This is a genomic window from Pseudoalteromonas sp. S16_S37 (assembly GCF_014694405.1).
GTDB lineage: Bacteria > Pseudomonadota > Gammaproteobacteria > Enterobacterales > Alteromonadaceae > Pseudoalteromonas.
Genome location: NZ_JAAUWV010000009.1, coordinates 1 through 57,671 on the forward strand (window position 1 = coordinate 1; position 57,671 = coordinate 57,671).

52 protein-coding genes and 1 pseudogene (1 of these 53 running past the window's edge) are annotated in these 57,671 nt (G+C 41.5%); 28 read left to right on the forward strand and 25 right to left on the reverse strand.

The genetic code is table 11. The annotated features are described in order from the left end of the window. The first annotated feature begins 185 nt into the window (after window positions 1-185). Window positions 186-1,628 (forward strand): DNA recombination protein RmuC, encoded by a 1,443-nt coding sequence (gene rmuC, locus HC733_RS06355; protein ID WP_190364215.1) that lies wholly within the window; start codon window positions 186-188, stop codon window positions 1,626-1,628. Window positions 1,629-1,663: 35 nt separating this feature from the next. On the opposite strand, the gene HC733_RS06360 is transcribed toward rmuC, so the two are convergent. Both HC733_RS06360 and HC733_RS06365 read right to left on the reverse strand, forming a co-directional pair. After that, on the reverse strand, window positions 1,664-2,155 hold the full coding sequence (locus tag HC733_RS06360; protein ID WP_190364216.1) for a hypothetical protein: 492 nt from the start codon (window positions 2,153-2,155) through the stop codon (window positions 1,664-1,666). An 881-nt stretch (window positions 2,156-3,036) separates the two neighbouring features. Then, window positions 3,037-4,641 (reverse strand): isocitrate lyase, encoded by a 1,605-nt coding sequence (locus tag HC733_RS06365; RefSeq protein WP_190364217.1) that lies wholly within the window; start codon window positions 4,639-4,641, stop codon window positions 3,037-3,039. A 224-nt stretch (window positions 4,642-4,865) separates the two neighbouring features. Between HC733_RS06365 and HC733_RS06370 the strand changes: the two genes are divergently transcribed. The 8 genes from HC733_RS06370 (at window position 4,866) to HC733_RS06405 (ending at window position 16,382) form a co-directional block, all read left to right on the forward strand. Further along, window positions 4,866-7,043, forward strand: coding sequence for a malate synthase G (locus tag HC733_RS06370; protein ID WP_190364218.1), 2,178 nt, complete (start codon window positions 4,866-4,868; stop codon window positions 7,041-7,043). Window positions 7,044-7,171: 128 nt separating this feature from the next. Continuing rightward, on the forward strand, window positions 7,172-8,710 hold the full coding sequence (locus HC733_RS06375) for an amidase (protein ID WP_190364219.1): 1,539 nt from the start codon (window positions 7,172-7,174) through the stop codon (window positions 8,708-8,710). 55 nt (window positions 8,711-8,765) lie between these two features. Beyond that, window positions 8,766-9,296, forward strand: a complete 531-nt coding sequence (locus HC733_RS06380; protein ID WP_190364220.1) for a GNAT family N-acetyltransferase — start codon at window positions 8,766-8,768, stop codon at window positions 9,294-9,296. 59 nt (window positions 9,297-9,355) lie between these two features. After that, a complete protein-coding gene (locus HC733_RS06385; protein ID WP_190364221.1) occupies window positions 9,356-11,377 on the forward strand; it encodes a S9 family peptidase in 2,022 nt (673 codons plus the stop codon). A gap of 137 nt (window positions 11,378-11,514) precedes the next feature. Then, window positions 11,515-12,390: a hypothetical protein gene (locus tag HC733_RS06390; RefSeq protein ID WP_238937468.1), complete on the forward strand. Its 876-nt coding sequence runs from the start codon at window positions 11,515-11,517 to the stop codon at window positions 12,388-12,390. A 95-nt stretch (window positions 12,391-12,485) separates the two neighbouring features. Then, complete coding sequence (locus HC733_RS06395; protein WP_190364223.1) at window positions 12,486-13,403, forward strand: hypothetical protein; 918 nt, start codon at window positions 12,486-12,488, stop codon at window positions 13,401-13,403. A gap of 384 nt (window positions 13,404-13,787) precedes the next feature. After that, window positions 13,788-14,759, forward strand: coding sequence for a hypothetical protein (locus HC733_RS06400; protein WP_190364224.1), 972 nt, complete (start codon window positions 13,788-13,790; stop codon window positions 14,757-14,759). A gap of 42 nt (window positions 14,760-14,801) precedes the next feature. Next, window positions 14,802-16,382 (forward strand): HEAT repeat domain-containing protein, encoded by a 1,581-nt coding sequence (locus HC733_RS06405; protein ID WP_190364225.1) that lies wholly within the window; start codon window positions 14,802-14,804, stop codon window positions 16,380-16,382. A 59-nt stretch (window positions 16,383-16,441) separates the two neighbouring features. Here HC733_RS06405 and HC733_RS06410 read toward each other — a convergent pair whose 3' ends face one another. After that, window positions 16,442-18,445, reverse strand: a complete 2,004-nt coding sequence (locus HC733_RS06410; RefSeq protein ID WP_190364226.1) for a beta-propeller domain-containing protein — start codon at window positions 18,443-18,445, stop codon at window positions 16,442-16,444. 208 nt (window positions 18,446-18,653) lie between these two features. On the opposite strand from HC733_RS06410, the gene HC733_RS06415 reads away from it, so the two are divergent. Genes HC733_RS06415 through HC733_RS06430 form a run of 4 tightly spaced genes read left to right on the forward strand, consistent with a single transcriptional unit; the run spans window position 18,654 to window position 21,870 of the window. Further along, window positions 18,654-19,556: a MipA/OmpV family protein gene (locus tag HC733_RS06415; protein ID WP_190364227.1), complete on the forward strand. Its 903-nt coding sequence runs from the start codon at window positions 18,654-18,656 to the stop codon at window positions 19,554-19,556. After that, window positions 19,546-19,944 (forward strand): DUF3019 domain-containing protein, encoded by a 399-nt coding sequence (locus HC733_RS06420; RefSeq protein WP_190364228.1) that lies wholly within the window; start codon window positions 19,546-19,548, stop codon window positions 19,942-19,944. Before HC733_RS06415 ends, HC733_RS06420 begins: the two co-directional genes overlap by 11 nt. After that, window positions 19,944-20,633: a response regulator gene (locus tag HC733_RS06425; RefSeq protein ID WP_190364229.1), complete on the forward strand. Its 690-nt coding sequence runs from the start codon at window positions 19,944-19,946 to the stop codon at window positions 20,631-20,633. The genes HC733_RS06420 and HC733_RS06425 overlap by 1 nt, the downstream gene beginning before the upstream one ends. A gap of 7 nt (window positions 20,634-20,640) precedes the next feature. Further along, complete coding sequence (locus HC733_RS06430) at window positions 20,641-21,870, forward strand: ATP-binding protein (RefSeq protein ID WP_190364230.1); 1,230 nt, start codon at window positions 20,641-20,643, stop codon at window positions 21,868-21,870. 57 nt (window positions 21,871-21,927) lie between these two features. On the opposite strand, the gene arfB is transcribed toward HC733_RS06430, so the two are convergent. The 4 genes from arfB to HC733_RS06450 form a co-directional block, all read right to left on the reverse strand. Continuing rightward, window positions 21,928-22,341 carry an alternative ribosome rescue aminoacyl-tRNA hydrolase ArfB gene (gene arfB / locus HC733_RS06435; RefSeq protein ID WP_190364231.1) on the reverse strand — a complete coding sequence of 138 codons (414 nt, stop codon included), beginning with the start codon at window positions 22,339-22,341 and terminating at the stop codon, window positions 21,928-21,930. 139 nt (window positions 22,342-22,480) lie between these two features. Continuing rightward, window positions 22,481-23,176 carry an ABC transporter ATP-binding protein gene (locus HC733_RS06440; protein WP_190364232.1) on the reverse strand — a complete coding sequence of 232 codons (696 nt, stop codon included), beginning with the start codon at window positions 23,174-23,176 and terminating at the stop codon, window positions 22,481-22,483. Between the two features lie 17 nt (window positions 23,177-23,193). Continuing rightward, the gene (locus tag HC733_RS06445) at window positions 23,194-24,474 is read right to left on the reverse strand and encodes an efflux RND transporter periplasmic adaptor subunit (protein WP_190364233.1); all 1,281 of its coding nucleotides are present in this window, start codon (window positions 24,472-24,474) and stop codon (window positions 23,194-23,196) included. 197 nt (window positions 24,475-24,671) lie between these two features. Next, complete coding sequence (locus HC733_RS06450; protein ID WP_238937469.1) at window positions 24,672-25,346, reverse strand: chromosome partitioning protein ParA; 675 nt, start codon at window positions 25,344-25,346, stop codon at window positions 24,672-24,674. 229 nt (window positions 25,347-25,575) lie between these two features. Between HC733_RS06450 and HC733_RS06455 the strand changes: the two genes are divergently transcribed. After that, window positions 25,576-26,469 (forward strand): response regulator, encoded by an 894-nt coding sequence (locus tag HC733_RS06455; RefSeq protein ID WP_190364235.1) that lies wholly within the window; start codon window positions 25,576-25,578, stop codon window positions 26,467-26,469. A gap of 102 nt (window positions 26,470-26,571) precedes the next feature. Here the strand turns inward: HC733_RS06455 and HC733_RS06460 are convergent, their stop codons facing one another. The 5 genes and pseudogenes from HC733_RS06460 to HC733_RS06480 all read right to left on the reverse strand — a co-directional run bounded on the left by HC733_RS06460 (window position 26,572) and on the right by HC733_RS06480 (window position 29,068). Next, window positions 26,572-27,318 carry a hypothetical protein gene (locus HC733_RS06460; protein WP_190364236.1) on the reverse strand — a complete coding sequence of 249 codons (747 nt, stop codon included), beginning with the start codon at window positions 27,316-27,318 and terminating at the stop codon, window positions 26,572-26,574. A gap of 18 nt (window positions 27,319-27,336) precedes the next feature. After that, window positions 27,337-27,609, reverse strand: a pseudogene (locus HC733_RS23615) (serine hydrolase); the annotation flags it as partial. Between the two features lie 12 nt (window positions 27,610-27,621). Further along, window positions 27,622-27,921, reverse strand: a complete 300-nt coding sequence (locus HC733_RS06470; protein WP_446727620.1) for a DoxX-like family protein — start codon at window positions 27,919-27,921, stop codon at window positions 27,622-27,624. 204 nt (window positions 27,922-28,125) lie between these two features. Next, window positions 28,126-28,557 carry a hypothetical protein gene (locus HC733_RS06475; protein ID WP_190364237.1) on the reverse strand — a complete coding sequence of 144 codons (432 nt, stop codon included), beginning with the start codon at window positions 28,555-28,557 and terminating at the stop codon, window positions 28,126-28,128. A 208-nt stretch (window positions 28,558-28,765) separates the two neighbouring features. Beyond that, window positions 28,766-29,068, reverse strand: coding sequence for a hypothetical protein (locus HC733_RS06480; protein WP_190364238.1), 303 nt, complete (start codon window positions 29,066-29,068; stop codon window positions 28,766-28,768). 124 nt (window positions 29,069-29,192) lie between these two features. Here HC733_RS06480 and nhaR point away from each other — a divergent pair, with 124 nt between their 5' ends. Continuing rightward, window positions 29,193-30,086, forward strand: coding sequence for a transcriptional activator NhaR (gene nhaR, locus HC733_RS06485; protein ID WP_190364239.1), 894 nt, complete (start codon window positions 29,193-29,195; stop codon window positions 30,084-30,086). 2 nt (window positions 30,087-30,088) lie between these two features. On the opposite strand, the gene HC733_RS06490 is transcribed toward nhaR, so the two are convergent. Both HC733_RS06490 and HC733_RS06495 read right to left on the reverse strand, forming a co-directional pair. Then, a complete protein-coding gene (locus HC733_RS06490; protein WP_190364240.1) occupies window positions 30,089-31,273 on the reverse strand; it encodes a sensor histidine kinase in 1,185 nt (394 codons plus the stop codon). After that, on the reverse strand, window positions 31,266-31,943 hold the full coding sequence (locus HC733_RS06495; RefSeq protein ID WP_190364241.1) for a response regulator transcription factor: 678 nt from the start codon (window positions 31,941-31,943) through the stop codon (window positions 31,266-31,268). The genes HC733_RS06490 and HC733_RS06495 overlap by 8 nt, the downstream gene beginning before the upstream one ends. A gap of 71 nt (window positions 31,944-32,014) precedes the next feature. Between HC733_RS06495 and HC733_RS06500 the strand changes: the two genes are divergently transcribed. Both HC733_RS06500 and HC733_RS06505 read left to right on the forward strand, forming a co-directional pair. Beyond that, entirely contained in the window at window positions 32,015-33,733 is a 1,719-nt protein-coding gene (locus HC733_RS06500) for an amidohydrolase (RefSeq protein WP_190364242.1), read from the forward strand. 98 nt (window positions 33,734-33,831) lie between these two features. After that, window positions 33,832-34,767: a class I SAM-dependent methyltransferase gene (locus HC733_RS06505; protein ID WP_190364243.1), complete on the forward strand. Its 936-nt coding sequence runs from the start codon at window positions 33,832-33,834 to the stop codon at window positions 34,765-34,767. A 1-nt stretch (window position 34,768) separates the two neighbouring features. On the opposite strand, the gene HC733_RS06510 is transcribed toward HC733_RS06505, so the two are convergent. Next, a complete protein-coding gene (locus HC733_RS06510; protein ID WP_238937471.1) occupies window positions 34,769-35,746 on the reverse strand; it encodes a hypothetical protein in 978 nt (325 codons plus the stop codon). A gap of 169 nt (window positions 35,747-35,915) precedes the next feature. Here HC733_RS06510 and HC733_RS06515 point away from each other — a divergent pair, with 169 nt between their 5' ends. The 4 genes from HC733_RS06515 to HC733_RS23515 all read left to right on the forward strand — a co-directional run bounded on the left by HC733_RS06515 (window position 35,916) and on the right by HC733_RS23515 (window position 42,280). Continuing rightward, window positions 35,916-36,755: a pirin family protein gene (locus HC733_RS06515; protein ID WP_190364245.1), complete on the forward strand. Its 840-nt coding sequence runs from the start codon at window positions 35,916-35,918 to the stop codon at window positions 36,753-36,755. Window positions 36,756-36,768: 13 nt separating this feature from the next. After that, a complete protein-coding gene (locus HC733_RS06520; protein ID WP_190364246.1) occupies window positions 36,769-37,740 on the forward strand; it encodes a glutathione S-transferase family protein in 972 nt (323 codons plus the stop codon). A gap of 192 nt (window positions 37,741-37,932) precedes the next feature. After that, on the forward strand, window positions 37,933-38,829 hold the full coding sequence (locus tag HC733_RS06525) for a GGDEF domain-containing response regulator (RefSeq protein WP_190364247.1): 897 nt from the start codon (window positions 37,933-37,935) through the stop codon (window positions 38,827-38,829). Window position 38,830: 1 nt separating this feature from the next. Further along, on the forward strand, window positions 38,831-42,280 hold the full coding sequence (locus tag HC733_RS23515) for an ATP-binding protein (RefSeq protein WP_190364248.1): 3,450 nt from the start codon (window positions 38,831-38,833) through the stop codon (window positions 42,278-42,280). A 72-nt stretch (window positions 42,281-42,352) separates the two neighbouring features. Here HC733_RS23515 and HC733_RS06535 read toward each other — a convergent pair whose 3' ends face one another. Continuing rightward, window positions 42,353-42,925 carry a DJ-1/PfpI family protein gene (locus tag HC733_RS06535; protein WP_190364249.1) on the reverse strand — a complete coding sequence of 191 codons (573 nt, stop codon included), beginning with the start codon at window positions 42,923-42,925 and terminating at the stop codon, window positions 42,353-42,355. Between the two features lie 191 nt (window positions 42,926-43,116). Between HC733_RS06535 and HC733_RS06540 the strand changes: the two genes are divergently transcribed. The 3 genes from HC733_RS06540 to HC733_RS06550 all read left to right on the forward strand — a co-directional run bounded on the left by HC733_RS06540 (window position 43,117) and on the right by HC733_RS06550 (window position 46,653). Continuing rightward, window positions 43,117-45,270: a M3 family metallopeptidase gene (locus HC733_RS06540; RefSeq protein ID WP_190364250.1), complete on the forward strand. Its 2,154-nt coding sequence runs from the start codon at window positions 43,117-43,119 to the stop codon at window positions 45,268-45,270. Between the two features lie 528 nt (window positions 45,271-45,798). Continuing rightward, window positions 45,799-45,984 (forward strand): hypothetical protein, encoded by a 186-nt coding sequence (locus tag HC733_RS06545; protein WP_190364251.1) that lies wholly within the window; start codon window positions 45,799-45,801, stop codon window positions 45,982-45,984. Between the two features lie 204 nt (window positions 45,985-46,188). After that, window positions 46,189-46,653: a GNAT family N-acetyltransferase gene (locus HC733_RS06550; RefSeq protein WP_190364252.1), complete on the forward strand. Its 465-nt coding sequence runs from the start codon at window positions 46,189-46,191 to the stop codon at window positions 46,651-46,653. Window positions 46,654-46,694: 41 nt separating this feature from the next. On the opposite strand, the gene HC733_RS06555 is transcribed toward HC733_RS06550, so the two are convergent. The 3 genes from HC733_RS06555 to HC733_RS06565 form a co-directional block, all read right to left on the reverse strand. Then, window positions 46,695-47,243: a DUF3833 family protein gene (locus tag HC733_RS06555; protein ID WP_190364253.1), complete on the reverse strand. Its 549-nt coding sequence runs from the start codon at window positions 47,241-47,243 to the stop codon at window positions 46,695-46,697. Window positions 47,244-47,254: 11 nt separating this feature from the next. After that, window positions 47,255-47,767: a chalcone isomerase family protein gene (locus tag HC733_RS06560; protein WP_190364254.1), complete on the reverse strand. Its 513-nt coding sequence runs from the start codon at window positions 47,765-47,767 to the stop codon at window positions 47,255-47,257. 87 nt (window positions 47,768-47,854) lie between these two features. Beyond that, entirely contained in the window at window positions 47,855-48,757 is a 903-nt protein-coding gene (locus tag HC733_RS06565) for a LysR substrate-binding domain-containing protein (protein ID WP_190364255.1), read from the reverse strand. Between the two features lie 96 nt (window positions 48,758-48,853). On the opposite strand from HC733_RS06565, the gene HC733_RS06570 reads away from it, so the two are divergent. Continuing rightward, on the forward strand, window positions 48,854-49,339 hold the full coding sequence (locus HC733_RS06570; RefSeq protein ID WP_190364256.1) for a GNAT family N-acetyltransferase: 486 nt from the start codon (window positions 48,854-48,856) through the stop codon (window positions 49,337-49,339). 8 nt (window positions 49,340-49,347) lie between these two features. On the opposite strand, the gene HC733_RS06575 is transcribed toward HC733_RS06570, so the two are convergent. The 4 genes from HC733_RS06575 to HC733_RS06590 all read right to left on the reverse strand — a co-directional run bounded on the left by HC733_RS06575 (window position 49,348) and on the right by HC733_RS06590 (window position 55,091). Further along, window positions 49,348-49,917: a uracil-DNA glycosylase family protein gene (locus HC733_RS06575; protein ID WP_190364257.1), complete on the reverse strand. Its 570-nt coding sequence runs from the start codon at window positions 49,915-49,917 to the stop codon at window positions 49,348-49,350. An 846-nt stretch (window positions 49,918-50,763) separates the two neighbouring features. Next, the gene (locus tag HC733_RS06580; RefSeq protein ID WP_190364258.1) at window positions 50,764-52,407 is read right to left on the reverse strand and encodes a hypothetical protein; all 1,644 of its coding nucleotides are present in this window, start codon (window positions 52,405-52,407) and stop codon (window positions 50,764-50,766) included. Between the two features lie 70 nt (window positions 52,408-52,477). Then, the gene (locus tag HC733_RS06585; RefSeq protein ID WP_190364259.1) at window positions 52,478-54,382 is read right to left on the reverse strand and encodes an alkaline phosphatase PhoX; all 1,905 of its coding nucleotides are present in this window, start codon (window positions 54,380-54,382) and stop codon (window positions 52,478-52,480) included. Between the two features lie 181 nt (window positions 54,383-54,563). Next, the gene (locus HC733_RS06590) at window positions 54,564-55,091 is read right to left on the reverse strand and encodes a lipocalin family protein (protein WP_190364260.1); all 528 of its coding nucleotides are present in this window, start codon (window positions 55,089-55,091) and stop codon (window positions 54,564-54,566) included. Window positions 55,092-55,194: 103 nt separating this feature from the next. Between HC733_RS06590 and HC733_RS06595 the strand changes: the two genes are divergently transcribed. The 3 genes from HC733_RS06595 to HC733_RS06605 are packed head-to-tail and all read left to right on the forward strand — an operon-like array spanning window position 55,195 to window position 56,599. Continuing rightward, window positions 55,195-55,647 (forward strand): YaiI/YqxD family protein, encoded by a 453-nt coding sequence (locus tag HC733_RS06595; protein ID WP_190364261.1) that lies wholly within the window; start codon window positions 55,195-55,197, stop codon window positions 55,645-55,647. Then, window positions 55,644-56,171 (forward strand): DUF6942 family protein, encoded by a 528-nt coding sequence (locus tag HC733_RS06600; RefSeq protein WP_190364262.1) that lies wholly within the window; start codon window positions 55,644-55,646, stop codon window positions 56,169-56,171. The genes HC733_RS06595 and HC733_RS06600 overlap by 4 nt, the downstream gene beginning before the upstream one ends. A 44-nt stretch (window positions 56,172-56,215) precedes the next feature. Further along, window positions 56,216-56,599 (forward strand): response regulator, encoded by a 384-nt coding sequence (locus HC733_RS06605; protein ID WP_190364263.1) that lies wholly within the window; start codon window positions 56,216-56,218, stop codon window positions 56,597-56,599. Here HC733_RS06605 and HC733_RS06610 read toward each other — a convergent pair. Together HC733_RS06610 and HC733_RS06615 are read right to left on the reverse strand one after the other, a co-directional pair. After that, window positions 56,571-57,239 (reverse strand): class I SAM-dependent methyltransferase, encoded by a 669-nt coding sequence (locus HC733_RS06610; protein ID WP_190364264.1) that lies wholly within the window; start codon window positions 57,237-57,239, stop codon window positions 56,571-56,573. The genes HC733_RS06605 and HC733_RS06610 overlap by 29 nt on opposite strands. After that, window positions 57,239-57,671, reverse strand: partial view of an AAA family ATPase gene (locus HC733_RS06615; protein WP_190364265.1) — the 3' end only. The gene runs 3,230 nt beyond the window's last position; 433 of the gene's 3,663 nt are visible here — the last part of the coding sequence; its start codon lies beyond the right edge, outside the window; the stop codon is at window positions 57,239-57,241. The genes HC733_RS06610 and HC733_RS06615 overlap by 1 nt, the downstream gene beginning before the upstream one ends.

Sequence of the window (57,671 nt, forward strand, 5' to 3'; positions counted from 1 at the left end):
CGCCATTGGCACGTGAAAATCAACAACAATAACGTTAGATGGTTAACCGAATCTAAAGATAGCAATCCAAATTGAACAACCTCAGTTTTTTGAAAAACCGAGTTTTTCAGAATCGACTAATTAAGTGCTTGTATTAGCTCATTAAGGTATTATCAAATATACGAGTTTTCTCTTTGAGATAATGTATGTTTGATATTCTTGCTTCGCACATCAGCTGGTTGCATCTAGCCTTAATTGGCGGCGGTGCTTTTGTCACTTTTCCTTGGTATATCATCCAAAAACAACGGCTCAGCTCGCAACTAAACACTTTAGAACAGCGCCTCGTTGAACACGTTGAGCGCTCTGCTGATTACGCCGAGCAAGTAAAGCTATTACAGGCTGAAAAATTACAGTTACATGGCAATTGTCAGCAATATCAAGCGCGTTTAAGTGAAAAACAACAGCAAGCTAATCAATATCATCAGCTGTGGCAGCAAAGTGAAAAATCTCTGGTACAAAGCACTGAAAAATCCCACTGTTTAGAAATCGAATTAACTGATCTTAAAACTACGCTTGAGCAAAAGCAGCAAGCATTTGATGCGCAAATTGAACAACTAGAAAAATCTAAAGCTATTTTAAAACAAGAGTTTGAAAATATAGCGAATCAGATCTTTGAAGAAAAGACAGCTCGCTTTAACAACCAAAGCCAAGAGCGAATCAGTCAGTTGTTGCAGCCAGTACAATCCGATCTAAAGGGGTTTCGCGACAAGATGGAGGCGATTCACAGTGAAGAGCTTAAACAACGTGCTTCTTTAAGAACTGAGCTTATGCATCTGCAAGCGAATAATAAAACAATCACTGAGCAAGCGAATAAATTAACCACGGCATTACAAGGGCAAAAGAAAACCCAAGGTAACTGGGGAGAGTTGATGCTTGAGAATGTACTTGATAGTGCAGGTCTAAGAGCTGGATTTGATTATAAAAGAGAGGTTTCTTTTAGCACTGAGCACGGCAAGTTTCGTCCCGATGTGATTGTGTATTTACCACAACAGCGTCACTTGGTGATTGACGCTAAAACGTCTTTAAACGCTTATACCCGTTATGTTAACTCAGATAACGACGTCAGTGCCAAAGACGCACTGATTGAACATTGCCAAGCGGTGCAAGCAAGAATAAAAGAACTTGGTGATAAATCTTACGAGCGTTTGCCTGGACTTAACTCTCCAGAGGTGGTGATTATGTTTATCCCTGTAGAGTCTGCTTTTGTTGAAGCGATTAAGCATAATCCCAATCTATATCAGCAAGCCCTAGATATGAATGTTTTAGTGGCTACACCCACCACGTTGCTCACGAGCTTGAATATTGTTAAACAACTATGGAAGTTTGAAGAACAAAGCAAGCACAGCAGAGAGCTTGCGTTGCGGGCTGAAAAGTTTTACAACAAATTAAATGCATTCTTGCACAGTATGGATGGCGTTGGAAAACAACTAGATAAAGCAAAAGAGAGCTATGACAAGGCGTTTAGTCAGCTATACAGCGGAAAAGGCAACTTAATCAAGCAAGCATCTGAATTTAAAGAATTAGGGGTGTCGGTAAGTAAGTCTTTACCTGAAGAAGTTGTCGAGAAGTCTCGCTTGGAACTAGAGTAATGTTAACCCCCTTTACAGGGGGTTAAATGTTTACATTAAGCTAGATTAGGATTTTCACACTTGGCAGACAGACCTTTACGAGGAGAGTCAACAAATAAGTTGATATACAGGTTGTAATCACTGACATCTCGCCAAACTTGACTGTTTGTTGAAGGACACAAGGAATTCTTTATATATTTTGATACCTGTACGTCGCTCATTGCTAGTTCTGTCGGCATTTTTATCTGCACGTTAATATCAGAACTCGTAAATTTGGCATCGTAAAACTCCCAGCTACCCATAATGAACTGCTTCGAAAAGTGTCTGGTTATACGATCTTTTTGCGCCTTGTTTAACGTTGAAACTGCGTCTTGCTGAATATTATCTAGATAGTATACCCATAGTGTTGCTACAACAAAAAAACCAAGAATGAGTATGGCTATTATCGACTTATTATCGTCACTCTTCTTTAATTGAGCTTGCTTCTTTCTTTGACGTGTTTCGACAACTTTGGCCCAATCTCCGTGTTTCATAGTATGTTGTGTCATTTTTCTTTCCTCTAGTGCGTAAGGCTATTTAAGCGAATAAATGTGGAAGAAAAATGGAGTATCTATTAGTTGTTAATTGGTTGGACCAGAAGTAAGCGAATGAAGCTCCACTTATCTCTCTGTTCGGATAAACAAACCTGTTAATAGCACTATTTTGTCACTTAACAAGCGTGTCCCATCTCAAAGCGTTTATCTAAACCTAAAGTTAGTTAAATATTGATCTATAAGACTGTTTGGAAATGACAGGATGTCTGTAACGTACTGTTATAAACGAAAATATGTACTTTGTTTCTTTTTCTATAAATCTATTCTGCTTGAGATCAGAATTTTACTAAGCTAGTTTTATGTAATTTGTGACGCAGCTAAAATGTATGAGGTGATTGCTCTTGGCTTATAAAAACTTTGTCTTAGATAGCAATAAATAAAGGCGGTTGACATCGTATTTATAATTATAGAAGTAATATATCAACTGAAAAAGAGACAAACTGTAAAGGGGGTTTACAAAATTGTTTTTTATTCAATAATAAGCATTTATGACAAAGTAGTGTCAAAGAGTTAGTAAAATTTTGGTTTATCGGTTTTGAGTTAGTAAAATTTCGGTTTATTCAGAGACTCAGTTAGTAAAATGATGCTCTGGGGAACGTTTAGTTAGTAAAATTTTGTTCTCGTATGCGCTGTTATGCTCATAAATATTAGAAAAATAATAACAATTTACGGAATGTAACTATTTCTTTGAGTAATTTAATGGTTGATAAAGCGTTTAAGCTATCCCCGAGGCTGATTTGGTAAAAATCTGATCTCACATAGAGGCTAAGATATAAAAAGAAATAGAGGGCCTTGCGACCCTCAATATGCGTTAATTGGTTTAGAACTGGTTATTATTAGAATTGATTCATGGTGTTAGCTTCGCCTCCTGCTTTTAAGGCATTCTCACCAGAGAAATATTCTTTATGCGTATCACCAATATTTGAACCTGCTAGGTCTTGGTGTTTAACCGATGCCTGCTCACGTCTGATTTCTTGTCTTTGCACATCACGTACATAAGCGAGCATCCCTAAGTCGCCAAAATACCCTTCAGCCAAAATATCTGTGCTCAAGGCTGCGGTATGGTAAGTAGGTAATGTGATCAAGTGATGGAATATTCCAGCTTCGCGAGCACCATCACGTTGGAAGTTCTTAACTAATTCATCCGCCGCTGCAGCTAATTCAGAGTTATCTAACTGTGGATCCATCAGTGCTTTTGGATCTTGGCTTGGTTCTGGGTATTGTGTCAGATCTCGGCCCTCTTGCTGCCATTGCGTGTAAACCTGCTCTCTGAATTTTAATGTCCAGTTGAATGATGGCGAGTTGTTGTAAACTAATTTGGCGTTAGGAACTTGTTCTTTAATGCGATTCACAAGCTCAGCAATTTGACTAACATTTGGCTTTTCAGTTTCAATCCAAAGCAGATCTGCACCAGAATTTAGACTGGTAACGCAGTCTAAAACAACTCGGTCTTTTTCTGTACCTTCTTTAAACTGATATAAGCCGTTATCTAAACGCACAGGCTTACATAGTTGGCCATTTAGTTTAATTGCCATTTCCCCATCGTTTAAGTCATCGGCTGAGTTAACGGGAGTGGTATCTAAGAACGCCGTATATTGACTGGCTAAATCGCCAGGTTTTTTCGATACAGGTATTTTTTGTGTAAGGCTTGCGCCCAAAGAGTCGGTGCGTGCAACAATAATTCCGTCTTCAACGCCAAGCTCTAAAAAGGCATATCTAACCGCATTGATTTTTGCCAAGAAGTCTTCGTGTGGCACTGTTACTTTACCTGCTTGGTGACCACACTGTTTCGCATCTGAAACTTGGTTTTCTATTTGGATAGCACACGCTCCAGCCTCAATCATTTTTTTAGCGAGTAGGTACGTGGCTTCTTCATTACCAAATCCAGCATCTATATCTGCGATAATTGGCACAACATGGGTTTCAAAATTATCTATTTTGTTGATGATCGCCTGAGTATCTGCGCCTGTTGCTTTAGCTGCGTCAAGTTCACGATATAGGTGATCCAGCTCTCTTGCATCCGCTTGTTTTAAAAAGGTGTAAATCTCTTCAATCAACTTCGGTACAGAGGTTTTTTCATGCATACTTTGGTCTGGTAATGGGCCAAACTCAGAGCGTAATGCGGCCACCATCCAGCCACTTAAATAAACGTATGAGCGCTTTGTGGTTTTTTGATGACGCTTAATAGCCATCATCATTTGCTGAGCAGTAAAACCATGCCAGCAGCCAAGAGATTGCGTATATTGGCTGTTATCTTGGTCATAGGCAGCCATATCTTCTCGCATAACTTTGGCAGTGTATTTAGCGATATCTAATCCCGTTTTAAAGCGGTTTTGTAGATTCATACGGTTAGCAAATTCAGGATTAATAGATTGCCAAGTTTTACCGTTTGCTTGGCATAGTGTAGAGAATTTATCGAGCTGTGATTGATAACGAGTCATAATTAAAATCCTTCGAACGGGTTAGCTATATTTTTAGTTGTGAGAGTTGCGCACTGACGCTTGTCGGCGCTTAATTACACACTAGGCCCGAAACTTAGATTTTTTAAATTTATAGTTATTATTGTGAGTATATTTTTGGTGAATGAGTAAAGGGGTTTGTTTTATCGGTAAATGCGATAAGGTTATTTAAAACCCGTTCAAAAACTCGACTTAGGACCATTGTTATGCAAGCTAGTGTGCAAGAGGCCGGATTAACCATAGATCAGCGGCTACATGACTTTATAAATCAACAGGCTTTACCGAATACTGGCATTGATCCAGGGGTATTTTGGCAAGGTTTTGCGTGTATTATCGATACCCTTTCGCCACTTAATAAAGCGCTGTTATCGAAAAGAGATTTACTGCAGCAGCAGATTGATGCCTACCACCAAAAACACACCCTATGGAACAAAGAGCAATATCGGACATTTTTGGAAGATATTGGCTACTTGCATCCAGAGCCAAAGGACGTTTGCATTGACACTGAGCTAGTAGAACCTGAAATTGCGCTGACAGCCGCGCCACAGCTTGTAGTTCCCGTAAGTAACGCTCGATTTGCACTTAATGCCGCTAATGCCCGCTGGGGATCTTTATACGATGCCTTGTATGGTACAGATGTGCTCAGTGAGGATGAGGGCGCAGAAAAAACAACAAGTTACAATCCAGTGCGCGGTTTTAAGGTGATGGCTTATGTTAGGCAATTTTTAGATAAGGCACTGCCTTTAAGTCATGGCTCGCACATCGAAAGCACCAACTATTCTATTGTTGATGGACAATTATTAGTAACCCTCAATGACAGCACCCAGGTAACGCTAGCAGATGAAACACAATTTGTTGGCTATCAAGGCCAAGCACAAAATCCCAGTGCTATTTTGCTCAAACATAACGATTTGCACATCGAGATCCAAGTCGATCCTCATCATCTCATTGGCCAAGCTGATAAAGCCGGTGTGAAAGATGTTTTGTTGGAGTCTGCATTAACAACCATCATGGATTGTGAAGATTCAGTCGCTGCTGTCGATGCTCAAGACAAAGTCTTGGTATATCAGAATTGGTTAGGGTTGATGCAAGGCACGTTAAGCGAGTCCTTCAATAAGCAAGGTGAAAACATCACTCGAACGCTCAATACGGATCGGATCTACACAAGTAAAGATACGGAGCGAATAATGGTTAAAGGTCGCAGTATGATGTTTGTGCGTAATGTTGGCCATTTAATGCAAAATCCAGCGATATTGGATAAGCAGGGTGAACAAGTATTTGAAGGGATCATGGATGCAGTGATCACCTCTCTGTGCGCCTTACACGATCTTAAAGGTAATAGCACAGTACATAACTCTAGCGTGCAAAGTATTAATATCGTAAAGCCCAAAATGCATGGTCCTGAGGAAGTTGCGTTTACTGAGCAGCTATTTTGTGAAGTTGAAGCACTGCTTAAGCTGCCAGCCAATACGATAAAGCTTGGAATTATGGACGAGGAGCGTCGCACATCGGTTAATTTAAAAGCGTGTATTGCCCAAGCAAAATCTAGAGTTGTGTTTATTAATACTGGCTTTTTAGATAGAACCGGAGATGAGATCCACACCTCTATGTTTGCAGGTCCAGTTCTACCAAAAGCGCAGATCAAATCTCAACCTTGGATCACAGCGTATGAAAACCGTAACGTTGATATTGGTTTAGAGTGTGGGTTTAGTGGCAAAGCACAAATTGGTAAAGGTATGTGGCCTATACCAGATAAGATGGCTTTAATGATGGAACAAAAGCAATCTCACCCAGAATCCGGTGCAAATACCGCTTGGGTACCCTCTCCTACTGCCGCTACGTTGCATGCAATGCACTACCACTATGTAGACGTGTTTGCGAAGCAACAAGCGTTAATGTCACGGCAAAAGGCTGCTTTAGATGATTTACTGACACCGCCTCTTCTGCTCGATACTGAGCTCAGTAAAGAAGATATTCAAGTTGAGCTTGAAAACAATATTCAAGGAATTTTGGGATATGTAGTGCGTTGGATTGACCAAGGTGTTGGCTGTTCAAAAGTACCAGATATAAACCATGTGGGCTTGATGGAAGACAGAGCGACACTACGTATTTCTAGCCAACATATTGCCAATTGGTTGATGCATGGCATTTGTACAGAACAACAAGTACGCGATACCTTTGTGCGTATGGCACAAATAGTTGATAGTCAAAACCAACACGACCCTCACTATCAACCTATGGTTTGTGACGCTTGTACACTTTCAGATAACCTGGCTTTTCAGGCTGCGCAAGCGTTGGTTTTTGAGGGTGCAAAGCAACCTAATGGTTACACAGAGCCTTTATTGCATGCTTATCGATTAAAATATAAAGCGCAAGCACATTAATAAATTAAGCGCTTTATGAACAGCTAGACACTTGTCTGGCTGTTTGTATTTTAGGGGCGAAAATGCTTGCATAATATTTAATATTAACCAACTATGAAAAGCGCACATTAGGATACGGAACTGGACATATGCTTTTCAAAAAACGCTTACTATCTCTGTCTTTGCTCACTGTGAGTATACTGTTTAATACGACAACACAGGCCAATTCAGTGGTTATCAATTTAGAAGAACAAAGTTTTGCACAGCTACAGCAGCTGGTTGACGATAAAAAGATAACCTATCAGCAAATTACACAGTTCTACCTTTCGCGTATCGCTGAGCTGGATGATAGCGGTCCAACGCTCAATGCCATTATCAGTTTCAATGAACAAGCTTTAGAAATCGCAAAGCAAAGAGATGCATTACATGGGGTTAATGAACCACATAGTTTGCTATACGGTATGCCAATTGTTTTAAAGGATAACATTGAAAGTGCAGACAATATGCCCACTACAGCTGGAGCCATAGCGCTTGCTAATAACTATGCTCAGCAAGATGCTTTGCTGGTTGAAAGACTTAAGCAAGCCGGGGCCATTATCTTGGGTAAGGCAAATCTCAGCGAATGGGCCAATTTTAAGTCAACGCAAAGCTCTAGCGGTTGGAGCGATGTAGGGGAACAAACCAAAAACCCTTATGTGCTCAATCGCACTCCTTGTGGCTCAAGTTCTGGTTCTGCCGTTGCTGTTGCGGCAAATTTAGCGGTTGCAGCAATTGGCACTGAAACCGATGGTTCGATAACATGTCCAGCCGCACATAACGCGTTAGTTGGGCTTAAGCCAACTGTGGGGCTTGTATCTGTAAACGGTGTTGTGCCTTTATCACATTCTCAGGATGCACCAGGACCGATGGCTCGTAGTGTACAAGATGCCGCTGTATTACTTGAGGTGTTAACAGGCTCAGAGCCAAATCACTATCAAAAACATTTAATTAAGAAAGGGTTAAAAGACAAGCGCATTGGTATTGTACGCAATATCAGCGAGTTTAATACCGTTGCAAGTAATGCATTTACCCAAGCATTAGAGGTACTCAGTAATGAAGGTGCTACGTTGGTAGATAACCTGGTACTGGATTATCAAGAAGAGCTCTCACAAGCAGAGTTTGATATTTTACTGTATGACTTTAAACATGATGTTAATCAATACTTAGCGAATACACCGAAGCAAGTTAAGGTGAAATCACTCGCTGAACTGATTAAGTTTAATGAGGCTCAGCCAATCAGTTACTTTAATCAAGGTTTACTAGAAATGGCTGAACAAAAAGGTAATTTGCAAAGTGAATCATATATCGCTGCTAAAAAATTAGTTGCTGAAAAGGCCAGATTAAAAGGCATTGATGCGTTAATGGCTGAGCACAAACTGGACGCCATAGTTGCTCCAACAAATGGCCCTGCATGGGTAATTGATACCCTCAATGGTGACCACTATACCGGTGCAAGCTCAAGCCCTGCAGCTATTGCTGGTTACCCTAGTATTACCATTCCCATGTCTTTTTATCGAGAGCTACCACTGGGTATTTCGTTTTTTAGTGGTGCCAATAATGAAGCCATGCTCATTGAGATTGGATATGCGTTTGAACAAGCAACGAGGGTAAGAAAGCCTCCGCAGTTTATTCCCAGCATTGATGAATAAGCCCTGTGTTAACCCCCTTTACAGTAAATAAGAATTTATAAAATAAGGAATAAAAATGATAGAAACTCCAAAGCTATTACTGAGAAAAATCACTTTGCAAGATTGGCCGTTATTTTTAAAGCTACACAAAGATGAGAGAGTAATGCGATGGGTTTCTGATACCTTGGATGAACCTTCGATCCATGAGAAATTCATGCAAAGATATGAGGACACTAGCACTTGGCATAAGGAGTCGCCATGTTGGTTGACCTTGGTTGTTGTAGATAAACACACTGGGAATGAGGTTGGGCTGCACGGCTTTTATTCTCAGTGGTCACCCTATCAGCAGGCGGAAATAGGCTTTTTACTGTTACCCGAATATCAAGGAAAAGGATATGCCAAAGCTGCTACGCAAGCTGTGATCGATTTTATCTTGAAAGATTGCAGCTTTCATAAAGTGATTGCCACTGTATCTGAGGGGAATATTGCGTCCTTTTCATTGTTAAAATCTCTTGGCTTTACGCATGAAGGCACATTAAAAGACAACTTTAAAATTGCTGACCAATGGATAAACGATCAAAAGCTTGCTTTGATCGCAAATAATTGACCCTGCTTTGTTTATGAGATTCTATTTAGACTTAGTTCGCAAAATGAAATGGAGTCCAGATGAAACAAAGTTTAGTTGCAATAGCAGCAAGCTTAATGATGAGCAGCGCTGTTGTTAACGCAAAGCCTCTAGAATTGGAAGATGTATTTAATCTTGAGTATGCAAATCAAATTGAATTTGGCCACGATGCTGAGCTGGTTTATTTTGTGCGTAACCGCATGGACATCAAAACAGATAAAAAGGTCAGCAACATCTGGTCGGTAAATACAAAGAATAAACAATTATTACCAGTTACAAGCGGCGTGCATAATGACTATTCACCCGTGTTATCACCAGAGGGTGATCGCTTGGCGTTCATTTCGACTCGTGATGGTAGCAGTCAAATCTACGTTAAGTGGTTAGTGTCTGGAGCGGTGGCAAAAATAAGTAATTTAACCCAGTCTCCCAGAGCTTTAAGCTGGACGCCTGATGGCAAGCACATTGTGTTTAGTCAATTTGTCCCTGAGGCGGCTAAAACGCCGGTTAGCCTAAAAGGTAAACCCACTGGGGCAACTTGGGCGACACCTCCTATTTTTATTGACGATGTATTCTATCGTGCTGATGGCGCGGGATATAGCAAACCTGGCTTTACGCATATTTTTAAGATTGATGCCAATGGTGGTAACGCGCAACAGTTAACTTCAGGGCGCTACAACCATGGCGGCGATGTTAGCTTTAGTAGTGATGGTAATACATTATACTTCTCTGCAAATCGCCACCCTGAGCATGAGTTAAAGATCACCAATTCAGAAGTGTATGCGCTTGATATGGCATCATTGGAGATCAAAGCACTAACGGATAGAGTGGGACCAGATTTTGAGCCAAAAGTATCACCGAATGGACGTTTTCTTGCTTATCTTGGCTATGATGATAAGCGCACAAATTATGAAAACGCCAATATTCACTTGATTGATCTGGAAAAAGGCGACAGTCGCATTTTAACCGAAGAGCTCGATCGCAGCGTGGCAAGTATCCAATGGGATAGTCAAAGCCGCGGCTTATATTACAGCTATGACTCTCAAGGTAAAACGGTTGTTGCTCATCAACCACTTAATGGAAAAGCAAAGATCATTACCGAAAAAGTGGGGAGTGTCTCATTTGGGCGCCCTTATTCTGGAGGGGATTTCGATGTAAGTGTCAAAGGTGATGTTGCATTTACAATGGCAGATACTCAAAGGCCTGCTGATGTTGGTTTGGTACAGCGTGGTAAAACTCAGCGGTTAACCGAGCTAAACGAAGATGCTTTGGCTAGCAAAACGCTAGGTAATGTTGAAGAGATCTGGGTGAAGTCTAAGCATGATCAATTAGATGTCCAAGGTTGGATAGTCTATCCGCCAAACTTTGATGAAACCAAGAAATACCCTCTGGTGCTGGAGATCCACGGTGGACCTGTTGCGAACTATGGACCTCATTTCAGTGCCGAAGCACAATTGTTCGCTGCAAAAGGTAACGTAGTGCTGTATATGAACCCGCGAGGCAGTGATTCTTACGGAAAAGCATTTGCGCAAACTATCCACCACAATTATCCAAGCAATGACTTTGATGATTTGATGACTGGTGTTGATGCCGTTATTAAAAAAGGCTTTATCGATGAGTCGCGTTTATTCGTCACGGGAGGTTCTGGTGGCGGTGTACTAACAGCTTGGATTGTTGGGCACACAGATAGATTTGCCGCGGCTGTTGTTGCAAAGCCCGTTATTAATTGGTTTAGCTTTGTATTAACGGCGGACTTCTACCCGTTTTTTGCTGATTATTGGTTCCCTGGTAAGCCTTGGGAACATACTGAGCATTATATGAAGCGCTCACCTATCAGTTATGTGGGTAATGTTAAAACGCCTACTATGTTGCTCACGGGAGATGCCGATTATCGCACGCCAATTTCTGAGACTGAGCAATTCTATCAGGCGCTAAAACTGCAAGGTGTAGAAACGGCGATGGTGAGGATCCCTGATGCCTCGCATGGGATCACTGCAAGGCCATCTAACTTGATGAATAAAGTAGCATATATTCAATGGTGGTTTGATAAACATAGTAACAAGTAACGTTTGTACTGAGATTATCGTTACAAATGCCAGCTCAATGCTGGCATTTTTTATAAATACTGTCCTATTCTTAACACATCCATTGATAGTGCTTGGTGGTTGATTTGTTTGCGTGCGTACTCAAAGCGGTGGTGCTTTTGTTTTGGTTTTTTGCAAGCTTTTATCTTTTTGCTGTGCAGCTATATATTGATGATGAACATGACTTTTCGGTTTATCGAGGGCTAAACCCCGTAAACAATACTGGAAATAATACCAATAAACTGATCCTCGATTTGCTCCCAAATGGTAAAGTAACCTTTGTTCCTGCCAGTCATCCCCGTGCTTTAAAGGATATGCGCACCACTGAAAACGTGATCTGTATGACCAATAAGGTTAAAAATCAAGAACGTCTAGCAGAGTTTTTATTTAGCTATCCTGTCAACATCTATTTGAGTCGACGTTTGTATCAGCATTCATCTGAGCTACCCTTGTCTGAATCGGTGCTAACCGAAAACGGGGAAGTAAAGTCTTTAGAGGCACTCTTTACGTTTTACAAAGATGCTTTGATAGCATTCACGCCAACATTATCTTATGGCCCATTTTTCGATAAGCAATTTGCCAAGGTTAAAAACACAAATAAGGTTTTTTTAGCAACTAGTAATCCATTTGCCGAGATGTACCACTTGTTTAAATCAAAGCGAGCTGACTTTTTACTTGAGTATCCATCCGATATGCATCTGTTTTTAAAGGAAGACTCAGCAGATTATCGCGGCTATGATGTTGCTGATGCCCCCCGTTACATACTAGGGTATTGGATGTGTAACAATAATGCTCGAAGCAAGGCGTTTCTAGCGTTACTAAATTCGCTGATTATAAAAATATATCATTCAGACGCATTTTACGATGCACACTTAAAATGGCTGCCTGAATCTTCTAAAAAGCAGACTAAGGCATACTTAGATGAGTTGATCAGGTTACTGACGTTTCATGATCTCAACGAGTATCGAGATACTAGCACTATTACAGATGAATAATTGCGCGGTTCTATAGTGTATAAATGCTGATGTTAAATGCGTATCTAGCAATAATATAGTCAATGCAGACTGGCATTTTTAGTCATTGATAACCTATGCTAGTAGGTGTTAATGATGAAGTGTGTTGTATTTATATGTTGACCCGCGTCTTAGTTCTGCTCTTTCTTGTTTGCTCTTTTTGTGCCGATGCAATTTTATTGTATGTTGATGATGAAAATGACTTACGCGTATTAAGAGAAGAAGTTCCCCCTTCTAGTATTGGAAATAATACCAATCTATTGGTAATGAGTTTTTTGGATAAACGAAAGGTGACTTTGGTCCCTGCTAGTTATAAAAGAGCACTCAAGGCAATGGCTGAAAAAGAAGATGCCGTGTGTGTTCAAAACAGAATAAAAACGCCAGATAGAGTTGAAAGCTACTTGTTCAGCTTACCCATTAATATTTATTTGAGTCATCGGCTATATCAACATATTCAATCACCGCCACTGAATGCTGATTTGCTCAACGAAGAAGGTGAAATTAGCTCCTTAAGTAATGTGTTTTATAAATACAAAAGCTCGATGATTGTACTGGCACCATCGATGTCTTACGGGAACTATCTAGATACACAAATTCGCAACATCCCTGAAAGCAACAAAGTGTTGCGTGATGGTACTAATCACTATGATATGACTTTTCAAATGTTTCGACGTCACCGAGCTGATTTTTATTTAGGATATCCAGCGGCAATATTCAGGCACTTACAGAAAGAACCGACCGAGCTGCGCGCTTACGATATAGCTGGCGCGCCAAAGTATGTTATTGGGCATTGGATGTGTAACGATACCGCGCAAAGCCGCAAGTTTTTACAAGAATTTGATGAAGCAGTTAAAAAAGCTTATCAGTCGGCAGATTTTTATCATGCTCACTTACGTTGGCTACCAGAAACAGCACAGTTAAAAACAAAAATGTATCTTGATGATTTGCTTGAATCATTTGGGGTTGTGCCTCCTACAATCGTTAAGCATTGGTGACTCATCATAAAAAAGGGTTGTTGCCATGGAGGGGATATTTTCGACCAGTGATAATAACCCTGTAAAAACTATCGAAAGCAACATTTTTGTACATTGTATTTAGTTGGCAAAGTACACAGTCAGCCTGTGAGTGTAGAACTCGCGGTGTTAACACTTTCTATGATGTTTCTAAATTATATTTATCATATTGTTTTAAATGTGTTTTTTACAATTTTCAATGCGATTTTGAAGACATGCTCTAAACCTCACCATAAAGTCTGTTATTTACATTTTGGACCCTTACCAGGGTTACTTGTAACTTTTCTGTAAACAAGCGCATCTATATTAGCGCTCGGCTGCGCAGCCTATTCATATACTTTAAGATTTTTTATTACAGGAAAAATAATGAAAACTATTACTTCTATGTGCTTCAGTGCGCTATTAGGAGCGTTGGCTATTGCACCCGCACATGCTTCTTTGTACAAAGACCCTGGTTTTGTTGAACAGTCTGCGCGAGTGGTTACAAAGAACAACGCGGTAGGACGAACTCATCAGTACCGTGATCAGCAAGGTTGGATGTTTGTTGACAGCGTTGCCAACGGTGCCACCAGCGGGTTCTATCAAGCTGGAAATTGGCTTAAATTGCATGATCGAAACTTTAAAATGGCCATTGGTTTTGTCGAGTTTTCTTTTAACCCTTCAAAGTTAGACTGTACACAAGGTATGAGCTTCAACTTAAAAGTGGGTGAAGACTCTGTCGCCGCGTTTACACCCAATTGTGATGATTTACTAAATGCCTCTGTGACTTATCCTGTGGAGTATTACTTTGATTTAATCCCTGAGCCAATTAAGCCAAAACTAGAGCTACCTTTAGATCCATTAGGTCTGCTAAAGCTAGGTGTTAAATTTGGAGCAGGTATTGAAGCAGGAGCTGACTTTACTGTGGGTGGTGTCATAGGGGGTCATGGCAATGAAGAGCCATTTGAAGTAGACGGGGTTAGACGCCCTGATTATATCTACGCTTCAGTTGAGCCGTATGTGGGTGGTGTGGTATCAAGCTCCGCATATGGCTCATTTGGTCATGGCATTGCTGAGGCCGGCGTGAAAGGTAAACTTAACTTACTAAAAGTGAAAGGTAAGGGCTATGTTGAAGCGGGCATTCGCCGTGTGGTTATTGATGAACAAGTGCGCGAAGAAGGCTTTTTAGAGCTTAAAGTGTCGGGCAAGCTCTCTGGTGGTGACGGCAAAATTCAAGGCTATTGCAAAAAGCTCTGGGGCTTGTTGGTATTCAACGTTGACATCATGAAGTGGAAGCCGCTTTATGAGCGTGAAACAACGTTCTACGAATATGCAAGCCCAAGTTGGGAACAGCTTTAATTTTTATGTGGCGGCTTAGCGCCGCCATTTATGGAGTTTTTTATGAAAATTAAAGTTTATTCTATGGTTTTACTCGTGATTGCTACCTTATTTGTCGTTGGATATGTAGCGAGTCCCTCTTCACCAAGCAACGCTGCTAACCAAGCTGCTGGAAATATTGATATCTCGGAGGGTGAACAACAAAAAACACAAAACCAATTTACTTACATTGTACAAATAGATTCATCCATTCGTTCTGACAAGCAAGTGGTGCTAACTCACTCTCAACTTAGTTGGCATATGCAATTGCAAACACAAACAGGGAGTAACACGCTACTGGGTCAATTGAGTAACATTAACTATACGCAAGACAATAAGCCTGTTTCGTTGGTGAGTGATTTACCGTTTAAGGTGGATTATCAACAACATCGTTTTGAGCAACTTGATTTACTTGGTTTACCCAAGGAGCACACGCTTCAGGTTATTAAGCAATTATTTGACCTAATAAGCTACGATTTGACTCAACCGCTTGTAATAGATGAAGCGCAGCGTCAAGCGACCTATCGCTATCAACAGGCTGATAATCGGATTGTTCGAAGCACCGTGGAGCTCAAGTATCACAATGCCAATCATAAACCCGAAAAAGAACAACAAGATTGGCAGCTATTGCTGACGCCCTCCGGTGAGCTGGAGAAACTAAGTTATGTAAACTCACTATATTGGCAACAGCAGCAACAAAACTACATAGTTGAACAAAGCGTTAATGTGGTCAAAATAGCAAATAAGTATGCTGCACTGACTACCCCAAATAGTGATGCGAACGCTCATATTAAGGGGGAGCAATTACAAACTGTACAACGAGAAATAACAGACAAAGCCGCTTTTGAAGCTGCGCTAGTTGAGCTTAAAGAGTCATTATCTGTGGAGCAAGCAAAGGCGGTCGGTCAATATTTGGTTGATAACTACAGTGCCTATGAAATCCAAGCATTACTCAACGACATGCCCAATTTTAGCTCCGCCATTATTTATTCGCTGCAAAAGTTGCAAACACCTCAAGCGGAGGCAATGTTGGTTGACTTAATTCAGTTTGAGCAGACATCCGATCTGGACAAGCACAAACTGGCGATGGCATTGGGTCGTTTCGGCGCTTCTAGTGCGCTGTCTTTGCAAACCTTGCAAGCGATTGCTGCGCAACCAGAGCATCAAGTGGCAAATACGGCGCTACTCAGTTTGGGGACTATGGCTTACTTTACGCCTGAGCAAGCGGTCAATGTAAAAAACTATCTACAACACAATATTAGCGAACAATTTAATTTGTCGACCACCGTATTGGCAGTTGAAAACAGTAAAGATCCAAGCTTGCTTGCCAAACTCCCTCCTTTACTTGGAAGTGATGATGATTCAGCTAAGCTAAACAGTATCAAGGTGCTAAGTAAGCATGCAGATTATCAAGATCAAGTAGTGTCAGCGCTTTTATCATCGCCTCAGCCTAAGTTTGTTGCAGCTTTTACCCGCACCATGCTCGAAGCTGGGCATACGCTTAGCGCACCGAATATAGCAAGGCTGAAACAGTTACAAAACCAAACGCAAAACCCGGTGGTACGTAAAAAGATTGCTGAATTGCTCGAGGGCAAAGCGGGTTAAAATATCTTTGAGTTGAAAATAAAAGATACCAGCATAAAAGCTGGTATCTTTTTGTGCTCTTAGTGGGGGCCTGTATTTTTAGCTGGGGTTAGCCAGTCACTTTGCCAAACATAGTTACCGTGAACATAATACAAGTCATCTTGATGAATGATTGCACGGTCGTTACCTGAGTAAACGTACGGCACATTATCGCTATCAGGATAAGTAATAACGCTACTTCCCACATAGTTCATTTGTTTTTCGCTAGAGTTTAGCGCAAATGCAGCCAAAGCATTTTCTCTTGTCCATGTTCCCGACGAAGAGTCTGAGCTACTGCTATGCCATGTCTCTATTGGTAAGGTAAAACGATATTGGTTATCAGTCATTTTTAATATGCTAAATGCGTGGTAGTTTGACTCAACAGCTGAGTAGGCATTGTCAAATTTGTGTACACTGAGCTGTTGTGGATTTCTAATATCGCTGATATCAAACAAACTGACTTGAGTACCTTGTGTTATTACTGGCATAGCATCGCTCAAATCGTTCACGTGCTGGCCGATTCCAAGCAATAAGTTATCGTTTAATGGGTGCAAATATGAAGAATAGCCAGGTATCTCTAATGCGCCAGCTATCACAGGCGCTTGCACATTAGATAGGTCAATAACATAGAGTGGATCTGTTTGCTTAAAGGTGACTACATAGGCTCTATCTTCTACAAAGCGCACTGCATAAACATTTTCATCCACAATACCTTTGGTATTTACCTTGCCTATTTTTGAAGGCTGTGACTCATTAGGAAGCTGACTGAGTACTGCCAGTTTATTTCCTTGTTGCTCTAACACAAAGAGCTTGTGATTAAAGCCATCCATGCTATTACCATCACTGGTGACTACACGCAAATATGATTGCTTTTCACTAAAGCGTAAGTTAGGGCTATTCCAACCAAAATGCCCCGCCACTTCGCCTGTCGCACTGTAATTAATGGTATTGTCAGCTAGGCTAAATTTGTGAATAACTGAATTTGAGGTGCTCTCTTGGTACTGTGTACTATAAGCATATAGCGCCTGCTTTGAAGCGTATAAACCATCAATATAAGTGTTAACGCAGATAGAGCTTTGCTGACTAGGATCGGTCAGGGAAATTTTAGTTAACGTCATGATGGCATCGTATCCATCATTTTGGGTTGCACCTTCGTTGATATAGCAATCTGCTGGATTAAATAGCGGGCTTGATTGGTCGCTCAGATTGTTTTTTATCATCGGTAGTAGCTTATCGACGTTTTGGTTTTGGATGGCCTTGTAATCAGCTAATTTACTTTTTTCAGTATTATCTGTTCCAACAAAGCCATCAAAGTGAGGGCGATAGTTACTGACAATGTATAATTGATCGTCAATCACTCTTGTATCTATAAGCTGTCCTTCGATGGTGTAATGAGCCTTTACAGAAGTTTGTTCAGGGATACTCACATCCATTAAACTCAGCTCAAATTGTTGAGCAGCTGGCGCCACGATTGAAGAGCTTGCAGCCATCAGCGGTTCGATACTAAACCAACCAATATCATGATTAAGCACGGCAAGTGTATTATCGTGCAAATAAAGTTGCTGATTTTGATAATCAGTAGTGGAGCTAATGACTTCTTTTACCTGATTGACATTACCAGATTCATCGCGCTTCATAATACGAATAAACTGATGATACTGCTCAGGAGTAGTTAAACTTTGAGCAGTGTTGGCGCTGATATACATATACTGGCCGTCATACTTGATCCTATCGGCTTCATCAACGCCTAACTCCTGTACGTTGGTGTTTGACGAGGTTGTCGTTACTGCAGCTGAATCGCCATTTGATTCACTGTTAGAGGGCAAAGTTGGTGCATCATATTGATAATGACGCATAAACAAGCCATTTTTCAGGTGTGTGGCAAATAGTTGCGCGCTGGCTTTGGTAAGAGGAGTGGTAGATACTTTTATGCCGTTAAGTTTGGGCAAACTTTCGGTTTTCTTATCTGCGCTACTATCGTTATCACTAGAGCAGGCACCAAGCAATACAGTGGCACCAATCGCAATTAAACGTGGGTAAAACATTACTTATCTCCTTTAATAAATGACCTTTATAACTGTACAAAATTCCTTCTTAATAACTGTTACCTTTGAACAGTGAATTGTTATTAAGTGTTACTCTAGATAGCAAATTGCAAATACGATGGTAAATTAGCTAGTGTACACAACTTTTTGTACTGTATGAGCGCAGAAAACAAGGTTAAAAAATGCTAGCAACTTTTGGGAGAACAGCTTGAAACAGGTTTTATTGGCAGTGAGTTTTATGCTGACATTACAGGCTAATGCCCAGTCATGTGAGCCTAAAAGTGTAGACTGCGTGGAAGTTGGACAATGGCAGTTTAGCGTGGCGGTTGGTGCTGGGGTGATGACTAACCCATTAGTTGGAGGAGATAATATTCCGCTGGTGGCCATTCCTTACATAAGCTACTACCGAGACCGATTTTTTTGGGATAACACCACCTTAGGTTACACCCTGAGCAATGCACAGCATTTTGATATTAGCGTTGTTGTTGAACCTAATGCTGAGCAAGCCTATTTTGAGCGTTTTCATGTGCGTAATCTGATAGCTCCAGAAAGTTATTTTGATGCCAGTGGAACCAAAGTTGACAGTGGCATTTTGCCAGATGGTACGTCGAGCGAAGGTGATTTATCCCCTACCACACCCACAATCAGCATAGATGATATATCTAAACGCAAGTGGACTATAGATGGTGGGGTGCTAGCGCACTGGTACGTTAATGAAGACTCAAAATTTACATTCAGTTGGCTTAAAGACATCAAGGGCGTTTATGATGGTCAACATGCTACTTTATCTTATAGTCAACAACTTCCTCTCCCTAAACAATTACCCGCTAAATTGCAGCTCAAGTTTGGCGCTCACTGGCAAAGCCGGCAGCTAGTTGATTACTACTATGGTCTGCGCAGCAGCGACAGTATGGACCTGCGGCTTTATTATCAAGGAAAAAGCGCCGTTTCTCCTTTTGTTGCTTTGGCATTTAATTATCGCTTGAGCGATAAGTGGCAGTTTAAAGTGAGTGCTAAACACAAATTTTTAGGCTCAGGTATAAGCGATAGCCCATTACTTAAACACCACGCTACTAGTAGTGTATTTGTTGGGGGGCTATATGAATTTTAAAGCGTATTGTGTCGTTGCGCTGGCATGGGTAATGAGTTCAACAAAGCCGTTGGCTGCAGGGACGAGTTCAGGCCAAACCACATTAGAGATCAAACCAGTGACATGTATCGTTAGGCAGTTAGGAGAACTGTGCCAAATGACCATAAAGTTACATTGGTTGAGTGCCACCCCGATAGATGCCTGTTTGTATCAAGAGCAGCTAAAATTACGCTGTTGGCAAACGAAGCAGCAAATCAGCGAACAACTCGATATTTCCTTGCAAAAAAACATGAACTTTCGTTTGATTGATAGTAAAAATGTAGTGCTTGCCCAGCAAATCATTAATGTGAATGCCGCGGTGAGCCGTCAATATCGACGGAAACTAAAAACAGATTGGAGTATTTTTTGATGGCCCATGTGATGCTTGTTGAAGATGATATTCGTTTAGCGAACTTGACGTCACAGTTTTTGCAAAGCCATGGCTTTAAAGTGACTCAAGTTCATGATGGTGAACAAGCCTGCAAAGATATTGTGGCTGTGCAACCTGATGTGGTGATATTGGATATTATGTTGCCCAATCGAGATGGGTTCAGTGTGTGTCGTCAAGTACGCCTTGATTATCAAGGCCCTATTTTATTTTTAACAGCGAAAGACAGTGATTTTGACCAAGTTAGAGGGCTCGAAATAGGTGCTGATGATTATGTGATCAAGCCCGTTGAACCACATGTTTTATTAGCAAGACTCAATGCCTTACTGAGGCGCAATAGCTCGGTGATCAGTACCGGTGAACAGCTCACCTTGGGGCAATTGAGCATTAACAAGGCCAGTCGTAAGGTAACACTGGATCAACAAGAGGTTGAATTAACCAGTTATGAGTTTGACTTGCTATGGGCGTTAGCTAGCCGAGCTGGTGAAACACAAAGTCGTGAGTATATATACAAACACGTGGTTGGACGAGAATATGATGGTCTTGATCGTAGTGTGGATGTGAGGATCTCTCGATTGCGCAAAAAGCTGCATGATAATTTGGAACAACCTGAGCGACTTATCACTGTATGGGGCAAAGGCTATTTGTGTTCTAAGTCTGCTTGGGGATAGCGATTAAATGATCCGTTTGTTGATCAGCTTATATTTGGTGGTGTTTTTAAGTATTATCGCCATCAATCAAGGCAGTGAGTTAATTTGGCAGCATATCGCTTATCAAGAGCCTGATGATTTACGTCACGCATCACAAGTTGCCAAAAGTTTACAAGCAAGTTTGTCTGACGACAAGCAGCTGCCACCGTCACTGACCCACTATACTATGGACGAAGTCGCTTGGTTAGCCGAGCAAAAGGCTAAGTTGCTGCGCGGTGACATTGTTACCACTTATACCGAACAAAATCACGCGCTGTTATCGTTTTTATTAACAGGCACCGATACGGTAGTGCAACTGGGCCCGTTTAAGCCCGTCGAGCAAGTACTTATTCCTAAATATCTACTGAAGTTGTGCTCTTTTATACTACTGGCATTGCTCCTTATGTTTTGGCTACGCCCCCTCTGGAGGGACTTAATGCAGTTTAAATATGTCACAGAGCAGCTCGCTAAAGGGCAACTGGATATCTGCATAGCGCCATCTCGTTTCTCGGCCATAGCGACATTAACGAGCCAATTCCAAACCATGGCGACCAAGGTCGCAAACTTAATGAACAATCAAAAGCATCTCGTTAATGCTGTGTCACATGAGTTACGTACACCACTTGCCAGGCTTAAATTTGCGTTAGCAATGTTAGAGCCGCAAGCGCCTGAGTCGGTGTCTCAAATGTCGCAAGATGTGCAAGAAATGGAAGTATTAATTGATGAAATGCTCGGTTACGCGCGCTTAGAGATGGCACAAAATACCTTACAATTTGAGCCGTTTGATATTGTAGCGTTATTGGATGAGCAACTAACTAAACTCAACAGAACCTCCACCAAACAGATAGAGTTGGATTGTCCATATCAGGAATTATGTGTTACCGCAGAGCGCCACTATATGGCTCGCGTGCTACAAAATCTTTTGGGTAATGCAGATAAGTATGGTGAGAGTAAAATCTATGTGCAACTACAACAGACTCAAAACAATTTAAAGATAGTGGTAGGTGATGATGGTCAAGGGATAGCCGAGCATGAGCGCGCTAAAGTGTTTGAACCATTCTCAAGACTAGAAAAAAGCCGCAATAAAAGCTCTGGTGGATTTGGTTTAGGGTTAGCGATTGTTGCCAAGATCATATCCTGGCATGGCGGCCGATGCGAGATTGAAACTTCAAAATGGGGGGGGGCTCAGTTCGTGCTCTACTTGCCTTTTGCTAACTAACCTAAGCTTCGCATTTTCCTATTTCAAAACGCTTATCCAAACCTGAAGCTAACCAAGTTAAAACTTAATTTTGCCTCTAAGGTTTTTGGTTTGCCCACGTTTTACTTTGCTCTCTACTCGTTTTCGCTGTGAACTTTTAGTTGGTTTGGTTTCGCGTCGGGCTTTTTGGGTTTTGGTGGCATCCAATATCAGCGTTTTGAGCCTTTGCAACGCTTCTTCTTTGTTCATTTCTTGAGTGCGATGCGACTGTGCTTTGAGCACAATAACCCCGTCTTTGGTAATTCGGCTGTCGTTGAGGGCAAGTAAACGTCGCTTATAAAACTCCGGTAGCGCTGAGTTTTTGATATCAAATTTAAGATGTATGGCGCTGGATACTTTGTTGACGTTTTGACCGCCTGCACCTTGCGCTCTAATAGCGCTGAGTTCTATTTCCCAAGCTGCAATTTCGACATTGTTTGAAAGTCGTAACATAGTGGCGGTTATACAAAGTAAAGATGGAGTGATTCTACCACAGCAAGAACAATCATAAAAATAGACGATGAGTTAACGTGTATGAGTAAGCTGTACGGCAGGCTAAAGCACCTGCCACTCAGAAAATAGGCTTGGTATGTTATGCGTAAGCGATGGCTTGTGGTGTGCGTTCACACTCATTGAGATAGCCATCTTTGATTTGTATTATTCTACTGGCCTGTTCGGCTTGTTCGTTATCATGGGTCACCATAATAATACTGGTCCCCTGCGCGTTGATATCCTTTAACAGCGACATGATGCCGTCCGCCATTTTTGAATCAAGATTGCCGGTTGGCTCATCGGCAAGAATAACCGAAGGCGACCCTGCGATTGCACGAGCAATCGCAACGCGTTGCTGTTGGCCGCCAGATAACTGTGATGGGTAGTGGTTTTTACGCCCAGCAAGACCAACCTGCTCTAAGGCTTGAATAATACGTGTGTTACGCTCGCTATGAGTAAACTTTCTATAGCGAAGTGGCATGTCAATGTTGTCATATAGATTCAGCTCTGGGATTAGATTAAAACTTTGAAAGATAAAGCCTATCTTTTCATTACGATACGCCGATTTTTGCTTATCTTTCATTTTTGACACGTCTTGACCATCTAACTCATACAAGCCTTCGCTGTGCTCTTCGAGTAACCCGGCAATGTTGAGAAAGGTTGTTTTACCTGAGCCTGAGGGGCCAATAACACTGACAAATTCACCTTGCTCTATAATCAAATCAAACGGTTGCAAAGCTTGAGTCTTAATGTTTTCTGTGTAAAACGCCTTTGCGAGTCTATGCATCTTTAACATTTATGTTGCCATCCCTGCTATTGTAAAATACGCACACGCGGTGCATCTTTAAAGATATTTGTGTCTGAGATCACCACGCGATCTCCCTGTTTGAGGCCTGAAACAACTTCTACCTGCGCTAGGCTGCGTGAGCCAAGTTCAATCGGTGTTTTTATGGCTTCTTCACCGTTGAGTACATAAGCAAATTGGCCATTATAAGAATTAACAAATTGCCCTCTGGGTAAAAAGGCAATATCACTTTTTTGCTCAAGGATAATACGGGTCGTGAGTCGCTGATTTTGTCTAAGCCCAGTTAACGAAGTATCTTTGAATCGGATCTTTCCGCTTACTGAACCTTGGGATATTTCAGGAGAAATAGCAACTAGCTCACCAGCGTATTGTGTATGATTCAGCGTGATCTGTGCTTCCATCCCCAATGCTAGGTCATCGGCATAGCTTTCGGGTATTTGTACTTCAAGTTCGTATTGGGTTAAGTCAACTACTCGTAATAATGCTTGGTTTTTTGTTACCGAGCTTTTTTGTTGCACGTTTAAGTTGCCGACGAGCCCCGTTACTGGAGATGTGATCTGCAATCCATCAACCTGGCGCTTTAACTCTGTGACTTTGACTTGTTGAGATTCAAGCTCTAATTCCCGAGTTTGGATCTCAAATTTTTGACTTTCTTTAAGTAGCGCGACTTCTTTTAGCACATGCTGATATTCTCTTTTTGCATTTTGTAAGTCGTCTTTGGCTTTTTGATAATCAATGTCGCTTATCACATTATTCTTTTTCGCATCTTCGGAGCGTCGCATCTCTCGCTGTGCTGCATTGAGTGCCACTTCAGCTTTACCTATTAAGTTATCTTGCTGGAGACTAGATTTTTTTACTTGAATTTTTTCTCGTTCGAGATGAGTTTGTAGTTTGGTTAAATTTGCAATTTCTTGATTATACAAGCTCTTTAACTCTGGAGAGTCGATGATCGCCAGTGATTGCCCTTTTTCAACACTGTCACCTGCTTCAACAAGATAGGTAACTGTTCCTTGAGCTGGGCTATAAAGCACTGGGCGTCTCGCTGCTACAACTTTCCCTTGTAGCGAAAAATCTTTTACAAACAGGCCCTTTTCTACTTGTGCGACTCTAATTTTGTCCAAAGATATTGAGCTTGTGCCGCTAGTCCAATTGGCAAGCGCAGGCATAAGAATAAAATACAAAAATACCATAACCAGTAAGACAGACGTTGCTAGCCAAATACTTTTGGCCTTTGAAGGCTTGGTTTTTATTTGTGTATCTTGAGCGCTGGTATCTGATATATACGCCATATGTAATCCCTTTTTACCATTTGACGGTCAAAAACTAAGAGTGGCTCGAACTTAACTTCATGTAAAAAAAGCAATCGAAAAAGTAGCTGGAAAGTTCTTAAACAAAAATACATTGTTTTTTATAAAATGTCACCAAAGTTAATTTTTTGTATTTGTTTTTTGTGTTTACTTTAATCGGTATAGAAGGAGCTGTATGATTAAACATCGCCTCCGTTTTTCTTGGTCAACTCTAAGTACCTGCTTTCAATAAATTTCTTTTCTTTTGTTAGATGCTTTAATGCTTGTTTTGTTTGTTCAAGTTCTGCTTTTATTTCGTTAAGATCTGCGCCATCATTGGTATTATCTGCTTGTAATGACAATTGTTCTAACGCTTGATTTTGTTCCGCAATTTGCAGCTTGTAACTGTTGATAGCATCCATCATTTGGGTTCTTTCTCGTTCAAAATTCATTGTCATTTGTTGAATATTTCCCGTTGGTGCTCCCTGTGACTGAATGGCCTCATATTTCTCCTGCAGCTGCTGGTGTTCTTTTTGCAACGCTTCAATTTCATCATTTTGATTGTATAGTCGTTTTTTTGCTTGCTTGAGCATCCCTGTGCTTTTATCTAGATCACCTTTTAACTTTCTAATTAAGGTGTGAGATTGAATAAGCTTTTGATTTAGCGCTTTAATCGACGCTTCTTCTTTAGGGGTTATATGATCTTTAGTTGAACTTCTGATCTCGGCAAGTTGTTGCTCTAAGGTGTTTTGGATCTGGGAGAGCTGGGCGATTGTTTCGCTATTGTTATTAACGTAATTAAGCGCATTATCAACCGACTCCCGACAAATGTTTAATATGTCTTCGCTTTGTACGTTTGGTTGTTGCTTGATCATACTGGTTGCAAAATGACGGAATTCTCGCAATATTAGCAATAGAATATAAAACCAAGCTGCTAGAATGATTAAGCCAAAGTTTATGGCTATATATTGAAAAACATCGGCGGATAGTTGAAAGCTCTGCATTGATTTATAACTTACTTCTGTTGATACTCTTCTTCAGTTTAGTGATGCATAAAAAATATGCCTATAATAAAAAACAAGTTTTTGTATAAAGTGGTCAAATGTGAAGATATTAATTGTGGATGATAGCCAAGCGACGCTAGAAATTGTTAGGCGGGCATTACAGAACTTTGGTTATCGAAAGCTGTTCATCAGAAAAGCGAATAGCGTTAAGACTGCTTTGCGGGAAATTGGCAATTGGCAACCTGATATTGTGTTAACCGACTGGTATATGCCTGACATGTCTGGGCTTACTTTATTGCAAGCAATTAAAAAGCGACAACTCAATATGACGGTTGCGATGATCACCACGGTTGATGAAAAATCGCAGATAGATGAGGCTTTGCGCGCAGGTGCCCGATTTGTGCTTTCCAAACCGTTTTCAGATCAGCAGTTGCACGACCAACTTTTGCCTTTGGTTCAAGGCACTGAAGAAAGCCAAGTGATGCTTGAAGAAGTAGAGATAAATGGTGAACTGGCCCTGCCAAAGCTTGCTCAGCTTGAGCGTTTAATTCATAAGCATGTAGATAAAGATATGGTTATTCAGTCGATTAAACCACAGTACTTTGACGAAACTAAAGTGCCCTGTGTGATGGCGATGTATGAAGATCCTAACAATCAAAAAATACGTGCGGTTGGATTACTAGATGTTTACGCCACATGCATATTAGCAAGCAGCCACCATAAAATAGACTCACAAGAAATTTATCAAGCAATCCATCAGAATATTCTTTCCAATGATATTTTAGAGTCGTGCCAGCAAACGCTAAATGCCACTGCGTTTGCATTTTTAGATAAGCGTACGCGCATGAGCCTGCGAGTTAAAGCGGTAAAGTTTATTGGCACGCCGTTTAAAAAGTTAGAGTCGTTGTACAATACGCCATTGGACAGTCGCATCGACTTTAGCTGCCAGCGTGAAGGAATGGCGTTGGGTAAAGTATTGCTGGTAGGGTTTTAGCTAAAAGAGTGTTTTTGATTAATTAGAAAAGTTTAGCCTGCAGTTTCCACGAAGGAGCTCCGCCGAAGCTTTTAACTTTCCTTCGTGGTAGTTTACTGCAATTTAGTTACCTTTTTGAACCTCTAGCTTCCAATTAACCTTCTGATAAACAGATTTTTCATGGAAGTTCGTCTCCCCTGTAGTTGGACTTACATAGTAATATATACCGCCAGAGAAACCGGCAGTACCAACAGAGGTGAGTTGAGTGGGGAGCGCGTGCACGGCATCATCAGCATTTAAAAACACATGCTCTTCTGGGTAGGCATTTTTAAGAGAGGGTTCTGATAGTGTTTGTATCGTTTGGTTAATGATACGGCTCGCAATGGCTTTATGAGTTTCACCCTTGGCCCACCCTAAACTTTTGCCTGTTAGTAGGTCTAGTTCATCGCTATGGCCTGCGTAAAATACTTCGTCGATGATAATTTCACCATTTTTTTCTAAACACCAATCAACAATAACAAAGCTGGCGTAACTCGCGTTTGTTATGACTTGTGAATAGCGATGAATTTTAGCATGAACATTCGCATGAACTTTCTCGTTATCAGCTGAGTTAGAAGTATTCTTCTTTAGTGTCTCTAAAATGACTTGTTGAATGTTATTTCTATCCGTTTCGTCAAAACGGCCCCAATTAAATGCGCCATAAGACTCGTTGTCAGCTGAATTTTCATCGGCAATGATAGATACTGAATTTACACTTGCATTAAAATTTGGAGCATTTGTTAGTAATGGGAACTCGGCTTTGCTCGCGGTACCAGTCACTGCACAACCCGTCAAAACTAACGAAACTAATAAACTGAATAAGTATTTCACTAAGTACACCTGTTTTACTCACAACAACCCAACGTAGGGCATATAGAATGGTTGTGTAAAATAAACGATAAAAGTGCCAATGCCAACATGATATTCGTCAACATCATGTCTGAATAGCTCAAACCCAAGCTCCGTGCGAAGTCTGCCGCGATTGGCGAAAAAATACTGATTCATATCATCATATCGGTGTAATTGACTCTGTTCATATAGTTTCAATATTGCGCTACCAGTAACTAGTTTAGAGACTGACGCGACCTGAAATAAGCTATTTTGTGTTGGCTTTTGCTGAGTGTCTAAATTTGCCTAGCCATATTGTTTAGAATAAACAACATCTCCATTTTGTTTAAAAACCAGCACGGATACACTCGGGTTATTAAGTAACTGAGGCTGCAGCACAGCCACAAATAGCAATAAGCCAATAAGTCCTATTATGTTTAAAATAACAATTGATTTGGAGCGATAAAAAATGAATAAGAGTACACCAAACAGCACTTCCCCTATACCTGCTGACTTTGTTATGTAATACGACACGCTATCAGAGAAGCCAAAGCTCTCGGTCATTAACCTCTCTAGTGGTGCGATATGGACTAGCTTTGGAAATATGCCATGCTATAGCCAACTAAAGCTGACCATATATCGTGCGATTTGAACAGACGACACTGAGTAATCCCTTTTTAATTGTTAAATTTGGACACTACGACTGGCCATAATGTGATTTGCCAGTATACCTTTTTCTTGAATCTTTTAGAATTGTCCTAGAAGAGCCAGCTCTGACCATCATATAAATATACTCAAGCTTTAAACTTACTAAACTAAGATATCGGCTAACAACCCCATATCGCTAATACCCGATTCTTTTAATGCCTCTTGCAACGATTGGGTGATACCCATCAATTGTATTTGCAGTTGCATTAGGGTGTCACTTTGTTGCTTTAATAAAGCGGCTTTGATTTCTTTGTCTAAATCATCCCGCGCTTTGAGTTGCTCAAGGCGCTCTTTTTGTTCTTTGATTTGTTCTTTTATTTTTTTGCGTTGTTCAACCAAAGCTTCAATATGAGCTGGGAGTGCAGGCTTATTATCGTCTTTTTTCTCATCACTATTGAGTGTGTTGAGCTTTTTCATTGCCTCTGGAGTCATGCGCAGTGTGGGTACTGTGTAGTCTTTAGGTTCGTTATCAGCAGATTGGCTTTTAGGCTTATCCGGCATGATCGGTTGGTGCATTGTAAGTGTGGTTTTCACAAGGGCCTCGATAATATCCATATTCTAATAAGTTTTTATCGGCTCTTAATTGCAAAGCTTGATATCAGTTTTATTTAAATAGAGGGTATTGAAATAGAGCGGCATCCTTTCCGCTGCAAGTGCTTGGGATCTATGGAACTAATGTAACTGTAGTTGGCCTGCAAAATGGTTGTTTACTGCATAGTTATCGCAAAAATAAGGATGCAGGTTAGTTATTAATTGCATACTTTTGAGCCAATAAAACTTGGCTATTGTGTAAAGCACGCTTAATGGCCTGTAGCATGTTATTACCTTTTGCTTTGAGCCTAATACTGGGTAGCCCAGGTAAGTGTAGATGTATGCGACATTGTTTGAGCACTCCATGCCCACGAGACTCAATATCATCAATATGCAGCTCAACACTACGAATATTTAACGCATATTTGTGTAGTTGGGCGGTTACCAGTTTTGACAGTTTTACCTTCATCAATGCTGTGACGGTTTTGTCTTTTATCGATAACTTAAGTTTCATTGTTTGGCTCACATAAACATTTAATCAATTTGTCGCACCTCAATTGCAGGCACAGGATAAATCTACTAAGGTATAAAAAAAGAAAAAAGCTGATTATTTCTTACTTATTGGTAGGTATTAACGAATGATAACCAACATTAACTACAACCACTTGTATTACTTTTGGCAAGTTAGCCGTCACGGCAGTATTGCTGCAGCCAGCAAGGTGCTGCATCTAACGCCGCAAACTGTCAGCGCGCAAATAACGAGTCTTGAGCAGCGTTTGGGAAAGTCGTTATTTTTGCGCGAAGGCCGTGGTTTACGTTTAACGGAGTTTGGGCAGATCACTCAGCAATATGCCGACGATATGTTTACCATCGCGAATGAGTGGTTGGAGACGACACAAGGGGATATCAGTGCGTTGTCACGTACTCTAAAAGTGGGTGTATCTGATGCCTTGCCAAAGTCTTTGGTGTCTAAGTGGCTGGCTCCACTTATTGAAAACGAACGCATCGCTAATTTACAGTGTATTGATGGTCAGCAAGCAGAGCTTTTGGCACAAATGGCGACCCACAAACTGGACTTGGTATTGGCTGACAAACCTCTAGATAGCAGCTTACCATTTAAAGTGTTTTGCCATGAAATAGGTAAAAGTCAGCTTGGCTTTTTTGGCGCTAAAGACTGGCAGTATAAATTGCAATCTAACTACCCGAAAACGCTCAGCGAGGTGCCCGTTGTGTTACCTGCTAAATCAAGCCCTGTTACCAGTGCCATACACTATTGGTTAGATGAGTTAGAGATTGAAATCAGTATTGCAGGTCATGTTGATGACAGTGCGTTAATGATCGCACTAGGTCAGCAAGGGTTTGGTTTATTCCCCGCGCCGCTCTCAGTTAAAGACGAAATTGAGCGCAATCGAGATGTGAGCTTTATTGGCCCGATTGAAAACGTATATCAGCACTATTATGCGTTTACCCCTGATAGACTGATCAAAGACTCCATCTATTCAGAGTTTGTACGTTATGCACAAAGTGCATAATTTTACATAGCGGCTTTAAACTTAATGGTAAGTATGTACTCACCATCCCATAAAGTCGCATTTTGATGCCAGTTTAGCCGCTGGCATATTTGTTTTATTAGTATGCTACCCAGCCCCACACCTGATGTACTCTTATCATCTTCAGCAATAGGGTTTTTTAACAGTAGTGTGTTATCGCTCAAGGTTATCGTTAATGATGGCGCACCGTGTTGCTGTGCATTCTCGATGGCTTGGGTGAGCAGCAGCTCAAATAGCTCAGGGTGTATTGGCTTGATAACTTCAAAGGCACTGAGGTTGAGTTCAATTGGTTGTGCTGGCGTTTGTAATTTTTGTACTACACGCTTGATCACCCCTCTTAAGTCGAGTTGTTGTGTGGCTAAATTATCTTGTTGCCACAAAGCCAATACCGCATTGCTGGTTGATGTCAGGCGATGTTGTGACAACGCTAAGCTATGTAGTACCTCAGCTGCTTCAACGGGTAAATCATCAAGCTGCTGTAGGCGTGAGATACCGTGTTGGATCTGAGTCAGAGGTGTGCGTACTTCGTGACTTAAATATGCCGACACCAAGCGCTCTTTTTGTTGGGCGAAATGTTCGGCTTGGCGAGCGATATTGAGCGCTTTGAAAAATGCGCTTAGTTCTTGAAATTTGCTTTGCTCGTCAGGGGGGGTGTTAGTGTTTACAAACTCCGTTAATGAATTGATTTCACTGCGTATTTTTAACGCGCTGCGGACCACAATGTAGAGAATAGGAATGCTTAACAGCACCAGTAAGAGCAGGAGCCATGGCATGATGGGCAAAGTGTCTTGTTTGTCGAAAAAGTGCAAGATAAATATTGGTATCGCGTTAGAGGATGCCGGTTGCCACGGTAATACATAAATGTCGTCTAGCGTGTCACTGACTAAGCTCACTTGGTTCAGTGGTAGCAAGCCCGCTCGCCAAGCTTGTTGTATTGCTAAGGGTAAGTCGCTTTGCTGTTGCGTAATCAGTTTAAAATCATCACTGATTGGTAGCTTAACTTGCTGCTTCTCCACAAGCTGAGCATCGTAGTATAAATAGTATTCAGCACTATCATCTAGCGCAAACTCATAACCGTATTTTGCGACGCTTATCCAGCATGCCATCAGCAATAACATCAGCAGGATAATGCGAATACTTAAGTAACGGATAATAGACGTGTCACTCATCAGTGTTTTCCCGCCTTAGAACAAGCCCTTGTTTTTTTAGTGTGTGCAGCAAAGGCGTTTCATGTTCGTGGCTTAAGTTGCTGCGTAAACGTGTTAATAGCGATTTATACATGTTGTTATTTGAGTCTTGATCGGGCCATATGGTGTTGATAATAGTGGCCTTATCTACCGGGTTTGGATAATGCTCAATGAGCAATGCAAGCAATTGCCACTGTTGGGGGGAAAGCACAATGACTCGCTGCGCTCGAGTGATGATTTTAGCGCTTAGGTCTACACTCAGCGAGTCCAATTCAAAGCGTTTGTTGGTTTTCGGTGTTGCTTTATTGGCTAACAGTTTAATACGCACTGCAAGTTCCTCCAGCGCAAAAGGCTTGGTTAAGTAATCCAATGCGCCAAATGAAAAAGCGGTGAGTTTGTCGGCTAACGTGTCACGTGCGCTGAGAAATAAAATTGGCTCGCTGCGAGTATGTTGCCACTGCTGTGCCAGACTCAAACCATCGCCATCGGGTAAATTTATGTCTAGAACGATGGCATCATAGCGTTGTTGCTCACTAATTGATTTAGCTTGCATAACCGTGCTGGCGTAGTCGACTTCAATGCCCTCTTTGGCTAAGAAGTCGATGCTGTGAGCTGCTAAAAGCGTATCATCTTCTACCAGTAAAATAATCATCGGGTGCCTATACTGTTACCTTACGGTTACCTCTGTCTTGATAGTGTAGTGCTAATACTAAGGAGTCAACTATGAGTCGTTCTATTATGTTATTTTCTACCACACTGCTGTCACTGAGCTGCGCGTTATCTGGATGCACAGACAACACCCCTGCACTATCACAAAACGCTCACACTGCGCCTAACCAAGTGCCTGCGAGCAAAGTATTTGTAAATGCTCAAGTTTACACTGTTGATAGTAAGCAACCATGGGCACAAGCCGTTGCTATTCAGGGTAATAAAATTGTGTTTGTTGGCAATGATGATAAAGCTAAAAGTTACATCGATGACAATACACAAGTAATCGATTTAAAAGGCAAAATGCTGCTTCCAGGTTTCCATGATGTACATATTCACCCGTTGGAGTCAGCATCAGAGGTAACGCAAGTCACCCTGCCGAGCTATGCCAGCGAGCAAGAATACATGGATATTCTTTATGAGGCCAATTTACAGCACCCTGGTAGTGGTTGGTTAATCGGTTATGGCCACGAGATTGCAACCTTGCTGGAAATGCCAAGCTCGCCGTTGTCGGTACTGAACGAAGCAATCCCAGATCGCCCCGTGATCATTATGGAACAAACTTCTCACTCGATGTGGGTTAACAGTAAGGCTTTAGCGCTTGCTGGTATCACGCAACAGAGCGCTGACCCAATTGGTGGTGTACTTGGGCGTGATGAGCAAGGTTATCTTAATGGGATTTTGTACGACAACGCCGGTAATCAGGTTATGGAGCTGGCCATGCGCTCGCGCCCAGATGCCTCTGAGCAAGACTATTGGGGGTTAATTGAGTACACGATGCCCGAGCTAAATAAAGTGGGTATCACTTCAATAAGTGATGCGCGTACTTATTGGCAACGCGGTCACTTACAGACGTGGCAGCGCGTGGCAGATGAAGATAAGCTGACACTACGCGTGAGCCTAGGTTTGTGGGCATATCCTCAAATGAGCGACGAAAAGCAACTAGCCAGCTTAAAAGCCATGTTCAGCCGCCCTACTGACAGCTTATTAAAAGTAGATCAGGTGAAGTTTTATATGGATGGCATTTTGGTCAACAGTACCGCGGCAATGCATGAACCTTACAACGTTGATTGGTTGAATCTGTACGGCAACAGAGGGCTTAACTACTTTACCCAAGCGCGTTTAGAGAAATATATCAAAGCGCTTGAACCCGTTGGTTTTGATTTTAATATTCATGGTATTGGTGATAGAGGCATTCATGAAGCACTTAATGCCGTTGAAAATGCCTCAAACGGTGCGGCTCGACATCGCATCACCCACTTAGAAGTGGTTGACCCTGACGACTTCTCGCGTTTTGCTAAGTTGAATGTGATTGCTGATGCACAAGTGGCTGGTGAGTTTAGCCAACCATCCCACTGGCCTGAGAATATCCCGCTTATTGGTGCACAGCGCTCGCAAGATTTAGTGCCTATTAAGAGCTTACAAAATGCCAATGCCACGCTAACGTTAAGTAGTGATTGGAATGTGAGTACATTCAATCCATTCGTGGGGATAAGCCATGCTATCTCGCGGGCGCCACAAAACATTACTTTGGCGCAGGCAATTGCGGCATATACCATTAATGGTGCCTATGCGATGCGCCAAGAGCAATTAGTGGGTAGTATTGAAGTGGGTAAACGAGCAGATTTCGTGGTGCTCGATAAAAACCTATTTGAACTTAGTGCTGAACAAATAAAGCAGACGAAGGTTGTTATGACGCTGCTTGATGGTGAAGTGATCTATCAAGCTAATTAGCGCATTTAACCCTTCTGGCATCACTAGCCGCTTTGCATGTGGTGCCACATTTGAAATGCGCGTACAATAACGCGCTTGTTTACTCCTAGTTTTTTATTATGACACCATCAGCCCTGCCTTTACTTGATCAACACCTTCGTCAAATTGATAGCTTTCCTTCGCAAGTGAGGCGGCTTTTCCATGGCCGAGGCCAATGCTTTGCTGGTCTTGAGCATATTACAGTGGATTGGCTTGGTGGGCAGATCCTCATTTCATTGTTTAAAGAGCCTGAGGCTGAGTTTATCCCAGCGTTATGTGAATTGGTTGAAAGTTGGCAAGCCACCCCGCTTTGGCAAAATAACGTCAGGAGTGTGTTATTACACCATCGTAGTCGTCCTGATTGCGAGTTGCAGGTGTTGTCGGGCACTTTCAGCGCGCAGCAGACGGTAGTTGAAAACGACCTGACCTTTTTGCTGGACTTAGGTAATAAACAAAATAACGGTTTGTTTTTGGATATGCGATATGGCCGCAGCTGGGTTAAATCGAATGCGCAAAATAAAAACGTGCTGAATTTGTTTGCTTATACCTGTGGTTTTTCGGTTGCTGCTATTGCTGGTGGCGCTAAGCAGGTGGTAAATCTTGATATGGCCAAAGCGGCGTTGAGCAAAGGCCGTGAAAACCACAGAGCCAATGAGCACGATCTCAGTAAGGTTAAATTTCTCGGTCATGAATTATTTAAATCTTGGGGTAAAGTGCGTAAGTTTGGGCCATATGATCTGGTGATCATCGATCCCCCGTCATTTCAAAAAGGCAGTTTTGCTTTAACCAAAGACTACAAAAAAATTCTGCGTCGCCTACCTGAGCTGTTAAGCGAACAAGCTCGGGTACTTGCTTGTGTGAATGACCCAAGCGTTGACTCACAATTTTTAATCGACGAAATGGCTCAGCAAGCGCCCGAGATGATATTTGTTGAGCGCTTGGACAACCCGCCCGAGTTTAAAGATATAAACCCAGAGGCGAGCTTAAAGAGTTTACTATTTAAACGAGGCGCTTAAGTTAAGCGCGTTGTTTGATAGCTTTGGCTAGATTATCAAGCGCCTCGCCAAAGGAGACTTGACCGTTGATATAGGGCAGCCAGTAGCGCTCTAGCTCCGCCAAATAGTCCCAACGACCTTGATATAAGTGTTTCTCATTAGCATAAGGTCGGTAGTCTGGGTTTTCTTTTACTATCGCTTGACGCGTGACCTCTCCTACCGTGTAAAACAATATTGGGTGCCAAATACGGCCATGCTCTGCTATCCCCTGATCTACAAAAGCTTGCTCAATACTGTTTTTTAAACGCTCATTATTAAAAAAAGGCACATGACTCAATTCATGGAAAAGTAGCTCTAACGCATACCAATCACGATAATTTGGCTGGAACGAATTAATATGCGTGACAAAACTTCGAGCAGAAGTAAACGCGCCTTCACGCGTAAATGGCCGAGCGTGTGCATAAACGAAATGTGTTGGTGCGCTGACCAACTCTCCCAATAGTAAGTCGCTAAGCCTTTGATATACCCCTTCACCGTAATGTGTCAGTTTGCTTTGCAAATTAACGCGCCATTGCTGATTTTGTTGGCAATGCCGCGGCCAAATATGCTCTTTATATAAGCCTACAGAGGCAAAATAAGATTTGCTCAGTGAAGTTGTCTTTACTTCTGCCAGCGGTTTACCCTGATTAAACCCATCAGTCATTAGTCCAAAGTCATTGTTGTTAAACAGCGGGTGAAAGTACTTTTGCTTGGTGTAGTTTTGGTATTGAGCGATAGAATTTTTTAACGTTTGTTTGTCTGTGTCAGATATAGACGAGTCAGACATGACTAGCTCTAAGCTCTCGGAATTTTTCGCTGAATAAGTCAAAAAACTATGCAAGTTTGCTTCTGGACTGTTGATAAAGGTTATGTTTTTCCAATTGGCTGGCGTGAGATCACAATTCATTGCTGATACGCTAAAAGCACAAAAAGCCATGACAGTGAGAGATGTACTACGCATGGTGATATGTATTTCTCTGTTGTTTTTTCTTCATCATAACTTGCAGTTAAATTGGGCACAAGTCAGAGGTTTGTTCGTTTTTATAGAATGCTAATGGCGAAAATTGCTAATTTTTGTTCTTTTTTGTTCTGGTAAAGTTGTGTCATTAGCTATTTTTCGGAGCAAAGAAATGAAAGTAATTCGTAGCCAAAAAGCCTATGCGACCAAAGACGGCGCGGGTGTGCGCATTAACCGCATCGCTGGGTTTGATGGCAAAAGCTTAGATCCTTATTTGATGATTGATGAGCTAAAATCAGACGACGAAAGCGACTACATGGGCGGATTTCCGCCACATCCTCACAGGGGCATTGAAACCTTTACCTATATTCGCAAAGGTGGGTTTGAACACCAAGATCAAATGGGTAACAAGAAAGCCATTCGCAGCGGTGATGTGCAGTGGATGAGTACAGGTCGAGGAGTTGTACACAGTGAAATGCCTTTGGTCGATGAAGATAATGGGATGCACGGTTTTCAAATTTGGTTGAACATGCCAGCCAAAGAAAAAATGCGGCCACCACAATATCAGGATTCGGTGGATACGGGCGTGCCTAAGTTAGTTAACTCTGAGCAAGTTGAATTACGAGCTCTAGCAGGCAACTGGTTGATGGACACTCAATCCATCGCGGGGGCTATCCAAGGACTTGCGGGTAATGGTGCGATTGCCGATGTCATATTGCCAAAGCATACTAAAACGGTATTGGATGTATCTGCGCATGAAAAAGTGCTGATCTATATTCACAGCGGTCAACTAGCAGACTCTGCGTTTGTTGCGGGCAATTTACTTGAAGTGTCACCTAGCGAACCCTTGGTATTGGCAGCTTCTGCAAATGGTTTAGGCGCGCTGGTACTGGCAGGTCAACCTATCAATGAAGAAATCGCGCATATGGGGCCCTTTGTTATGAATACTCAAGAGCAGCTGCGTGAAGCTGTGAGAGATTATCAGTTGGGTAAATTTGGCGATATTGTTTAGTTAGGAGGATGAAATGGGGTTACTGGTAGATGGAAAATGGCAAGACAAGTGGTATGACACCAACAAAAGTGACGGCAAGTTTGAACGTGAGGCGGCAAAGCTGAGAAACTGGATCACTAGAGATGGCTCTGCTGGGCCAACGGGTGAAGCAGGGTTTAAAGCGAGCTCTGGTCGCTATCATTTGTATGTGTCGCTTGCTTGCCCTTGGGCGCACCGTACTTTAATCTTCAGAGCATTAAAAGGATTAACAGAGCATATTTCTGTATCGATAGTCAGCCCTGATATGCTCAGTAATGGCTGGACATTTGACACCTCCAGCGGTAGTTCAGGGGATGATTTATACGGTCACGAGTTTATGCACCAGTTATATACGCTCAACGATAGTAACTACTCGGGGCGTGTCACTGTGCCTGTACTTTGGGATAAGCAGCAAAAAAGGATCGTCAGTAACGAGTCGAGTGAAATTATTCGCATGTTTAATAGCGCTTTTGATGAGATAACTGGCAATCGAGACGATTACTACCCAGAGCGTCTGCAGTCATCCATTGATCATATTAATGACTATGTTTACAAAAACATTAATAACGGGGTATATCGCTGCGGTTTTGCCACAACACAAGAAGCATATGAACAAGCTTTTGACTCATTATTTGCTGCGTTGGATAAAATAGAAGCCATTTTAGCCGACTCTTTATACCTTGTAGGAAACAGTCCAACGGAAGCTGATTGGCGTTTATTTACTACTTTGATCCGCTTTGATGCCGTGTATTTTGGGCACTTTAAATGCAATAAACAGCAAATTGAAGACTATCCAAATATTGCTAATTACTTGCGAGATTTATATCAGTGGCCGAATGTTGCTGATACGGTTGACTTTAAGCATATCAAAAGACATTACTACTATAGCCATACCATGATTAATCCAACGGAAGTAGTGCCAAAAGGACCTGATATTAACTATTGGTCGAAGCACAACCGTCGTTAACATATCCCTAATAGTTGTTAAGCACAGCCATGCAAAATGCTGTGCTTTTTTAGTGCAATCATTTAGATAGAGTAGTACCAATCCACAGCATGCAGGCGGCTCTTATGCCGCTTGATTTTTGCAAATACGTAATGCTCAACTAAAGTTATAACTAATCAAAAGTAGTAAAAAGTACTTACGGATTAAGTTTCGATGCGCGCAAACATCTTGGTTGTTGAAGACGATGATATAAATTTTTTGGTTATCCAAAAAATCCTTTCCTCAAGCTACATCGTTGAGCGCTGTGTCAGCGGTTATGATTGCATAAAGTTTTGTGAAGCAAAAATCCCAGACGTCATCTTGATGGATGTAGAAATGCCTGGCTTGAATGGTTTAGAAACTTGCAAAGCCCTTAAAAATAAAGAATCAACCAAAGATATCCCGGTGATTTTTGTTACCTCACACCATGAAGACAATGAACAAACAATGTGTTGGCAAGCGGGCGGTAGTGACTTTGTTATCAAGCCCGTTAATGCCTTAACTTTGCAGCACCGAGTTGATGCACAAGTTAAATTGCAAAGTCAGTATGCAAAGTTAAAGTCTATGGCATTCATCGATGGGCTTACCCAAGTGTATAACCGCCACTATCTTACCTCTGAGCTTGAAAAGAGGCTCTCTTACGCTAAACGCAATGGTACGGCATTTTCGCTATTTATGGCCGATATTGACAGGTTTAAAAAATATAATGATTTTTATGGGCATCTCAAAGGAGACGAGTGTTTAAAACAGGTTGCTCAACTTATAGAGACTAACCATTCTCGCGGTGAAGACGCGGTAGTTAGATATGGTGGGGAGGAATTTGTGTGCATTATGCCGCAGGTTGATAAACACGGCTTAGAAACGCTGACAAGCAAACTAAAGCAGCGCATAGAAAATGCGAGTATTCCCCATGATGGCTCGCCATTTGGCAGAATAACACTCAGTATTGGTGGCGTGTATAGCAATGTGGTGAGCGATGCCAATGATCAAAAGTGGCTACAGGTGGCGGATGAGCAACTCTACATATCAAAAGAAAGTGGTCGCAATTGTGTCACTATAAAGGAGCTATAGCGTGACAAACAAACAATCTATTTTTCGTGTGATTAAGAATAGCTCGCTGGGTGGTAGTTTAGCGTTGTTAGCACTTGCTATGGCTGTAGTTGTTGTTTTATATGATAATAATATTGAACGGCAGGCGCAAAACAAAGTCACTCAACAATTATCCGATGCCTTAGTGCAGCAAAAGGATATGTTTAAAAGTGAGTTGCAAATCTACAGGAACTACATCAATTTTTTGGTTGATACCCCGCCCATTCAGGGGATCTCAAGAGCACAGCGTAATCAAGGTATTGATCCAAAAGACCACACAACCTCTGAGCAGTGGAAAACACGACTATCAATGATATTTAGTTCGATGATGTATACCTATGGTGAAATTAATCAGTTGCGGCTGCTGGATGGAAAAACTGGTGATGAGCTTGTCAGAGCAGACCGTTATGGTGGCTTGATATCAATTCAGCCTGCAGCAAAATTACAAAACAAAGCACATCGAGAATACTTTTCACGAACAATAAAACTCAAAGAGCGGCGCATATATGCATCGCAAATTGATTTGAATAGAGAGCACGGAGAGATTGTCTATCCACTTGAGCCCACTTTACGTGTTGCCACGCCAGTATACAACGAAAGTAATGAGCTATTTGCCGTTTTGGTGGTTAATATAAACGCACAGATATTGCTAGATAAGCTAAAAAGTGTGTTGCCAGTGGGGGTTTTATCGAATTTGCTAACACCTGATGGTCATTTTATTTATCACCCCAATGAAAGCCTGCGTTTTAGTAAAGACCTTAATGCTGATATGACATGGCAATCGTACTTTAAGCAAAAGCCATGGTTAGTAGATGGTGTACTCGTAGCGAGCTCTGAGAATATGCAGTATCTGGCTATGAAAGCTGACTTATTTGTGTCGTCTAACTCAGAGATGGGTAAGGTTGAGGGCGTTAGTTTAGTTCCTTACGGACAATATGAAGAAGCACTGTTTGATAGGCGATTGAATGCTTATACAGTGATTTTTATTGTCGTTCTTTTATTTACTTTGGGGGTGTTGGCACTATGGGCATACTTTAGAAATAGTCAGCAGTTGCTGGAAGCTAGATCTGAGTTGGCGGATATCATTAACGGTGCATCCGATGGCATTATTGGTTTTAATAACGAACTTGAAATAACCAGTCACAATATTGCGGCCGAGCAATTTTTCACAGAATTACAAGGGCTTTCAATAGGTCCATATAAACTGTTAGGCCGCTATATACCAAGTGATTACTTTCATTCAACCCTATACTATGTCTCTCATAAACTCCCCCCTGAACCATTAGAAATAAGCGTTGAGCTTGATGGAACATCACGCGATTTATACTTAACGGCATCCCCCATTCATTCAGTTGAAGAGAAATTACTTGGTTTTGCGCTGTTTGTAACGGATACAACGGAGCAAAACAAAGCCAAAGCTGAAATCGTAAAGATGAATGCATCATTAGAAGCGCAAGTTGAGCAAAGAACCTTAGAGTTGGCATTGGCTAAACGTCGTGCAGAAGAGTCTTCTAAGGTGAAAAGTGCTTTTATCTCTAGTATTAGCCACGAAATGCGTACGCCACTAAACGGCATCTTAGGCACTCTTGAATTAGTCAGAAGAGAGGTGGTGAGTCAGCAGCAGTCTAATTACCTAGAAATGATGAGTACCAGTGCCAAGACCTTGTTAAGCTTAATTAATGATGTACTTGATTTATCCAAAATCGAAGCAGGGAAGCTTGAAATTGATTCACAGCCTTTCAATCCAATTCAATTAATTGAACATGTTGCCAGTTCGGTTGGTATTAAAGCCCAACAAAAACACCTTCAATACCTTTTAGATTTAACAGACGTTAGATATTTAAGCCTGACAGGCGACGCTGGGCGATTAAAACAAATACTGTATAACCTAATTAGTAACGCGATTAAGTTTACCGTCAAAGGTGGTGTGTACATTCATGCCAATACCAAAGACGAAGGAGAGCTGGTGTGGCTCGATGTATCAATTAGGGATACCGGCGTTGGCATTGCAAAGCAAAACTATGACCGATTATTTGAAGCCTTCAGCCAAGAAACACAAAATGTATCAAGTGAGTATGGTGGAACAGGATTAGGCTTATCCATATGCAAACAACTGTGTGAGCTTATGGGTGGAAAAATAGACTTTAAGTCAGAAAAAGGAACTGGTAGCACGTTTGTTTTTTCTATTCCATATCAGCGTAGCGATGCTAAGCCGCTTTATTTGCGCCCTATTCTCAGTGGAAAAAAGATTTTCTTGGCTGCAAAAACAGAGCAAGAAGAACAGTATTGGAAAAAAGTGTTGAGCCTATTTGGCGCTATAATTTGTGACTTGAATCATGCTGATTTTTGGTTGGTTGATTTTGGTAGTGAACTTGGACAAAATTTATCAACTGCCGCGAACTTAGACAAAAAGGCATGTTTTATTTTTGACCCTATAAGTGACCCTACTCCACCCAAATATGCGTTAGCGACTATGAGTAAGCCAGTAGCCTATATTGATGTGCTCGCCGCTTTTAACAAACCAGACACGCTCGCTCTTTTTGACCTCAAAGATAGCAGTATTAAAAGCCAAAACTTTGCAAGCAAATTTTCTGCACTTAAAGGGCAAACAGTTATAGTGGTCGATGATAACCAAATTAATTTAGAAGTAGCCAAAGGCGTTTTAAATGGCCAGAGCATAAATTCTATATTGGTACATTCTGCTCAAGAGTTGCTGGAAAAATTAAACTACCTTGCCTTAGAGCAAAGTGAAGTACTTGCCATTTTAATGGACTGTAATATGCCAATTATGGACGGTTATGCTGCAACAGCCGCTGTACGAGCAGGAGAAGGCAGCGAACTATATAAGTCCATACCTATCATCGCTTTGACTGCAAGTGCTATGGATGGAGCAGAAGAGCGCTGCAAGTCTGTGGGCATGGATGATTACGTTACAAAACCGATAGATGCACAGAAACTATTCAATATTTTGATGAAATACGTAGATGATGCATCTCCATCCAATGAAGAGGATGAGCGCGAGCCAATTCAAGCTAGTCAATATAATGCCAGTGAGTTCAATGATGATGAAATGGATGCCAATATACCATCATTAGATAGTGAAGCCGCTTTGGCCCGCTTGATGAATGATGAGAGCTTGTACACTAAAATTTGTGAGCTTTTTAAAGAAAGTGCCAATGCTCGCTTTATAGAAATGACTGATGCGATAGAGCAAGTTGATCATGACAAGATAAAACAAGCGGCACATGCACTCAAAGGTCAAGCTGGGGATGTTGGCGCCAAGCGTTTGCACTATTTAACAAATAAGCTTGAGATTGCAGCTAAAGATGAAGCGCAAAGTAATATCCATCGGATGATATACTCAGAAATTCAACTTGAATTAGAGCGGGTCTATAGGGCAATTGATTCTCAGGTTTTAAATGCGGCCAGCTAGTATCTTGTAGATTTTAGACAGGTGTTGGGTAGCAGCACCGATCTATAGTCACTAAGGGTGTTGGAGCTAAGATCATAGGCACCAAGTATATTCCATTTGCAGGGCAGTTTGCTGAGCGACTTTGTCACCAAATCTTTTTTTTACAAGTGCTAAGCACATATCAATACCAGCAGATATACCCGCTGAGCTAGTAAAATTCTGATCCATGATGTAGCGAGTATTGTCGACGACATTCAGTTGCGGATACTTAGTTTTTAACTCTTCTATTTCTTGTTGATGTGTGGTGACTTTTTTTCCATCAATGAGCCCTGCCTCTGCATACAGAAATACCCCGGTGCTTACCGAAGCACATGCTCGGGTATGTTGAGCCGTCTCTGCAAGCCAATGAAGAACGGTTGGGTTTTTCATTATTCCTTGATGCTTTCCGCCAGCTACGACTAACAAATCAAAGTGAGGGTTTGAGTAGATACTGTAATGGGGGTTTACACTCATACCGCCCCGTGTTCTCACTGGCGCTTGGGTTGGGGCTACTAGACTGACACCGAGGTGTTCGTTAACAAGTTTGTTGGCTGATGAAAAAACTTCATAAGGACCACAAAAATCAAGTATTTCGACGCCATCATAGATGAAAATTCCAACTTCCATAAGGTCTCCGCTAATTGCAATAGAACCCAAGCTAACAGTGTAGTTATAGAGCTCAAAAAATGATAACCCAATTTTACGTTCACCGCAGTAATTGTATTTTTACCGCTTAAATGTTGCAGTTTTTTGTTCCCCATTTAGACTGGGATGGTTTTAATGCCAAATTAATAAAATAAAAATACTAAGAGTATATTATGATTAAACCAACAATAAAGGCCTTGAGTGCTGCGGTCTTGCTAGCTCTGGCTGGGTGTAGTACTACTTCAACCCAAGAACAAGTTGTCGCTGAACAGGTTGTACAAAGCAATCTATTGCTACAAGAATTTAAAGGGCCTTATCAAGGCGTTCCTCAGTTTGATAAGATGGAACTTGCAGATTTAAAACCAGCTTTGGAAGCGGGTATGGCTGAACAGCTTGCTGAGGTTGAAGCCATCGCAAATAATCCTGAAGCTCCGACATTTAAAAATACCATTGTTGCCTTAGAAGCTGCGGGACAAACTCTTGACCGAGTTTATGCATATTATGGTATTTGGAGAGCTAACAAGTCGAGCCCAGAGCTACGTGAGATCAGTAGTGAGATGGCGCCTAAATTGTCTTCTTTCTATTCTAAAATCAACCAAAACAGTAAGCTATTCGAGAGAATCAAAACGGTTTACGAGAGCGAAGAGCTAAAAAAACTCACTCCTGAAGAACAACGTATTACCTGGATGACCTACAATAGCTTTGCCCGCAATGGCGCAACGTTAACAGGTGAAGCCAAAGAGCGTTATGCGCAAATTAACCAAGAACTTGCCTCTTTATACACCAAATTTTCAGCCAATGTTTTAGCGGATGAAGAAAATTATGTGGTTTATCTAACGCAAGATCAGTTATCTGGACTACCTTCTTCGTTTATTGAAGCCGCGGCTGCAGCCGCAAAAGAACGTGGCAAAGAGGGGATGTATGCAGTTACAAATTCTCGCTCTTCTATGGATCCGTTTTTAACCTACTCGACTGAGCGTGCTCTAAGAGAGCAAGTGTGGAAAAACTACTACAATCGTGGTGGCAATGGTGATGAATATGATAACAACGCAATTATCAAAGATATTCTAACCCTGCGTCATGAACGCGTGAATTTGCTCGGTTATGACAACTACGCACAGTGGCAGCTTGAATCTCGCATGGCAAAAACGCCTGAAAACGCGATGGAATTAATGAACAAAGTATGGCCCGCCGCAATTGCTCGAGTAAAAGAAGAAGTTGCAGATATGCAGGCTATCGCTGACAAAGAAGGTGCAGATATTACTATTGAGCCATGGGATTATCGTTTTTATGCAGAAAAGGTGCGTAAAGACAAGTATGACTTAGACTCGAATGAGGTTAAGCAATATCTACAGCTAGATAAGCTTAGAGAGGCAATGTTCTATGTTGCCGGCAGACTGTTCAACTTTGAGTTCTCTGAAGTACCTGCTGGAAAAGTGCCGGTATTTCACCCTGATGTGCGCGTTTGGGAAGTAACAGATAAAGTAACAGGTAAACATATCGGTTTATGGTATCTAGACCCGTTCGCTCGCAAAGGTAAGCGCTCGGGAGCATGGGCTACTACTTATAGAAGTTATACAACGTTTGATGGACCAAAAAATGTGCTTAGCTCAAACAACTCTAACTTTGTTAAGGGCGTCGAAGGTAAGCCAACTTTGATTTCTTGGTCAGATGCTGAAACCTACTTCCACGAATTTGGTCATGCATTACATTTCCTATCTGCTAATGTAGTTTATCCAAGTTCGCATAACGGTGTGCGTGACTATACGGAGTTTCAATCGCAGCTGTTAGAGCGCTGGTTAACCACGGACGAAGTTATTAATAATTTCCTTGTACATCAGGAAACAGGCAAGCCGATGCCAAAAGAGCTGATCGCAAAAATTAAAAAGTCAGCAACATTCAATCAAGGTTTTGCGACAACGGAGTATCTTGCATCTGCGATGACGGATTTACTTTATCACAGCACAGATCCTGCACTCATTGAGCCTGCAAAATTTGAAAAAGCGCAATTAGATAAACTTGGCATGCCAAAAGAACTTGTTATGCGTCACCGCAGTACTCATTTTGGTCATGTGTTCTCTTCTGAAGGTTATGCAGCAAGCTACTATGGATATTTATGGGCTGAAGTGCTGACTTCAGATGCAGCAGAAGCATTTGCAAGTGCGCCAGGTGGTTTTTATGACAAACAAGTGTCTGAGCGATTGGTGAAATATCTATTTTCTGTAAGAAATGCGATGGACCCTGCGCAAGCATATCGTTTGTTTAGAGGTAGAGACGCTGATGTAAGTGCGTTGATGCGCGATAGAGGCTTTCCCGTTACCAAATAATAATGAGATCAATGTGAGGGCTTAGTTTAGCCCTCTTTTTTTGCTTTAATTTTGTGTGGCCTGTGTGTGTAAACTATGCTGCTTTTTGTGTTAGTGATCGAAGCTGAGTTATTGTGCGGGTTGGGTGAAATTTGCTCATCAAAAAGATCTTAGTGACAAAAAATAACCAGAGAAATGAACAAAAAGTTTGTAAAGGGGGTTTACGAGTTCCTATCTTAGTTAACTATTTTAATCTACAATCGCAGTGAAAAAGCCCTATTCAGAGAAAAACCTATAAAAAGTGGGTTATTTTTAATCTGGTCAGATGAGTGTGTATTTTATTGAATTAAATGGAATAATTGTGTTTTTTTAGTTTTTTTGTATGGTTTTTATTTTTTATTCTAGTTACTTTGTTTGAGTTTTTTCGTTCTGTTTGTTATAAATACTCATACTTTATTAAGGTAAAGTTCAGTTTGTTGCTAATAGCGTTAAAGTTTCATTCAAGGATGTGGTGCTTATTGTTAGCTTGTTTTTATTTAGGAGCGCATCATGTCTTTATTTCGTACCTATAATGTGGATTCTGAGCAGCAGTTAACTCTGCCGATAACGTTTGCAATTACACTACTCCTATTAGCATTAACTTTGTTTACTTTTCCCAGCCAAGCTGATCATGCAGATCAGGCCGTAGCTCAAGAAACGCAATGTACACAAACTCCTTGTGAGGACATGTCTTAGAGCGCCTTTGTGACTTTTTAGGTGCTTTCGTCGTGATCCAATATGGGATCTAAAACAGCTAGCTGGAATAGTTATCTACCACACTATTTAATCAAAACGAGTCAAATTTTATTGAATATGGGATAAATAAGCTTGTTCATTTATCCTAACTCGGTATAGTTTGTATTTTCGCAAAAAAATACGCAAAACTACCGAGAATTATTTATGCAATTAGTCGATTTAAACCCTGAAGACCCAAGTGTTATCGAAGTATTTTCTGAAATCGACCGTCTAATGGGTACTTTGTACCCAATCGCGAGTGCTCAGTCTCTTAGTCTTGAGGAGTTACGACAGCCAAATGTACATGCTATCGGATTGAAAAATGAAGATGGCATTGTGGCGTGTGGAGCGATTGTAAAGCAGTTTGATAAATCCTTATATGGTGAAATAAAGCGTTTGTATGTTCGCCCAAGCTATCGTGGTAAAGGCCTTTCAAGACGTATCATGCAGATATTGCTTCACTATGCCGGAGAAGCGCAAATTCCCTTGATCCGTCTAGAGACAGGTAGCAAACAAACGGAAGCCATTCATTTATACGAAAACTTAGGCTTTAAACGCTGCGAATGTTTCGGTTTTTATAGAGACAACCCGTTGAGTGTGTTTATGGAGTTGTCTTTGAACGAGCAGTAATTGATGCTCAGGGGCTCCCATAAATTAATCTAAAGGTGTCGTTAATATGCAGTGGGTAGCTTTTGCATAAATATCGTCACCTCAGCCATCGTAATACCGAACTTTTTAATGTAGGAACGATTCACAATAGTGTTATCGTTGAATGACCATATCCAGTCATCAAAGGCAACTTGGTAGCTGGTATCATCCACAGGCAAATCCATGCTGTATTGCCATCGCATGGCATTACCGTAGAGTTGCCCTTGCGCTAAGCCGAGTATGTCATCGGCGCGGCCTTGTAACATATCTGTTTCGTTTTTTGCCGATATTTTCCATACTCTGTGCGTAACGCCCTCTCCTACTTCATAGTGAAATGTCTCGTCTAGCACTAAAATATTATCGATATCAATGGACCCTTTGATATCCACGGTGAAACGTTGTACAAGGTCTCCAGAACGATTTTGTACTATTCCCCATGCTTTTACGGGACCGTTAAAAAAATGGTAAGGGTCAAAGCTTGGAGAAATACTATTATATTTCTGTGGGTTGATATTTGTTCCACAGCCTCCAAGTACGACGGCCGCTGTTATTACAATGATGGTTTTGCGCACTTTGATATCCCCTATTTGATGTTGAGCAATGCCTTTCGCATGTCTGGCTCTGAGGTGTTTTCGCCAAGCCAAATAGCGAAGAAATGCTGAGTAAACTGTGGGTCGTCAATCTCACCGATTAACTTATCACCTTGATAAAAACGGCTTGTGCCTTCGATGGTACGTTTGCCGTATAATTGTGTGCCGTTACTAACATCTGGAAAAATGGACTGCATTTGTGATTGCCATTTAGTCAGCTTTAGTTTGTCGTCGAATCCTTGGTTTTTTATTTCTTCAACGGAGCGTTGTGCAATGTCTTTTCCTTTGAGGTCCCGTAAATAATGAAGTTTTAGGATAAAAGGCTCATTTGCGCTAAATCGACCTTGAGGGGCATAGAGTGTTGCTTGATAAACATCCCAAAACAAATACGTCAACGTTGGAGAGGTGCCAACGGGCTTGGATGTTGGCAGTAATTTTTGCGCAATAGAAGCCTGCACAGGAAAGCCAGTTAATAGTAGCCAAGATAAAAATGTCACGAGTTTCATAACAAATCCACGAGTTCATCACTACCTTTGCAATACGTAAGTAAACTACGTATGGATCTGGGGGAATGGTGTTTTTGTCAAGGGCCATTACAGTTTGGAAAATTGACTAAATTGCTCGATGAACCAAGTCAGCTTTGGATCGTTTTGCCTAGTTTTATGGAAGTACAACTTTATCTTGTAATTAGGAATGTCCAATGGAGGCTCAAGTAAGACTAATCCAAGAGGTTTGGTGACTTGTACTGCATACGCTTCGGGTAGCGTCAATAAATGATGTGAGTGTTGCAGATAATAAGGCGCAATAAGAACATGCGGCAAAGTGATAGCCACTTTTCTTGATTTTTTAATTTTTGCTAACATGGTATCGACGATACCTTTATTCTCATTCCAAGGCGCAATTAGAATATGGCTATGAGCTAAAAAATCACTTAGGCTTAACGATGTTTGTTGTGCAAGTGGGTGATGCTCTGAAATAGCGGTTACATACCTGTCTTCAAACCATGAATACTCTAATATGCTCTCACTTTTTTCTTGCTCATGTGTAAAACCACACGCAAAGTCAAGTCTACCGTCCCGCAAAGCTTCTTGAGGGATACGTTGCTCTAAAGAGACCAGCTGCAAGCTAATATGTGGGTAGTGAGCATTGAATTTATGTACAAGTGGCCTTAGACACCAAGCCGTGTAATCTGTCGTAGCAATAGTAAAGCTGGCTTTTTGCGCACTGTTAAACGGTTCGAACGGTTTTAATCCAACGCTGAGTTGTTGCATAGCTGGTAAAACGCTTTGTGCTATCTGTTGCGCAAACATCGTGGGAACCATTTCGTTATCTATGCGAATAAATAACTCATCAGCAAGGCGCTGTCGAAGCCTAGTGAGGGCATGACTGCATGCTGACTGACTAAGGTTTAACTCTTGGGCTGTTTTGCTGACTGAGGCGGTTTGGTACAGTGATGCAAATAGCTTCAGTAAATTGAGATCGATATTTGGTAACACTTATGATTTCCTTGCATATTGAGGTTGTAATATATGCACTTAATTCATGTGCCACTTTAGCATACACTAGCGTTTTAAGGTTAAATAAGGATCCAGATGAGTATTCAAATTCGTCCTGCAAAAAAAAGCGATGCCCCTACTATATTGGCGTTTATTAATGATCTCGCCGTTTATGAAAAAGAGCCCGATGCTGTTTTTAATACGGTATCAGAAATTGAAAAGAAGCTATTTTGTGAGCACCCCACTGCCCATGCGCTTATTTGCGAGCAAGAAGGTGAAGCGATAGGTTTTGCAGTGTACTTTTTTAATTATTCCACTTGGCTCGGTAAGCACGGTTTATACCTAGAAGACTTATATGTATCGCAAGATAAACGTGGTAATGGTGCGGGAAAGGCCATCATGCAGTATTTGGCACAACTAGCTTTGGAAAAGGATTGCGGTCGCTTTGAATGGGTTGTACTTGATTGGAACAAACCTGCCATTGATTTTTACGACAGTATTGGCGCAAAACCGCAAGGTGAATGGATCATTTATCGCCTAAGTGGAGATGAGTTGCGCTCATTTGCGCAGCAAGGAAAGTAATTAACTCATCACTGCGGCTCTAAAACTTCTTTGACACGTGCTCTAAGAGCTGGGAGCACGTCACTTTCAAACCATGGGTGACGCTTTACCCACATTTGATTTCTTGGGCTTGGATGTGGCAACACTATTTGTGTGGGTAGTAACGTGTTCCAGTTGTTAACTTGCTCCGTTAATGATTTATCTTTGTCTAAGTGAAAGCGCTGAGCGTGTTGGCCAATGATAATCTTAAACTTTATATTATTCAGTTGGCTAAGTAAGTTGTGATGCCATGTTTTAGCGCATGTAGCTAGCGGTGGCAAATCTCCAGACTGCCCTCTTCCTGGATAACAAAAGGCCATCGGAATGATCGCAAAGTTGTCAGCGTTATAAAACTGCTCTTTATCAACATTCAGCCAAATTCTTAAGCGTTGTCCACTGGCGTCATTAAATAAACGATTGGTTTTATGGACACTTAAACTGGGGGCTTGTCCTGCAATCAATATTTTTGAGCTTTTACTTACTTGTAGTACAGGGTTGGGGCCAAGAGGAAGCGATTGCTCACATAGTGTACATGCCCTGATTTGCTCAAGAAGCTGCATTTGATAATCCAAAGAGTAAAAAGCTAAGATTAACATAATCTTGTAGTGAAATTTAGCGAGCTGTTATATAAACCGAAAAATTACTAACTGACTTACTCTAGCCAAAAATTACGTGTGCACAGATCACTCTTTTACTCACTCATTACATAGTTCAAGTGATTTGATAGGTACTGAGATTCATATCTGCCTGTTGAGACATATCTGAGCTAGGTAAGGATCATCATTTTACCAACATAAGTTAGTAAATTAGTGATCCAAGTTGACATTATTTTAATTCGAGTTGGTAAAAACTTGATCTAGCAAGGTTGAGTTAGTAAAAATCTGATCTGGTCTTGCTCTTTAGTTGGTAAAAATGCGATCTCTATATAAAACAATGAGTTTTCGTTAGTAAAAACGTGATCTGAATAAGGTTTGATGTACACAATCATGTATAAAAGAGGTATTCAAGTTAGTAAAAAACTGATCTCTGTGATGTTTTAAACGCGCTTACCTATAACCTAGCAGGGGGGTTGGAGCCATATTTATGACAGAGTTAGTAAAAACGTGATCTGCGATCAGTTGTTATATATAAAGTTATGTTTTATATTTTCAAGCACTTGATAAATAAAGCTTATTTCTTTATTTTAGTTAGTGAAAATTTGAGGTTTATGAGCGCGTTATGAAGCAAAAGGCCCTATTAATTTACTATCATTGAACCCCGTGAATTTTGCTTTTTCTGACTTAGTTAAAATCTGATCTTTAACAACTCTTCAGCTGTACAGTCATCATAGGAGTTAAATTTGTTTAAGCAAAGCACTGGTTAGTTAGTAAAAAGCTGATCTCTTATGAGATCAGCTTTATATCAACTTATAACTTTGACCAGTCCAGCTGCATGTCCCACACATAGCGGTGCTCTGGTTGTAGTGGTTGTTGCGACTCATCAATTTGCTGCAAAACATTTTGTGCTTTGACAAGGGTTGCATCTCGTCCAAAGATGTAACTTTGTTCTTTGACGATAGTTAAGTAGGCTTTGTTTAGCGCCAAAGCGCGTTCTGGCGAAGGTGTTATCAGTTCATACAAACTGCTAGCTTGGGTTACTTTTTGTTTATCAACATGGCCGTCCTTTTTAAACCAACGCTTTAGCATCTCTTGGTTTTGACGAAACTCATCACCACCACCAACGCGCTCCATATAAGTTAAAAACTCACCTTGTTGCTCACCCTTATTTGGCGCATCTTTCATCGACTTTAGGTTTATGTAGCCCCACCCTTTCTCACCCGTTACTTTACGAGCAAATGAAAAAGTTTGGTCGTAGGTTGAGCCAACTGTTTTATGGCAGCCGTTACAAAATGCCAGTTCCTGCTTGTGCTGTGGTCGCAATTGACCTTGCTTATCTTCGATGTAACCGTTAATGATCCAGCCAAAAGTATTGTTTACGCCACTATCACCGAGATAAAGGGTTTGTGGAAGTTGCTCGAAGGACTTTTCTTTGGCTTCACGATAGTAAGAAGCGGCTAACGCTGCTTTAGATTTGAAGCGATGCTTTTTCATATAACGCACTTCTTTCATTCTAGGTGCATTGTAGATCTGACCTTCTTTATCAACCCCTATATATCGAACGGTATGCAAAAATTCTGTGCCCTCAGGGTACAACTGATATGCAAGCTGTTCATCGGCATCGCCTACGTAGTGGCTCTGTTTATTCAAGTACGAAATTTTACTAAGTTGACCATCATTGTTAAGGTCGTGGCCAATACGTTGCTCGTCGATTACGGGAGTAGAAACGCCCTCTAAGCCTTTTAGAGCGATTTCAACCAAACTTAAGTTTGCAAGGTAAACATCTTGGTTATAAACGCCTTGGTTGGTTCTGAAAGCGTCTGGTAAGCGAATCATCACATCCCCTGTAGAGCCGTTTGTCGGCCAAAATGTGCTAGGGAAGGGTTTATAGTTAAATGCCACCCAGCCGCTGCCGTCATTGGCAAAACCTAAGTCATCAAATGCTCTTTCTGGGTAAGCTAGGTTTTGAATAGGCGTGATCTCACCTTGCCAATCATCATTTTTTTGTTGCTTGGCGATAAACTCGCTGTAATTGTCTTGATTTATCCAGTTTAAAATTTGCTCATCAGAAATACTCTTGACCAGCTCAGTTCTGTCAATGAACAAGTTTTTCCAGTGATTTTTGGTGCCGAGGTCCGAAAAATCGTAGCTGCCTTGTAAATGTCCATCGAACATTTGATTTGGTTTATTAGCGTCACTTTTGTCGGTTTGGTGGCAGGCATAACATGGGTTATTCACGCCATCCGTTTTGGTATAGCACTGTGGTGGAATAACTGACTCTGCATTGTAAGTTTCATCATGTTGTAAGTAGGCTACAGCTGGAATTTCTTCACCTACACGATAAGGAGCATCCGTCACAGGGCTTTGTAGTTGAGCAGCAAGGTGTTGTGATGGTTTATCACACCCAGCGAGCAAGCAAAGTGCAAATAAGGCGACAAAAGTAGGGTATTTCATTTTTATGACTTCCATATTTTGGGCAAAAAAAACGGCAGCTCGTATCGAGTGCCGCTTTGGAGTGTTGTTGTTATTTAGACTTTGGATCGTATAGCCATAGCGTGTTGTTTTCTTGGAAACCGTCTTCACCAATGATGATACGGCCGTCACGCATAACGATAACGTTATCAGGCTGAGAAAGTTGGTTTACGTCACAGCGCTCAGCACCGGTTAGGCTTGAACGATAAGTGGCACCCATAACAACAGGCTCAATACGTGTTAAGTTGTAGTTGTTATCGATAGCAGCGCGGTATACACCACCACAGTCTTTAACGCGGGCTGAAAGCTGAATATCGCCTTTGTCATCAATCATGGTGTTATCAAGGTCGGAAATACCAATGTACATATAAGCTTTGTTGACCACTTCACCTGCGATTAAATCTTGGCCTGTAACAGCTTCAAGTACACGGTCATGGTTGATGCTGATACCTTCAAGCTTACGCCATTCTGCAGTAGCGCCTTTTAAGCGCGCTGCTTGACGAGACTCTAAAAATGCAACGCGGTCATCCATTGGCTTGCCTGCTGTCACTGGGCTTCCGCCCTCTGCTTCAGTTGGGTAAGTCGCCTTTCCGTCAGCCCATGCTTGTACATCGGCCATAGATATGTAGCTGGTTTTGCCTTCAACATAATCTGCGGTTGTGATGTTATCGTATTGAGCAACCCAAGTTTCGATGTTAGCGTTGCTGCCACTTGCAAGCTTTATCCACTCAATATCAAAACCGGTTACAGCCGGGTCATTTAACCCTGCATCTTGCTTAAGTTTGGCACCATAAAGCGTACCTGAGCTTAAATCTTCAGGCTGATCTGCCACAAATTTGAAAAGTACACCACCGGTGTCATCTTGAGATGAGTAAACTGTGCGACGATCAGGCATAACCACAGAGTTTTCATGCTCATAGCGGCCAATTGTGAAATGTTTAACAACATCAGGAGTTGCGCTGGTTGGGTTTTGTACTTCTGCAATGTAGCCGTAGCGGTAAGGGTTAGGGAAATCTGGTGCTACTAGCGCTTCGATACCATCAGTGCTGGTATCTTTTGGATCATTCCAGCTTGCATCGGTTGTTGTATCTACTTTTGAGTTTACGATCCATTCTTCAGATGTGAGCGGTGTGCCCCATGGTGAAACTGAACCAAAACAGTTAGCGGCTGTGCCTTGTACCCCGTCGAAATTAACCATCATGGCTTCGGTTACTGACCATTTGCCTTTGGTATCTTTGCTCATTTTCAAGCGGCTCATACCACCTGGATACGATTCCCAGTTGGTAAATAAATAACCTTCATTGTCAGAAGTTGCAACAAAGCCGTTAAAGTCAGGGTTGTCGTTTTTGATGATTTCTTGTTTAGTATTGATGCCGTAATGTACACCAAGCCCACCGGAAACACCTTTAGCGCCAAGCTCAGAGAATACATCGCCTGTTTGCCCTAGTACTTGGTATTGGCCAATTGCTGAGATAACTATTTGTTGTTCTTGTTCTGTCGCAGGTACTGGAGAGCTAACAATATTGCTAGGAAGGTTGTTAAAGTCAACACCAGTTAACACACCAACGGTGCCTTTGTTAAACGTTTTGCCATTTGCTGCAACTGTATTGCTATCTGCAGGGTGTTGAACATTGAAAAACAAGTCGCCTTTGTCAGTAAGGTACAGACCAGTCACTTCAGCGCCTTTTGGCACTGTTGCGATACGCACTAGACCAGATAAGCCTGCACTGCCGTTTCTGCCATCTTTACCATCAACGCCGTCTTGACCATTAGCGCCATCTTGACCGTTAGAACCATTCTGACCATTAGAGCCATTTGTTCCATCTACACCGTTTTGACCAGCAGGACCTTGTTCGCCTTGAGCACCTTTTGGACCTTGTGCTCCATCATCACCATTACATGCTGTGAGCGCGAGTGTGACGGCACCTGCGATCAAAGAAAAGGCTAAACGCTTCATATTGTTACTCCAGTTTACAATTGCTAATTATTGTTAAGGAGGCAATAGCTTGGGTTGTCGCTGTTACAGGTGCCTGACAGTAATGTTAAAGTTTTCATACAGTTATAAGACTGTTTGTGGGCTTCCCAACGGAAGGGTGTCATTAAACTGTAAAGGGGGTTTACACTTACAAATGATGATCCTATTCAATATCATTATGTTGAACGTAGATAAGTTGCTCTATTGCAAAATCATATTGTTGTGCAGTTTGCACAAAATCGTCTATGACGGATTGGCTTACTTTTGGCGTTCTGGCCAATAGCCATAGATACTCTTTGTTATAACTGGTGACATATGCATACTGATATGCGTTTTGATCTAATCCGAATACAACATAAGAGCCATAAAACGGCCCAAAAAACGACACTTTTAAATGGCCAATATCATCGCCGTTGACAAATTTTGCGATGCCATCGGCTTGTTGCCATTCTTTGTCTTGTGTGTGATAACCTTTATTAATGACTTCGACTGAGCCATCGTTATTAATAGCATAAGTGGCGGTCACGTTACTTAGGTTCTGCTCAAAGCTGTGGTCGAGGCGGGCAATTTCATACCATTTACCTTGGTACTTTTGTATATTGAAATTACTAACGGGTTGTATGTTTTCAGGCAGGCCAGTGCAAGCACCAAGCAAAGTGACTAGGCCTAAAGATGCAATGAGTTGTTTCATCGGTCAGCTTAAAAATGGTTTTATCTAAATAATAGTAGGTTACGAGGATAAGAACCGTTAAGATCAACTTTATACCAAGTAATAAACAAGACGAAAGAATACCATGAAAATTTGGGTTGATGCCGATGCTTGTCCTGCGGTAATTAAAGAAATTATATTCAGAGCGGCGCAACGCACGCAAACTGTGACAACGTTAGTGGCAAATCATGCGATGCGAGTACCTGCCACGCAATATGTGAACCTTCTACAAGTGAGTAAAGGGTTTGATATCGCCGATAACGAAATAGTAAAGCGTGTTCAATCGGGTGATATTGTTATCACAGCTGATATTCCTCTTGCTGCAGAAGTCATTGAATTGGGCGCTCTTGCGATTAATCCAAGAGGTGAGGAATATACCATTCACAATATTAAGTCGATTTTAAATATGCGCGATTTTATGGATACCATGCGTAGCAGTGGTGTGGAAATGAGCGGCGGGCCTCCAAAGCTTTCAAATGCCGATAAACAAGCCTTTGGTAACGCGCTAGACCGCTTGCTGACAAAAGCCAGGTCATGAAAATACTAACTCGCGGATTTGGCCAAGTAAGTGGTCTTATAGCAATTTATATTGAACATGCCCCGCCTATGCAGGAATACAAGGAATTGGAGTCAGTTCAAGCGCTTAGGCTTGGTGAAATCGAAATGATAACTAGTGCTTCTGGCAATGGCTGGCGGAAAATATTTAATGTCTATGCCAAAATACTCGGACAACTAGGCCATACAGATCACAATTTTACTAACTATAAAAGTTGGCAAGATTATCGCCAGCAATGCCTATTGCAAAGCCATAGCCAAGAAGCCTTGTTGTTCAGTGTGCCGAACTTGCATGACTCACAGTACCGATATCATGTTATTGCTGGGCGCACCTATGCCAAAAAGCTATTCCGAGATCACATTTTTACTAACTCACTAATTTGGTTGGATGATGAATTTGCAGTTGATAAAACACATAATTTAGTGGTTTGCCCTTTTTTGGATTATCGGCAGTTAAGTAATATAAAAATCAACAAACTATGTGACATCTTACATAGCTTGAACTAGCCTAAATAATACTCACACCGATTGCCGCTAAGGATGCAAAAAGCATGAAAATACTCGTGGTCGATGATATGCCACTGATGCGCCATGTAATGATTAACATGCTGCGTCGTTTAGAGTATGAAGACATCACAGAAGCAACGGATGGCAGTCAGGCCATTAAGCTCTTAAAAACGCATCACTATGATTTACTCATAACAGATTTAAATATGCCTAAAATGAATGGCAAGGAGCTTATTGATAAAATTAGGCAAGAGCTAAAGCTCACTGACTTGGCTATTGTGGTGGTAACGTGTGATGATAATAAGCAAACCGTACTTAATTTGATTTCTGCCAAAATAGACGGAATGATAGTAAAGCCTTTTACACTCAATACCTTATTAAAGCAGCTTCAGTATGTTGCTAGTCGGCGCGACAAACAACCCCAGTAAAGCCTAGCGCTTTAAAATAGTGGTGTGGTGTGTCAAATCCTGTTTGCGTGAGCAATTCAGCCAAACGCATTCTGTCTAAAGGATAAAACTCATGCTGTAAGTTGTGACGCATGCGCTGCTCCCCTATTTCTGTCAACCCCAATTGTCGACATGCCAGTAGTTGAGATTCTCGCTCAAACTCGGTTTCAGGGGCCATCAAATCCGCTAAAAATAAAGGTGCTCGATGTGGTAGTTGCGCTCGGATAGCGCTAAGTAAATCTTGTTTATCACCATCATCGGGTAAAAAATGTAACACCAATAAGCACAGTGCGGCATCAATGTGTTCGCCGCTCGGCTTTGCCAATGGAGCGTTCACGATAGTGACCCGGCTGCTTAAACCCAAGTTAGTAAAATTTTGATCTGCGATAGCAAGCATATCGTCAGAAATGTCTTGAGCTATAAAGTGCCAATGTGGATTAAGTTGCGCAAGTGCGATGATATCTTTGCCTGTGCCAGCCCCTACCACCAAGATATTCGCTTCATCAGGGAGTAGCGTTTTTAGCTGCGCGGCTGTTAAATCATGCAGTAACTCGTATCCTGGCACTAAACGCGTAATACGTTGATCATAATTGTTTGCTTCATCCGCTTTAAAACTTGGCATTAGCCCTGTCCTTTTATCTGAATACTTGAGTAACCGCCAGGCTGCTTTTTAACATGTATTTGTGTTGCAACACGTTCGGTCATTTCACTGACGTGTGAAATGACTCCTACCTTACGCCCTTGTGCTTGCAATGAGTCTAGTGCATCTAACGCCACACTCAAAGTTTCTGGGTCAAGAGTGCCAAACCCTTCGTCGATAAATAACGAACTGATCTGCACTTTATTAGCCGATAGCGACGCCAACCCCAGTGCAAGTGCCAATGACACTAAAAATGATTCACCACCGGATAGCGTGTTTACTGAACGTTGCTCATCAGCCATATCTTTATCTATTATGGCAATGTTTAGCGAATGCCCTATTACACTCAGACGATACCTTTTTGAGAGACTGCTCAAATGCTGATTAGCATATTGCAGCAAGATCTTCAGGGTT

Excerpts from the sequence above, each read along its gene's own strand:
- rmuC (WP_190364215.1), top strand. The coding sequence starts at position 186 with ATGTTTGATATTCTTGCTTCGCACATCAGCTGGTTGCATCTAGCCTTA.
- HC733_RS06360 (WP_190364216.1), bottom strand. The coding sequence starts at position 2,155 with ATGACACAACATACTATGAAACACGGAGATTGGGCCAAAGTTGTCGAA.
- HC733_RS06365 (WP_190364217.1), bottom strand. The coding sequence starts at position 4,641 with ATGACTCGTTATCAATCACAGCTCGATAAATTCTCTACACTATGCCAA.
- HC733_RS06370 (WP_190364218.1), top strand. The coding sequence starts at position 4,866 with ATGCAAGCTAGTGTGCAAGAGGCCGGATTAACCATAGATCAGCGGCTA.
- HC733_RS06375 (WP_190364219.1), top strand. The coding sequence starts at position 7,172 with ATGCTTTTCAAAAAACGCTTACTATCTCTGTCTTTGCTCACTGTGAGT.
- HC733_RS06380 (WP_190364220.1), top strand. The coding sequence starts at position 8,766 with ATGATAGAAACTCCAAAGCTATTACTGAGAAAAATCACTTTGCAAGAT.
- HC733_RS06385 (WP_190364221.1), top strand. The coding sequence starts at position 9,356 with ATGAAACAAAGTTTAGTTGCAATAGCAGCAAGCTTAATGATGAGCAGC.
- HC733_RS06395 (WP_190364223.1), top strand. The coding sequence starts at position 12,486 with ATGCTAGTAGGTGTTAATGATGAAGTGTGTTGTATTTATATGTTGACC.
- HC733_RS06400 (WP_190364224.1), top strand. The coding sequence starts at position 13,788 with ATGAAAACTATTACTTCTATGTGCTTCAGTGCGCTATTAGGAGCGTTG.
- HC733_RS06405 (WP_190364225.1), top strand. The coding sequence starts at position 14,802 with ATGAAAATTAAAGTTTATTCTATGGTTTTACTCGTGATTGCTACCTTA.
- HC733_RS06410 (WP_190364226.1), bottom strand. The coding sequence starts at position 18,445 with ATGTTTTACCCACGTTTAATTGCGATTGGTGCCACTGTATTGCTTGGT.
- HC733_RS06420 (WP_190364228.1), top strand. The coding sequence starts at position 19,546 with ATGAATTTTAAAGCGTATTGTGTCGTTGCGCTGGCATGGGTAATGAGT.
- HC733_RS06425 (WP_190364229.1), top strand. The coding sequence starts at position 19,944 with ATGGCCCATGTGATGCTTGTTGAAGATGATATTCGTTTAGCGAACTTG.
- HC733_RS06430 (WP_190364230.1), top strand. The coding sequence starts at position 20,641 with ATGATCCGTTTGTTGATCAGCTTATATTTGGTGGTGTTTTTAAGTATT.
- arfB (WP_190364231.1), bottom strand. The coding sequence starts at position 22,341 with ATGTTACGACTTTCAAACAATGTCGAAATTGCAGCTTGGGAAATAGAA.
- HC733_RS06440 (WP_190364232.1), bottom strand. The coding sequence starts at position 23,176 with ATGTTAAAGATGCATAGACTCGCAAAGGCGTTTTACACAGAAAACATT.
- HC733_RS06445 (WP_190364233.1), bottom strand. The coding sequence starts at position 24,474 with ATGGCGTATATATCAGATACCAGCGCTCAAGATACACAAATAAAAACC.
- HC733_RS06450 (WP_238937469.1), bottom strand. The coding sequence starts at position 25,346 with ATGATCAAGCAACAACCAAACGTACAAAGCGAAGACATATTAAACATT.
- HC733_RS06480 (WP_190364238.1), bottom strand. The coding sequence starts at position 29,068 with ATGAAACTTAAGTTATCGATAAAAGACAAAACCGTCACAGCATTGATG.
- nhaR (WP_190364239.1), top strand. The coding sequence starts at position 29,193 with ATGATAACCAACATTAACTACAACCACTTGTATTACTTTTGGCAAGTT.
- HC733_RS06490 (WP_190364240.1), bottom strand. The coding sequence starts at position 31,273 with ATGAGTGACACGTCTATTATCCGTTACTTAAGTATTCGCATTATCCTG.
- HC733_RS06495 (WP_190364241.1), bottom strand. The coding sequence starts at position 31,943 with ATGATTATTTTACTGGTAGAAGATGATACGCTTTTAGCAGCTCACAGC.
- HC733_RS06500 (WP_190364242.1), top strand. The coding sequence starts at position 32,015 with ATGAGTCGTTCTATTATGTTATTTTCTACCACACTGCTGTCACTGAGC.
- HC733_RS06505 (WP_190364243.1), top strand. The coding sequence starts at position 33,832 with ATGACACCATCAGCCCTGCCTTTACTTGATCAACACCTTCGTCAAATT.
- HC733_RS06510 (WP_238937471.1), bottom strand. The coding sequence starts at position 35,746 with ATGCGTAGTACATCTCTCACTGTCATGGCTTTTTGTGCTTTTAGCGTA.
- HC733_RS06515 (WP_190364245.1), top strand. The coding sequence starts at position 35,916 with ATGAAAGTAATTCGTAGCCAAAAAGCCTATGCGACCAAAGACGGCGCG.
- HC733_RS06520 (WP_190364246.1), top strand. The coding sequence starts at position 36,769 with ATGGGGTTACTGGTAGATGGAAAATGGCAAGACAAGTGGTATGACACC.
- HC733_RS06525 (WP_190364247.1), top strand. The coding sequence starts at position 37,933 with ATGCGCGCAAACATCTTGGTTGTTGAAGACGATGATATAAATTTTTTG.
- HC733_RS06535 (WP_190364249.1), bottom strand. The coding sequence starts at position 42,925 with ATGGAAGTTGGAATTTTCATCTATGATGGCGTCGAAATACTTGATTTT.
- HC733_RS06540 (WP_190364250.1), top strand. The coding sequence starts at position 43,117 with ATGATTAAACCAACAATAAAGGCCTTGAGTGCTGCGGTCTTGCTAGCT.
- HC733_RS06545 (WP_190364251.1), top strand. The coding sequence starts at position 45,799 with ATGTCTTTATTTCGTACCTATAATGTGGATTCTGAGCAGCAGTTAACT.
- HC733_RS06550 (WP_190364252.1), top strand. The coding sequence starts at position 46,189 with ATGCAATTAGTCGATTTAAACCCTGAAGACCCAAGTGTTATCGAAGTA.
- HC733_RS06560 (WP_190364254.1), bottom strand. The coding sequence starts at position 47,767 with ATGAAACTCGTGACATTTTTATCTTGGCTACTATTAACTGGCTTTCCT.
- HC733_RS06570 (WP_190364256.1), top strand. The coding sequence starts at position 48,854 with ATGAGTATTCAAATTCGTCCTGCAAAAAAAAGCGATGCCCCTACTATA.
- HC733_RS06575 (WP_190364257.1), bottom strand. The coding sequence starts at position 49,917 with ATGCAGCTTCTTGAGCAAATCAGGGCATGTACACTATGTGAGCAATCG.
- HC733_RS06580 (WP_190364258.1), bottom strand. The coding sequence starts at position 52,407 with ATGAAATACCCTACTTTTGTCGCCTTATTTGCACTTTGCTTGCTCGCT.
- HC733_RS06585 (WP_190364259.1), bottom strand. The coding sequence starts at position 54,382 with ATGAAGCGTTTAGCCTTTTCTTTGATCGCAGGTGCCGTCACACTCGCG.
- HC733_RS06590 (WP_190364260.1), bottom strand. The coding sequence starts at position 55,091 with ATGAAACAACTCATTGCATCTTTAGGCCTAGTCACTTTGCTTGGTGCT.
- HC733_RS06595 (WP_190364261.1), top strand. The coding sequence starts at position 55,195 with ATGAAAATTTGGGTTGATGCCGATGCTTGTCCTGCGGTAATTAAAGAA.
- HC733_RS06600 (WP_190364262.1), top strand. The coding sequence starts at position 55,644 with ATGAAAATACTAACTCGCGGATTTGGCCAAGTAAGTGGTCTTATAGCA.
- HC733_RS06605 (WP_190364263.1), top strand. The coding sequence starts at position 56,216 with ATGAAAATACTCGTGGTCGATGATATGCCACTGATGCGCCATGTAATG.
- HC733_RS06610 (WP_190364264.1), bottom strand. The coding sequence starts at position 57,239 with ATGCCAAGTTTTAAAGCGGATGAAGCAAACAATTATGATCAACGTATT.